The 55902-nt window shown below is 60.7% G+C and carries 55 protein-coding genes and 2 tRNA genes (1 of these 57 only partly in view); 30 read left to right on the top strand and 27 right to left on the bottom strand.

All coding sequences use genetic code 11. The annotated features are described in order from the left end of the window. The 3 genes in view from NW812_RS09950 to NW812_RS09940 are tightly spaced (at most 22 nt apart) and all read left to right on the top strand, a layout consistent with a single transcriptional unit that may run on beyond the window. On the top strand, nt 1-131 hold the 3' end of the coding sequence (locus NW812_RS09950; RefSeq protein ID WP_414396398.1) for a homoserine dehydrogenase. The gene continues 1165 nt to the left of window position 1, outside the view; the window shows 131 of its 1296 coding nt (coding positions 1166-1296); its start codon lies beyond the left edge, outside the window; its stop codon occupies nt 129-131. 22 nt (nt 132-153) lie between these two features. Further along, nucleotides 154-1602 (top strand): protoporphyrinogen oxidase, encoded by a 1449-nt coding sequence (hemG, locus tag NW812_RS09945; protein WP_414396396.1) that lies wholly within the window; start codon nt 154-156, stop codon nt 1600-1602. A 17-nt stretch (nt 1603-1619) separates the two neighbouring features. Then, entirely contained in the window at nt 1620-2648 is a 1029-nt protein-coding gene (locus NW812_RS09940) for a DUF3326 domain-containing protein (RefSeq protein WP_414396393.1), read from the top strand. Here NW812_RS09940 and NW812_RS09935 read toward each other — a convergent pair. The 3 genes from NW812_RS09935 to NW812_RS09925 form a co-directional block, all read right to left on the bottom strand. After that, nucleotides 2645-3103, bottom strand: a complete 459-nt coding sequence (locus NW812_RS09935) for an MAPEG family protein (protein WP_414396391.1) — start codon at nt 3101-3103, stop codon at nt 2645-2647. The two genes, NW812_RS09940 and NW812_RS09935, sit on opposite strands and share 4 nt — an antisense overlap. Before the next feature lie 71 nt (nt 3104-3174). After that, nucleotides 3175-5190, bottom strand: coding sequence for an ArsA family ATPase (locus NW812_RS09930; RefSeq protein WP_414396389.1), 2016 nt, complete (start codon nt 5188-5190; stop codon nt 3175-3177). A 60-nt stretch (nt 5191-5250) separates the two neighbouring features. Continuing rightward, a complete protein-coding gene (locus NW812_RS09925) occupies nt 5251-7032 on the bottom strand; it encodes a DUF1565 domain-containing protein (protein WP_414396388.1) in 1782 nt (593 codons plus the stop codon). Between the two features lie 145 nt (nt 7033-7177). Here NW812_RS09925 and NW812_RS09920 point away from each other — a divergent pair, with 145 nt between their 5' ends. The 4 genes from NW812_RS09920 (at nt 7178) to NW812_RS09905 (ending at nt 10271) form a co-directional block, all read left to right on the top strand. Continuing rightward, nucleotides 7178-8356, top strand: a complete 1179-nt coding sequence (locus tag NW812_RS09920) for a pentapeptide repeat-containing protein (protein WP_414396386.1) — start codon at nt 7178-7180, stop codon at nt 8354-8356. Nucleotides 8357-8362: 6 nt separating this feature from the next. Beyond that, nucleotides 8363-9475 carry an LptF/LptG family permease gene (locus tag NW812_RS09915; protein ID WP_414396384.1) on the top strand — a complete coding sequence of 371 codons (1113 nt, stop codon included), beginning with the start codon at nt 8363-8365 and terminating at the stop codon, nt 9473-9475. Nucleotides 9476-9818: 343 nt separating this feature from the next. Beyond that, nucleotides 9819-10121, top strand: a complete 303-nt coding sequence (locus tag NW812_RS09910) for a Mo-dependent nitrogenase C-terminal domain-containing protein (protein ID WP_414396381.1) — start codon at nt 9819-9821, stop codon at nt 10119-10121. A 76-nt stretch (nt 10122-10197) separates the two neighbouring features. Continuing rightward, a tRNA-Pro gene (locus NW812_RS09905) sits at nt 10198-10271 on the top strand. 45 nt (nt 10272-10316) lie between these two features. On the opposite strand, the gene NW812_RS09900 is transcribed toward NW812_RS09905, so the two are convergent. The 3 genes from NW812_RS09900 to NW812_RS09890 form a co-directional block, all read right to left on the bottom strand. After that, a complete protein-coding gene (locus tag NW812_RS09900) occupies nt 10317-11630 on the bottom strand; it encodes a bifunctional folylpolyglutamate synthase/dihydrofolate synthase (protein ID WP_414396378.1) in 1314 nt (437 codons plus the stop codon). Nucleotides 11631-11673: 43 nt separating this feature from the next. Next, complete coding sequence (gene serA, locus NW812_RS09895; RefSeq protein ID WP_414396376.1) at nt 11674-13257, bottom strand: phosphoglycerate dehydrogenase; 1584 nt, start codon at nt 13255-13257, stop codon at nt 11674-11676. A gap of 138 nt (nt 13258-13395) precedes the next feature. Further along, nucleotides 13396-13629 (bottom strand): DUF3148 domain-containing protein, encoded by a 234-nt coding sequence (locus tag NW812_RS09890; protein ID WP_414396374.1) that lies wholly within the window; start codon nt 13627-13629, stop codon nt 13396-13398. A 355-nt stretch (nt 13630-13984) separates the two neighbouring features. Between NW812_RS09890 and NW812_RS09885 the strand changes: the two genes are divergently transcribed. Then, the gene (locus NW812_RS09885; protein WP_414396373.1) at nt 13985-14212 is read left to right on the top strand and encodes a DUF2949 domain-containing protein; all 228 of its coding nucleotides are present in this window, start codon (nt 13985-13987) and stop codon (nt 14210-14212) included. Continuing rightward, nucleotides 14181-15296, top strand: coding sequence for a nucleoside triphosphate pyrophosphohydrolase (mazG, locus tag NW812_RS09880; RefSeq protein ID WP_414396370.1), 1116 nt, complete (start codon nt 14181-14183; stop codon nt 15294-15296). The genes NW812_RS09885 and mazG overlap by 32 nt, the downstream gene beginning before the upstream one ends. Here the strand turns inward: mazG and NW812_RS09875 are convergent. From NW812_RS09875 to NW812_RS09850, 6 genes are all read right to left on the bottom strand, one after another. Then, entirely contained in the window at nt 15258-15680 is a 423-nt protein-coding gene (locus NW812_RS09875; protein ID WP_414396367.1) for a hypothetical protein, read from the bottom strand. The genes mazG and NW812_RS09875 overlap by 39 nt on opposite strands. 552 nt (nt 15681-16232) lie before the next feature. Next, nucleotides 16233-16382 carry a hypothetical protein gene (locus NW812_RS09870; RefSeq protein WP_414396365.1) on the bottom strand — a complete coding sequence of 50 codons (150 nt, stop codon included), beginning with the start codon at nt 16380-16382 and terminating at the stop codon, nt 16233-16235. Between the two features lie 307 nt (nt 16383-16689). Next, nucleotides 16690-17448: a thermonuclease family protein gene (locus tag NW812_RS09865; protein WP_414396363.1), complete on the bottom strand. Its 759-nt coding sequence runs from the start codon at nt 17446-17448 to the stop codon at nt 16690-16692. Nucleotides 17449-17704: 256 nt separating this feature from the next. Then, nucleotides 17705-18523, bottom strand: coding sequence for a hypothetical protein (locus NW812_RS09860; RefSeq protein WP_414396361.1), 819 nt, complete (start codon nt 18521-18523; stop codon nt 17705-17707). 482 nt (nt 18524-19005) lie between these two features. After that, nucleotides 19006-19356, bottom strand: coding sequence for a hypothetical protein (locus NW812_RS09855; RefSeq protein ID WP_414396358.1), 351 nt, complete (start codon nt 19354-19356; stop codon nt 19006-19008). 328 nt (nt 19357-19684) lie between these two features. Next, on the bottom strand, nt 19685-20440 hold the full coding sequence (locus NW812_RS09850) for an ankyrin repeat domain-containing protein (RefSeq protein WP_414396355.1): 756 nt from the start codon (nt 20438-20440) through the stop codon (nt 19685-19687). Nucleotides 20441-20681: 241 nt separating this feature from the next. Between NW812_RS09850 and NW812_RS09845 the strand changes: the two genes are divergently transcribed. Then, complete coding sequence (locus NW812_RS09845) at nt 20682-21275, top strand: DnaJ domain-containing protein (RefSeq protein ID WP_414396353.1); 594 nt, start codon at nt 20682-20684, stop codon at nt 21273-21275. On the opposite strand, the gene NW812_RS09840 is transcribed toward NW812_RS09845, so the two are convergent. After that, on the bottom strand, nt 21272-22678 hold the full coding sequence (locus NW812_RS09840; protein ID WP_414396351.1) for a 2-succinylbenzoate--CoA ligase: 1407 nt from the start codon (nt 22676-22678) through the stop codon (nt 21272-21274). The two genes, NW812_RS09845 and NW812_RS09840, sit on opposite strands and share 4 nt — an antisense overlap. Before the next feature lie 126 nt (nt 22679-22804). Here NW812_RS09840 and petG point away from each other — a divergent pair, with 126 nt between their 5' ends. The 3 genes from petG (at nt 22805) to NW812_RS09825 (ending at nt 25752) form a co-directional block, all read left to right on the top strand. Further along, nucleotides 22805-22918 (top strand): cytochrome b6-f complex subunit V, encoded by a 114-nt coding sequence (gene petG / locus NW812_RS09835; RefSeq protein WP_414361271.1) that lies wholly within the window; start codon nt 22805-22807, stop codon nt 22916-22918. Nucleotides 22919-22990: 72 nt separating this feature from the next. Further along, entirely contained in the window at nt 22991-24616 is a 1626-nt protein-coding gene (locus NW812_RS09830; RefSeq protein ID WP_414396349.1) for a bifunctional pantoate--beta-alanine ligase/(d)CMP kinase, read from the top strand. An 83-nt stretch (nt 24617-24699) separates the two neighbouring features. Then, the gene (locus tag NW812_RS09825) at nt 24700-25752 is read left to right on the top strand and encodes a hemolysin family protein (RefSeq protein ID WP_414396346.1); all 1053 of its coding nucleotides are present in this window, start codon (nt 24700-24702) and stop codon (nt 25750-25752) included. Here NW812_RS09825 and NW812_RS09820 read toward each other — a convergent pair. Then, nucleotides 25749-26030 carry a 2TM domain-containing protein gene (locus tag NW812_RS09820; protein ID WP_414396344.1) on the bottom strand — a complete coding sequence of 94 codons (282 nt, stop codon included), beginning with the start codon at nt 26028-26030 and terminating at the stop codon, nt 25749-25751. The two genes, NW812_RS09825 and NW812_RS09820, sit on opposite strands and share 4 nt — an antisense overlap. 69 nt (nt 26031-26099) lie before the next feature. Further along, complete coding sequence (locus NW812_RS09815; RefSeq protein WP_414396343.1) at nt 26100-28157, bottom strand: ATP-binding protein; 2058 nt, start codon at nt 28155-28157, stop codon at nt 26100-26102. Nucleotides 28158-28405: 248 nt separating this feature from the next. Here NW812_RS09815 and NW812_RS09810 point away from each other — a divergent pair, with 248 nt between their 5' ends. Further along, nucleotides 28406-29401, top strand: coding sequence for a deoxyhypusine synthase family protein (locus NW812_RS09810; protein ID WP_414396341.1), 996 nt, complete (start codon nt 28406-28408; stop codon nt 29399-29401). Nucleotides 29402-29447: 46 nt separating this feature from the next. Here NW812_RS09810 and NW812_RS09805 read toward each other — a convergent pair whose 3' ends face one another. Next, nucleotides 29448-30236, bottom strand: a complete 789-nt coding sequence (locus NW812_RS09805; RefSeq protein ID WP_414396338.1) for an MBL fold metallo-hydrolase — start codon at nt 30234-30236, stop codon at nt 29448-29450. Next, complete coding sequence (locus NW812_RS09800; protein WP_099813308.1) at nt 30233-30868, bottom strand: anthranilate synthase component II; 636 nt, start codon at nt 30866-30868, stop codon at nt 30233-30235. The genes NW812_RS09805 and NW812_RS09800 overlap by 4 nt, the downstream gene beginning before the upstream one ends. A 159-nt stretch (nt 30869-31027) precedes the next feature. On the opposite strand from NW812_RS09800, the gene NW812_RS09795 reads away from it, so the two are divergent. From NW812_RS09795 to NW812_RS09765, 7 genes are all read left to right on the top strand, one after another. Beyond that, nucleotides 31028-33439 carry a DEAD/DEAH box helicase gene (locus tag NW812_RS09795; RefSeq protein ID WP_414396335.1) on the top strand — a complete coding sequence of 804 codons (2412 nt, stop codon included), beginning with the start codon at nt 31028-31030 and terminating at the stop codon, nt 33437-33439. Nucleotides 33440-33659: 220 nt separating this feature from the next. After that, nucleotides 33660-33920 (top strand): hypothetical protein, encoded by a 261-nt coding sequence (locus NW812_RS09790; RefSeq protein WP_414396333.1) that lies wholly within the window; start codon nt 33660-33662, stop codon nt 33918-33920. A gap of 12 nt (nt 33921-33932) precedes the next feature. Further along, nucleotides 33933-34190, top strand: coding sequence for a hypothetical protein (locus NW812_RS09785; RefSeq protein ID WP_414396330.1), 258 nt, complete (start codon nt 33933-33935; stop codon nt 34188-34190). Nucleotides 34191-34553: 363 nt separating this feature from the next. After that, the gene (locus NW812_RS09780; protein ID WP_414396329.1) at nt 34554-37457 is read left to right on the top strand and encodes a site-specific DNA-methyltransferase; all 2904 of its coding nucleotides are present in this window, start codon (nt 34554-34556) and stop codon (nt 37455-37457) included. Continuing rightward, a complete protein-coding gene (locus tag NW812_RS09775) occupies nt 37454-37774 on the top strand; it encodes a nucleotidyltransferase domain-containing protein (RefSeq protein ID WP_414396327.1) in 321 nt (106 codons plus the stop codon). The genes NW812_RS09780 and NW812_RS09775 overlap by 4 nt, the downstream gene beginning before the upstream one ends. Then, complete coding sequence (locus NW812_RS09770; protein WP_414396324.1) at nt 37758-38183, top strand: HEPN domain-containing protein; 426 nt, start codon at nt 37758-37760, stop codon at nt 38181-38183. Before NW812_RS09775 ends, NW812_RS09770 begins: the two co-directional genes overlap by 17 nt. After that, complete coding sequence (locus tag NW812_RS09765) at nt 38164-40986, top strand: BPTD_3080 family restriction endonuclease (protein WP_414396322.1); 2823 nt, start codon at nt 38164-38166, stop codon at nt 40984-40986. The genes NW812_RS09770 and NW812_RS09765 overlap by 20 nt, the downstream gene beginning before the upstream one ends. Here the strand turns inward: NW812_RS09765 and NW812_RS09760 are convergent. Both NW812_RS09760 and NW812_RS09755 read right to left on the bottom strand, forming a co-directional pair. Beyond that, nucleotides 40938-41243, bottom strand: a complete 306-nt coding sequence (locus NW812_RS09760) for an Arm DNA-binding domain-containing protein (protein WP_414396433.1) — start codon at nt 41241-41243, stop codon at nt 40938-40940. The genes NW812_RS09765 and NW812_RS09760 overlap by 49 nt on opposite strands. 159 nt (nt 41244-41402) lie before the next feature. Then, a tRNA-Ser gene (locus tag NW812_RS09755) sits at nt 41403-41487 on the bottom strand. Between the two features lie 147 nt (nt 41488-41634). On the opposite strand from NW812_RS09755, the gene NW812_RS09750 reads away from it, so the two are divergent. The 6 genes from NW812_RS09750 to pdxA all read left to right on the top strand — a co-directional run bounded on the left by NW812_RS09750 (nt 41635) and on the right by pdxA (nt 45818). Continuing rightward, nucleotides 41635-42189 (top strand): hypothetical protein, encoded by a 555-nt coding sequence (locus NW812_RS09750; RefSeq protein WP_414396320.1) that lies wholly within the window; start codon nt 41635-41637, stop codon nt 42187-42189. A 3-nt stretch (nt 42190-42192) separates the two neighbouring features. Further along, the gene (locus NW812_RS09745) at nt 42193-42630 is read left to right on the top strand and encodes an SRPBCC family protein (RefSeq protein WP_414396317.1); all 438 of its coding nucleotides are present in this window, start codon (nt 42193-42195) and stop codon (nt 42628-42630) included. A gap of 37 nt (nt 42631-42667) precedes the next feature. After that, entirely contained in the window at nt 42668-43249 is a 582-nt protein-coding gene (locus NW812_RS09740; RefSeq protein ID WP_414396314.1) for a peroxiredoxin family protein, read from the top strand. 41 nt (nt 43250-43290) lie between these two features. Then, a complete protein-coding gene (locus tag NW812_RS09735) occupies nt 43291-43680 on the top strand; it encodes a hypothetical protein (RefSeq protein WP_414396311.1) in 390 nt (129 codons plus the stop codon). After that, nucleotides 43575-44192, top strand: a complete 618-nt coding sequence (locus NW812_RS09730; RefSeq protein ID WP_414396430.1) for an AarF/UbiB family protein — start codon at nt 43575-43577, stop codon at nt 44190-44192. Before NW812_RS09735 ends, NW812_RS09730 begins: the two co-directional genes overlap by 106 nt. Before the next feature lie 573 nt (nt 44193-44765). Next, a complete protein-coding gene (pdxA, locus tag NW812_RS09725; protein WP_414396309.1) occupies nt 44766-45818 on the top strand; it encodes a 4-hydroxythreonine-4-phosphate dehydrogenase PdxA in 1053 nt (350 codons plus the stop codon). On the opposite strand, the gene rpiA is transcribed toward pdxA, so the two are convergent. From rpiA to NW812_RS09690, 7 genes are all read right to left on the bottom strand, one after another. Next, nucleotides 45775-46467: a ribose-5-phosphate isomerase RpiA gene (gene rpiA / locus NW812_RS09720; protein WP_414396308.1), complete on the bottom strand. Its 693-nt coding sequence runs from the start codon at nt 46465-46467 to the stop codon at nt 45775-45777. The two genes, pdxA and rpiA, sit on opposite strands and share 44 nt — an antisense overlap. Before the next feature lie 30 nt (nt 46468-46497). Beyond that, nucleotides 46498-47883, bottom strand: coding sequence for a 30S ribosomal protein S12 methylthiotransferase RimO (gene rimO, locus NW812_RS09715; protein WP_414396305.1), 1386 nt, complete (start codon nt 47881-47883; stop codon nt 46498-46500). Between the two features lie 129 nt (nt 47884-48012). Further along, on the bottom strand, nt 48013-48813 hold the full coding sequence (gene cbiQ / locus NW812_RS09710; protein WP_414396302.1) for a cobalt ECF transporter T component CbiQ: 801 nt from the start codon (nt 48811-48813) through the stop codon (nt 48013-48015). Next, nucleotides 48800-49444: a cobalt transporter CbiM gene (gene cbiM / locus NW812_RS09705; protein WP_414396300.1), complete on the bottom strand. Its 645-nt coding sequence runs from the start codon at nt 49442-49444 to the stop codon at nt 48800-48802. Before cbiM ends, cbiQ begins: the two co-directional genes overlap by 14 nt. 2 nt (nt 49445-49446) lie before the next feature. Then, nucleotides 49447-49878 (bottom strand): hypothetical protein, encoded by a 432-nt coding sequence (locus NW812_RS09700; RefSeq protein ID WP_414396298.1) that lies wholly within the window; start codon nt 49876-49878, stop codon nt 49447-49449. A 548-nt stretch (nt 49879-50426) separates the two neighbouring features. Further along, nucleotides 50427-51230, bottom strand: coding sequence for an SH3 domain-containing protein (locus NW812_RS09695; protein WP_414396295.1), 804 nt, complete (start codon nt 51228-51230; stop codon nt 50427-50429). Between the two features lie 146 nt (nt 51231-51376). Further along, complete coding sequence (locus NW812_RS09690; RefSeq protein ID WP_414396293.1) at nt 51377-51748, bottom strand: hypothetical protein; 372 nt, start codon at nt 51746-51748, stop codon at nt 51377-51379. Nucleotides 51749-52015: 267 nt separating this feature from the next. Here NW812_RS09690 and NW812_RS09685 point away from each other — a divergent pair, with 267 nt between their 5' ends. Beyond that, nucleotides 52016-52732, top strand: coding sequence for a response regulator transcription factor (locus NW812_RS09685; protein WP_414396291.1), 717 nt, complete (start codon nt 52016-52018; stop codon nt 52730-52732). A 35-nt stretch (nt 52733-52767) separates the two neighbouring features. Here NW812_RS09685 and NW812_RS09680 read toward each other — a convergent pair whose 3' ends face one another. Beyond that, complete coding sequence (locus NW812_RS09680) at nt 52768-53646, bottom strand: ABC transporter ATP-binding protein (protein WP_414396288.1); 879 nt, start codon at nt 53644-53646, stop codon at nt 52768-52770. A 218-nt stretch (nt 53647-53864) separates the two neighbouring features. Between NW812_RS09680 and NW812_RS09675 the strand changes: the two genes are divergently transcribed. Continuing rightward, nucleotides 53865-54143, top strand: a complete 279-nt coding sequence (locus NW812_RS09675) for a hypothetical protein (protein ID WP_414396286.1) — start codon at nt 53865-53867, stop codon at nt 54141-54143. Nucleotides 54144-54182: 39 nt separating this feature from the next. Further along, complete coding sequence (locus NW812_RS09670; protein ID WP_414396285.1) at nt 54183-55748, top strand: TM0106 family RecB-like putative nuclease; 1566 nt, start codon at nt 54183-54185, stop codon at nt 55746-55748. Nucleotides 55749-55902 lie beyond the last annotated feature (154 nt).

The raw sequence follows: 55902 nt of genomic DNA, 5'->3' as shown, positions 1-55902 counted from the left end.
ACCAGGAGCTGGCGGAGATTGTAATCCTCACCCACACTGTGCGCGAGGCCGACTGCCGCCAGGCGCTGGCCGAGATCCAACAGCTTCCCCAGGTGGCTGGGATCCCCAGCCTGTTTCGCGTGTTGCGCTAGCAAGTGGAGGAGGACAGACACCGTGGAGGCGGCAGTGGATCTTGCAACCCCCGAACTCCTCAGAGCCGAGGTGGTCGTCCTTGGGGCGGGCATCAGCGGTCTCACCCTGGCCTGGCGCCTGCGGCAGAGCTCCGCCCAAGTGCTCTTGGCCGAGGCCAGCTCCCGCGTCGGCGGCTGCATTTCCACCCAGTCCAAAGACGGCTACCGCTGGGAGGAAGGCCCCAACAGCTTTACCCCCACCCCTGCCCTGCTCAACCTCATTGCTGAGGTGGGCCTGACCGACCAACTGGTGCTGGCCGATGCCAAGCTGCCCCGCTACATCTACTGGGAAAGGGAGCTGCTGCCGGTGCCGCTTAGCCCCGCGGCAGCCCTGAGCTCCCGGCTGCTCAGTGTGGGCGGCAAGCTGCGGGCTCTACAGGGCCTGCTGGGGTTTGTCCCGCCGCCGCCAGGGCACGAGGAAACGGTGCGGCAGTTTTTCCAGCGACAACTGGGATCCGAAGTGGCCGAGCGCCTAGTGGAGCCCTTCACCTCAGGAGTCTATGCCGGCGACCCAGATCAACTCAGCGCTGTGGCGGCTTTCCCGCGGGTAGCTGGCCTAGAGGAGCGCTACGGCAGCCTCTTTGCTGGCGCCCTGCAGGCTCTGCGCCAACGACCCCAGCCTTCTCCCGTAGCCATCCAACCCCCGCCCAAACGCGGCCAACTGGGCAATCTGAGGCAGGGGCTGCAGCAGTTGCCAGAGGCCCTAGCCCAAAAGCTGGGCGACAGCCTGCGGCTGGGTTGGCGAGCCGTGCAGCTTAAGCGGGAGGGAGAGCTCTATTGGGTGGGCTTTGAGACGCCAGAGGGATCCCGCTGGGTGGCTGCTCGCCAGGTGGTGCTGGCTCTCCCCGCCTATGAGGCTGCTGCGCTGCTGCAGGGGCTCAACCCCCCAGCCAGCCAACTCTTGGCGGAGATCCCCTATCCGCCGGTAGTGGTGGTGGCTCTGGCCTATCCCCAAGAGGCCCTGCCCCAGCCGCTGCGGGGCTTTGGCCACCTCATCCCTCGCTCCCAGGGCCTGCGCACCCTGGGCACCATCTGGGCTTCCTGCCTTTTTCCCGAGCGCGCTCCCCAGGGCTACCACAGCTTCCTCAGCTTCCTCGGCGGCGCCACCGATGCTGCCTTGGCCCGCCGGCAAGGGATCCCACCCATCCCTACGCTGTCTCCTGAGGAGCGAGCGCAAATTGCCCACGCCGAGCTTAGCCAGGTTCTGCTCACCCGCCGCGTCGAGCCCATCTACCTAGGGGAACGCCTATGGCCCCGCGCCATCCCCCAGTACACCCTCGGCCACCGGCAGCGGATAGCCCAGGTGCAGGCCCACCTGGCCTCCCAGACGCCGGGGATCTGGGTGTGTGCCAACTACCTGGATGGCGTAGCTCTGGGCGATTGCGTGCGGCGAGCTGAGGCCCTGGCGCAGCAGCTTTTGTCCCAGGCCTAGTCCTCCGCTAGTGGCCGATGGATCGCCCCTACACGGCGCTGCTTTTGGTTCCCACGGGCATCGGCGCCCGCGTGGGTGGCTTTGCCGGCGATGCCCTGCCGGTGGCCCGCGCTTTGGCGGCTGCTGTCGACTGCCTCATCACTCATCCCAATGTGCTCAACGGCGCCACCCTGTTTTGGCCCCTGAAGAACGTCCTCTACGTGGAAGGGTACGGCCTGGATCGCTTCTGCGCTGGGGAGTGGCACCTCAGGCCAGTGCGGCAAAACCGCGTCGGCGTCATCCTGGATGCCGGGATCCCAGAGGACCTCCGCCAACGCCACCTGCAGGTTTTGCAGGCCGCCCAGGCCACCCTGGGGCTGGACATTGGCCCCTGGCGCTTGACCCCTCGACCCTTAGGCGTTTCCGTCAGCTTTTCCCCTGCCGGGGCCAGCCAGGGATCCCTGGCCCAGCCGGATGCGCTTTTGGAAACTGCCCAAGAGCTCGTCCGCTTGGGAGCTGAAGCCCTTGCCGTGGTGGCCCGCTTCCCGGACGACCTTGACTTTAGCCAGTACGAGCAGGGGCAGGGGGTAGATCCCCTGGCCGGAGCCGAGGCCATCCTCAGCCACCTGGTGGTGCGGGAGCTGGGGATCCCTTGCGCCCACGCTCCTGCCTTCTACCCTGATCCTGACCCTAAGCCGGTTCACCCCCGGGCTGCCGCTGAAGAGGTGGGGTTTACCTTCCTGCCCTCGGTTTTGGCGGGGCTGAGCTACGCCCCCCAGTTTATCAGAAGGGGGGATCCCCTCCAGCCGGGCGACCTGACGGCCGAGCAGGTGGATAGCGTCATTGCCCCGGCCACTGCCTTTGGCGGCCCCGGCCTGCTTTACCTAGCTAGCCGCCCCCGCCCGCCATTGTTTATCGCTGTCGAAGAAAACGCCACGGTGATGCAGGTCCACCCTCGCCAGCTGGGGATCCCCCATGTGGCAGTTAGCTCCTACTTAGAGGCCATTGGCGTGGTGGTGGCCCACCGGGCTGGGGTGGCGCTGTCTTCCCTGCAACTGCAGGTCTAGGCCAGGTTTTGGCCCAGAAACGGCAAGAGGCTGATGAGCAGCAGGCCCAGCGTGGCCAGCGACCCGACCAAGAAGGAGAGGGAGCGCCCGATGGGAATGTCGCCAATGTAGAAGAAGTTGTAGAGCAGCCGCGCCAGCAGAAACACGCCGCAGAGCACGGCCACCCCTTCATCGCCGCTGAGACCAAACAGCCAGGGATCCGGGTGGGGGCCGGTGACGTAGGCTATCAGGGCTGAGGGCGCAAAGGTGCCCAGGGCCTCGAAGCCATTGGCGTGGGCCCAGGTGGCCCGCTGGCCGTAGGGAGGCAGCCGGTCGAACATTGCCCGGGGCGCATGGGGATCGTAGCCGACGCGGGCGCGGGCATAGCCCACCACGCCCATAGGCAGGTACACCAACAGGATGGCCGCTGCGATGGAGAACAGAGGAATGGCTTGCAGGGGGAGGTTGAACACCATAGGCAAAAGCAGCAAGGTGAGGGGGAAAAGCCGCACTGGCACCTTTTCCAGGCTAGCGGCTCTGCCAGGCGCTAGGTGGAGGTTTCTGGCAACATCGGGCTAGAGGAAGCCAGCAGGTAAGCCCCGATGGCCTCTAAGCTGGGTGGGTGCAGAAAAGGGACGGTGACAATGGCCTGCTGGGGAAAGCGCTGGGGCAACTGGGCCAGGATGGCCTGGTGGCGGCGCCGAAGAGCTGCACCAAAGGGGGTGGAATCCTCCGGCCACACGCGGTTGAGAACGGCATAGGGATGAGGGATCCCCAGGGCATCCAGTTCTGCCAGAAGGCGCTCAGTTTCCGCCAGAACTGCCTGTTCGGGGTTGAAGACGGGGATAAAGCTAGCAAACTGGGGATCCCGCAGCCGCTTTTGGAGCTGCCGCACCTGGGCCAAGAGATCCCGCAGCTGCTGCGCCCATTCCGGCCGGCCCACCAGGTCGCGGTACTTCAGCCACAGCTTGAGGGCCAGGCTTACCCAGCCTTCCAGGGCCTGCGGCATCTGCAAAAAGCGCAGGAGATGGCCGGTGGGGGCTGTATCCACCACCACCAGGTCGAACTGGCCGCTTGACTCCTGTTGCAGCACCGTCAGCAGGGCCATCACCTCGTCCAGGCCCGGTGGAGCCATGTGCAAAAGCTGCCGCCAAGCCTGTGGGTCGTACTGGATTTCTACGCCTGCCATCCCCTCTCCTGCCAACATGGCCGCCACCTCTTCCAGGTACGCCTGCCGGAAGCGCTCCAGCACCGCCGCCGCCTCAATCTCCTGGCCCAGCAGGTTGGGCAAGAGAGGGAGCGGCTCCTGTCCCAAGGTCACTTGGAACAGATCTCCCAAGGAGTGGGCCGGGTCGATAGAGACCAGCAAGAGCTGCTTGTCGGGATGGCGTTTGGCCAAGTTCCAGGCCAGGGCCCCAGCCACCGTGGTCTTGCCCACCCCGCCCTTGCCCCCTACCAAGAGCAGGCGGATCCCTTGGGCCAAAAAATCTGGCAGGCCCAAAGCCTGGCTCTGCCCAGAAGCCATCCCAAGGACTCTGTCCTGCTGGGGCGAAGGGGAGAGTTCTCCCGGGGCAGGGATCCCTTCCAACCGCGGCAGCACCTCCTGCAAGGGACGAAGCTGCTGCACCAGCTTGTCCAGCGCCGCCGGCCCAATCGGCTCTTCCAGTTGGTAGGGACAGACCCAGATGGGGTAGCCAGGCAACTCCTCTTGGAGCGTTTTTAGCCAGAGCCGCTGCTCCTGCTGGCGGGCCAGGTAGATCCCTTCCAGGAGAACCTGGTTGACCAACAGGCCGCCAAGGGGCACTCGGCGGTTCTGCAACTGGCAACAGAAGCGGCGGGTCTCCGCCACGCTCAACAGCTCCGGGACCAGCACCAGCCAGGCGGCAGTGCTCTCCGGGTCGGTCAGTCTGGCTTTGCCTCCCTCCAGCTCGCTCTGCAAGCGCGCCAGGAAGGCATCGGCCTCATCCGGTCGATAGGTGCCTGTTAGGGATCGGACAACTTCGCGGTGCTTGGCCTGGAAGGTGGCAAACACCGCCAGCAACTGGTCGAGAAAGTCGGGCAGTTCCAAGAGCCGCAGGGTGTGGCCAGTGGGGGCCGTGTCCAGGATCACCGTATCCACCTCTTGGCCTGCCAGCAGGCGATTGACCTCCAGGATGGCCATCAGCTCGTCCACCCCCGGCCAGCTCAGATCCCACAGGGGCAGGAGATCTTCCCTGCCCAGCCAACTACCCCGCTCGGCAATGAGCTCCAGAGCCGGGCCGTAGGTCCGCTTAAAATCCTGCAGCAACACCTCAGCGTGCAAGGCCCGCACCTGCAAGTTGGGCCAATCCGGCAGGGGTTGGGGAACGTCCGCCACCGGGATCCCCAGCACATCCCCCAGGGAGTGAGCCGGATCGGTGGACAGCAACAGCAGACGTCGCTTTGGTTCTGTCTGGGCCAGGTGACGGGCCAGGGCACAGGTGAGAGTGGTTTTGCCCACTCCCCCCTTGCCGCTAAACAGCAGCAAGCGACAGGAAGCAGGGAGGCGAGCAAAAGGGAAGTTGGCAAGTTGAGGAGGCGGCAAAGGGATCCCTCTTGGTTGGGCAGGTCACCCGTATTGTGGCCTGGATCCCGTTCAGAGAGCCTAGCGGAAAAGCATCTCGGCCACCGCGTCAAAGCCAGCGTCCAACAGGCGCTCCAACACCGACTGGGCTTGGCTGCGGCTGTCGTAGAGGCCGGCCTGCAGCACGGTTCTGCCGTTGAACACTGTTTCCACCGCCTCGGGAACCAGCTGCCGCAGGCGATTGAGGTCGTCGCTGCCCTTGGGGGTCACCAAGACGCGAAAGCGGGTGGGCGAAGCTGGGGCCGAGTTTGAAGGTGCGGCTGGGGTAGTGGGATTTTCTCTGGCTTGGCGGCGGGCCGGTGGCGGCAGCAGGGTGGTGATGTCGGTGAGGGGAGCTGCAGAGGCCCGGCGGGCAGGAGCGACAGCAGCAGGCTCAACCGGCTGGGCGGGGGTGGTGGAGCCATCGGGGGTAAAGGGAACGGCAACAAACTCCTGGGCCTGGGGTTGAGCCCCTGCCGGCTGGCTGGGGGCACTGGGCAGAATCCGCCCTCCCGATACCGTTGGAGGAGGGGGAAGGGGGGCAGTCGATTGGGGCACCGTCACCACCGGCAGGGTGGGAGAGGCCGCCGCCGGCTGGGGATCCCTGCTGGAAGCTGGAGGCTTGGCCTGAGGAGCGCTGGGCAGCGTCAAGCCATTTGCAGCAATGGGTGGAGGAGCGTTGCTGGGCAAGGCAGCCACGGTAGTCTGGCCAGCCAGATCCAGTTCCCCCTTGGTTTTGCCTGCCAGTTGGTTGCCGTTGGCGTTGAGGCGCAGACCGCGGGTGGCGTTGAGGATGTCGTACTGGCCGTTGCCCTCAAAAATGTTGTTGCCCGGATCTGAGGCCGTGCCCAAGTCTGGCTGGGCGTTGGCGATGGCCGTGAGACCGGTTTCTAAGTTGCGGGCGATGAGATTGTTGCGCAGGATGGGACGGGCGCTGCCGCCGACAACAACGCCTGTGCGGTTTTGCAGGATGCGGTTGTGGCGGACAATAGGGGCCGAGCGCTGGTCGATGGTGAGGCCAAAGCCAGTTTCTTGGAAGAGGTTGTTGACAATGGTGGGCTGGGAGGTGCCCAAGACGGAGATGCCGTTGGCCCCATTTTTGTAGAAGCGGTTGCCCTCTATCCAGGGGTTGGAGGCGCCGGCAATGAAAATGCCGTCGTGGATGCTGCCCACAAAGCTGTTGTTGAGAATGCGGGGAGAGGCCGATTCTACCCAGAGGGCATAGCCGCGGCGCCCCTGGTTGCGCAGGGTAACCCCCCGAACTTCTGAGCCGGTCTCTGCCAGCAGGGCAACATTTTGCCGAGCCAAGGTTGGGCTTATGTAGGTGCCGCCGCCATCGATAAGGTAGCCTTCTCCCAGGGTGGACTCATCTCCGCGCAAGATGAGGCCGGCCTTGAGGCGGATGGGGAAGACTTCGCCGCTTTCTGCGCTGTAGACCCCCGGCAGAAGCTGGATAATGCTGCCGGCTGGGGCCCGGCTGATGGCATAGGTGATGGTCTTAAAGGGGTTGCTGCGGGATCCATCCCCTTGGGTATCGCTGCCATTGGCAGCATCCACAAAGATGACCGGGCGATCGTCCGGCAGCGGTGGCGCTTGGGGCAGGGCTTGCTTCTCCAGAAGGCTGGCGTCTAGAGAAGTTTGCGCCCAACCGGGATCCAACTTCGCGGCCACCAGTAAGCTGGTGCTGAGGAGAAAAGAGACCGCTAGCCGCCTCAGGCCTGGAGCGCCCTGCTGCCGCCGCAAGGCAGGCAAAGCTGCTGTAGATTGGTGTTCGCTGGATTTCTGAGGGTGGATAGACGATAGGCAAGGGATCATAGTGCTCATCCCCACACCAGGCTGCGCTAGAGAAGGAGGGTCGAGGTTATCCTACCAAACCTAACCGGCAAGATCCTGCCTTAGCCCCCACTTCTAGGTACGGATTAACGCCGACTTGGAATACCTGACACTACCCCTAGAGTGTCCCCCTGCCATGACCGACGAAGGCTTGCCCAAAGAGTTGCCCTTGGCAGAAGCCGAAACCCCGCCCTTCGCGGCCTCGCCGTGGCCGCCTCTGCTCAAGCTGCTGCTGTTGGGGATCCCGGCCCTCCTGCTGCTCTTGGGCCACTGGGCAAAGCAGCCAGCCTTGGGCTGGGGGGCGGTGCTGGCCTGGCTGGGCCTGGCGAGTTGGTGGGGGCGTTCGCTCTGGGTGCAGATTGGGCGCGACCTCTGGCAGTGGCTGACTACTTGGCCCACTCTGGGATGGGCGGTGGCTGCCCTTGGCTTGGCTGGGGTGGGAGGATTGGCCGGGAGTGGGGTCTTCTCGACCCTGGGATCCCTGAGTTGGGAGGCCATTGGGGCCCTGGGCGAGGTGTTCGGGGCTACAGGCCAGATCCTGATCGCCCTTCTAGCTGCCTACATCGCCTGGCGGCAGTATGTTATCTCCCGGGATCTTACCATCCAGCAGAACATCATCACCCAGCAGCAGACCATCGACGCCTACTTCGAGGGCATCTCCAACCTGGTTCTCTCCCCTGACGGGCAGTTGGACGACTGGCCCCTGGAGCGGGCCATTGCGGCTGGGCGCACAGCAGCCATCTTGAACGGGGTGGATCGCTTTGGCAAAGCCAAGATCCTGCGCTTCCTCTCCACCGCCAACTTGCTCAGCCCCCTGCGCCGCGACGAACACCTGGGCCGGCCCATTTTGGACGGCAAAGGCGGCTACCAGCGGGATCGCGTGAACGGCATCCGCGTGGTTAACCTGGGCACGATGCTGGAAGGAGCCGATCTCCATGGCACCTCGTTGCGGGGTGTAGACTTCAGCGATGCCAGCCTAGAAGGAGCTGACCTGCGGGATTGCGATCTTAGCCACACCAACCTCTGCGGGGCCAACCTGCGCAATGCTGACCTCCGTGGGGCCGATCTTTACCGCGCTTTGCTGTTTGTGGGATCCCTCCAGACGGCTTCCCCTGTCCAGCCGGGGCAAAAGCCCGATTTCAAAACGGGAGCCTACGCCGGCGCCATCGTGGCGGGGGCAGACTTTCGCCGGGTGCGTCGCCTTTCCCCCGAACAGAGAGCTTACCTAGCCGCCTGGGGAGCTAAGCTCGATCCCGAGCCTCCGCAGGGAAAAGGGGCGAGGGGTGAGGGCCTGCCGGGGAACCGTTCAAGCTAGCTAGAGATGGCCCGCTTGTTCACCAAGTTTTGGCTGCTGGAGCGCTACCTCTTTGGCCAGATGCTCGCCCCCCTTTTGGCTGGCCTGGCGGGGGGAACCCTGCTGCTCTTGGCGGGCCGGCTCTTTACTCTGGCCGAGCGGCTGGTCGAGGGATCCGTGCCACCCCTAGGGGTGTTGCGCCTTCTCATTTTGGATCTGCCGGAGATGGTGGTGCTGGGCATGCCCATCGCCGCTTTTTTTGCCACCCTACTGACCTTGGGCAAGCTGAGCGGCAACAGTGAAATGACCGCCATGCGGGCGGCGGGGATTCCGTTTACGCGCATTTTTCGACCCCTGCTTCTAGTGGGGCTGCTTTTGAGCCTAGCCGCTTTTGTGATGAGCAACGTGCTCTTGCCAGCTAGCAAGCGGGAAATCCGCCGTATCGACCAGCAGGCGCTTCTGACCCAGGCCACCAGTCTGGTGCAATACGACGTCTTTTTCAAAACCGAAGACAACCTCTGGTTTTTTATCCGCCAGGTGGATCCCCGCCTCAACACCATGCAGGATGTCACCATCTTGCGGGTGGATCCCTTGCCGGGGGGCAAGTACCAGTTGGTGGAGGTGACCCTGGCAGCTCAGGCAGTGTGGAATGGCCTGGGCTGGACTCTCAGGGAAGGCGTAACCCACCGCTACGGCCCCGACGGCCTCAGCCTGGCCGAGGAACCTTTCGACTACAAGCCGCTAGAAGTCTCCCGAGATCTGGCCACCCTGATGCAGCCGCCAGTTCCCCCCAACGAGCTGAGCCTGCCGGAGCTGGCGGAGCGCATTGCCCACCTTGCCCGCTCCAACCTCAATACTCAACCTCTGCGCACCGAGTTCCACATGCGCTTTTCCCTGCCCTTGGCCAGCTTTTTTGCCGTGCTCATTTCCCTCCCCCTAGGATCCACCACCGCGCGAAGCGTAGGCCGCTACGGGGGCGTCGTCTTGGGGATCCTCTTGGTGTTTGCCTACTACGTGGTGCTGAGCGTGTCTCGCAGCCTTGGGGAAGCAGGAGCTCTTCCCCCCTGGGCAGCAGCCTGGAGCTTCAACCTCCTCTTCGGCGGCCTCGGCCTGCTGCTGTTGGCCCGTTTCTTACGCTAGGGAGGTCGACTTCCAGGAGTTTTCAGGAGACTTTTGCCAGGGAAAAGCTTGGCCTAGGGTTAACCTAGGGCTAGAAGGCACCTATAGGTACAGGGATCCCCCTCCTCCCCCAGGGGGTTTCTCCAGATCCACCTTACTTATGATGGGTATAGATACCTATGATGGGTATAGGTAGGAGTATATCGGAGGAACTGGAGAGAGGGTAAGAATGTAGCTTTATTTACAAATCAACTTTTGTATGCAAAACATGTAGCTCTGCAAGGTTGAGCAGAGATCCTTATTCCCAAAGGCAAGCTTTCCGTCGGGAAAGTCAAACTAACTGTAGGAGGGAACAAGCTATCCTATGGCTTCCATATATCTCAAGCCTATAGCTCGTCTAGGCAACTGGCTACAGACCCCTCTGGAGCTTATTCGAGCAGCCATCGATGCTGTAGAAGTGCGGGATCCCCGCCTTGCCCACTTTCTGTGCCGGCGGATTCCCGCCCGCTGCCCCTTTGAGCGAGACATCATCTTGTTTGGCTATAGGGTAATGCACATCCCAGCACTATGCAAGCTCAACCCCTTTTATGAGCAGTTGGTAAGGCTGCGCTTGCGAGCTCTGTCCTTCCTAGCAGAGCGGGGAGACGACATCAGCCGCTACCTGTGAGGCGAGAAGAGGGGGCAGGAGTTTGGCGCTTGCAGGTAGAGATCTGGGGCAATTTTCTGCCATAATCTAGTAACGACGGGATGTAGCGCAGCTTGGTAGCGCATCTGCTTTGGGAGCAGAGGGCCGCAGGTTCAAATCCTGTCATCCCGATAAGGCGGCAAAAGGAGGCGCTTGGTCAGACTAGCTGCAGGATTCTCAGCAGGCCAGATCCCAGCCCAGGCAAGCCTGTATCACCTGGCCCAGCAGGTATAGGGATCCACAGACCACCCCGGGTGGCTCGTCGGGATCAGGAGGCTGCTGCAGTTGGGCCCGCAGAGCGTCAAGATCTGGCAGGGCCTGGGCAAGGCAGAGATGGGGCTGGAGGCTTCGAGCTAGGTGGGCCAATTCTTGCGGATCTGTTCCCGCATGGCCGAGGATGGGCAGGGCCAAGAAGCGATCCCCCGGTCGCAGTAGGGTAGCCAGAATACCCTTGACATCCTTGGTAGTGAGGATGCCCATGTACCAGGTGAGGGGTCCGGGCTGGTGCTGGTCAAGGTAGCGGCGCAGAGCTTGGGCAGCCGGCAAGTTATGGGCTCCATCCAGCAGCAGCTGGCGGGATCCCATCTGCACTCTCTGTAGGCGGCCCGGCCAACGGGTGAGAGCAAATCCTTTGGCAACAGCAACATCTGGGATTTGCCAACCTTGTTCCTGCAGAGTTTCCACAACGGCCAGAGCTACCGCCCCATTGACCAGTTGCACCTCACCGGCAAGGGGCAGGGTAAGCACCTGATCCCGCCAGCGGACAGTCTGGGGACCCGACCAGTGCAGAGGCTCCACTACCCGCAGGGGACTGCCCACCTGCTCTGCCTTGGCTTGGATCACGGCCATCACCTCAGGGGGTTGGGGCGCGCACACCGCGGGGATCCCTGGCTTAAGGATGCCGGCCTTTTCGGCGGCAATTTGCTCCAGGCTATTGCCTAGGCGTTGCCAGTGATCCCAGCCGATGGAGGTGATGGCGGTCACCACCGGCTCGATTCCGGCATTGGTGGCATCTAGCCGACCCCCTAAGCCCACTTCCATTACAGCCACCTCCACCTTTTGCTGGCGGAAGTATAGCCAGGCAGTAGCAGTGAGGGCCTCAAACTGCGTCGGAGAGGCCTCGCCAGGAGGGTAGGTTTGTAGACAGTCCCGCACTTGGGCCAACGCTTGGCTCCAGTCGGCGGCGGAAATATACTCCCCATTGAGCCAGATCCGCTCGCGCCAATCCACCAAATGGGGGGAGGTGTAGCGGCCCACCCGGTAGCCCGCCGCCCACAGCACGTGGCTAACCCAGGCGCAGACGGACCCCTTGCCGTTGGTGCCAGCGACGTGGATGGCTGGGATCCCCGCCTGCGGCTGGCCCAGGCGCTGCAGCAGAACCTGCATGCGATCCAGGCTGAGATCGACGCCAAAGTGGCCCAGCGACTCCAGAAACCCAGGCCAATCCCAGGTTGAGATCCCACCCATTGGCGACAGGGTATTCGGGCTCAAGCTTCACCTCAACTCGGCACTTCCTCACTGGCGCCAAAAGCTGTCAAAGGTTCACCACAAAAGCGTCGCGAATGCCCGGCTGCTTGAGCACCTCTTCTAGGATTCCATCCGGCAGGGGATCATCCAGGCTGAGCACCATCACCGCATCGCCGCGGATGATCTTGCGCCCCACCTGCATGCTGGCGATGTTGACGTTGTAGGCCCCCAGCAGGGTGCCAATCCGCCCGATGATCCCTGGCATATCCCGGTGCAAGGTCATCAGCATGTTGGCCGAAGGCGGCACATTGACCGGGAACTCGTCGATCTGGGTAATGCGCACCTCCCGCTCCCCAATCAGCGCCCCCGAGACGGAACGCACCCCATTGGGGCCGTGGGCAATCAAGGTCAGGGAGCCGGAATAGTCCTTCACCGAGGGATCCCGCGTTTCCACTACGCGGATGCCCCGCTCCTTGGCCTCAATGGAAGCGTTGACGTAGTTGACCCGCTCCCGCAAGGCCAGCGTCAAAAGCCCCTTGAGGGCGGCGATGACAATTGGCCGGCTGTCTTTCTCTGCCAGGGATCCCTGCAGGCGGATCTCCAACTGGCTAACCCGATCCCCCGCCAACTGACCCACCAGGTTGCCCAGCGTTTCGGCCAACTCGAGGTAGGGCTTGAGGCTTTGCAGCACCTCTGCCTGCAGGCCGGGAATGTTCACAGCCGAGCGAGCGGGCAGCCCCAGCAACACATCGCGGATCTGCTCGGCTACATCGATGGCTACATTGACCTGCGCCTCCTCGGTAGAAGCCCCCAGGTGCGGTGTCAGCAGGAGCTCCTTGCCCAAGGAAAGAAGAGGTGAATCTTTGCTGAGGGGCTCTTCGGCAAAGACGTCCAGGGCCGCCCCGGCAATCTGGCCGGATTTGAGGGCTTCGTAAAGGGCCTGCTCGTCCACCAGGCCGCCACGGGCACAGTTAATCAGGCGGGCGGTCGGCTTCATTAGGCGAAAGGTTTCAGCGTTAAACAGGTTAGTGGTCTCGGGGGTCTTGGGAACATGCAGGGTGATGTAGTCCGATTCCTGCACCAGGGTTGTGAAATCCACCAGGCGCACCCCCAGTTGCTCCGCCCGCTCTATGGAAATGTAGGGATCGTAGGCCAAAAGCCGCATCCCCATCGCTTTGGCAATCTGGGCTACATGGGAGCCAATCCGGCCCAGGCCAACGATACCCAGGGTCTTTTTGTAAACCTCTACCCCCACAAACTCCTCTCGCTTCCACTGGCCTGCTTTCAGGGAGGCATTAGCATCGGCAATGTGGCGCGAGAGGGCCATCATCAGTGCAATAGCGTGCTCGGCGGCAGCGATAGTATTGCCCTCAGGGGAGTTGACCACCAGGATCCCTGCTTTGGTGGCAGCAGCCACGTCGATGTTGTCCACACCTACCCCTGCCCGGCCAATGATTTTCAGGTTCTTCCCGGCCTCAATGACCTCACGGGTAACCCGCGTGCCGGAGCGCACCATAATGGCATCGTAGTTGGGGATAACTGCGATCAGCTCCTCGAGGGTGAGGTTGGTGCGCACATCCACCTGAGCTACCTGGGAGAGGATGTCAATTCCCGCCTGGTCAATGGGATCGGTGACGATAACTCTGGGCATACGCAACGCTAGCCTAAATTGCCAATGCCGCAAGCCAGCCTGACTCCTGCCGCGGCGCTGAATGTTGACCCGACTCCAGCAAGCACCTTTAATCTACCGCGAAAGTCTGCCGGCCCTCTCAAGGCCTGTAGCTTCATCTCAGCGGGATCCCACGGGGGCAAGATATTTGCCGTCGATCAGAAAGAGGCCATTGGCAAACTGCACACAATAAGTGCCCAACATCCGCCGCTGCCGAATCACCCCTTGCTCGTGCAGCCGAATCAGATGGGCCGGGCGCAACATTGGGATTGGATCGGCCGTCTTTAGATAAGGAGGCATCTCCACTACCTCAACCCTTGCCCCCACCGGCAGCAAATCTTGAGGTTCAGCCATAGCAAGAATCCCCCAAGGGGTGACGAGAACACCTGCTTTCAGCTCAGCGGAGCTTGCGCTAGCTCCCTGCCGCCAGAAGCGCGGCGCTAAAAACAGCAGCTCCCAGTCAGCTTAAGGAAAGTGCTTCGGCTTCCTAAGCCGCTGTCAATCGCCAGCAGACTTGCTATTATACTCTGACCTCAGGGCCTTGATTTCCCGTGCTCTGGGTGGCAACCACTCGACCTCATTCCCCTTGCTCACCCTTGGCCTGCTTGCTGCCTCTTTGCGCAAACCCTGTAGGAGTGTTAAGAATAGTTACGTCAGCCGGCTACTTTCTCAGTTTTTTCAGCGGTTCTTTTCAGGATTGGAAACGACCATGGTAGATCCCATTCCTCCTCCGGCTTTGGAAGAATACCTCTTGCAAGCGGGCATCATCGACCGCTCGCAACTGAGCTTGGCCAAGAAACTGCAGCGCCGCCAGCAAGGACCGCTGCTGATGATCCTTTTGGAGCTGAGTTTCATTGACCTCGAGCAGCTCAGGCGTCTTCTAGATCTGGGCCGCACCTACGACCATGCTGCAAACGCTGGACAGCCTACAGCCTAACTGGCAAGAGGAGCTGGCCCACTGGTCGGCGGCGGGGCAGGGATCCCTGCTGCTGAAAAATTGCGGGAGCAAGGAACTGGCGGAGCTGGACTGCTGTTTACGGCAGGTCTGTGCCCCTGCTCAATCTTTGACGCTGCTGACAGCAGACTTGCAAGTGGTGGCTGGCCCCCTGACGCTGCAAAGCTGGGAGCCTGAAAAAACGGGTGCTTTTGCCCATCTCTACCTGGAGCGCGCCGAGTCTGCCCAGCACCTCAGCCGCCTTGCAGCAATCGTGGCCCAGCTACGTTCCCCCAGGGGTTGTCCTTGGGATCGCGCCCAAACGCCCGAATCCCTCACTCCCTACATCCTTGAAGAAGCCTACGAGACAATGGCGGCCATTCGATCCGGGGATCCGGCGGCTATTGCCGAAGAGCTGGGGGACTTGTTGTTGCAGGTGGTGTTGCAATCCCAGATTTTTGCTGAGCGCAACCACTTCAACCTGGAAACCGTGGCAGCGCGGATTGCCGACAAGCTCATCCGTCGCCACCCCCATGTGTTTGGGGATAGCCCCCAGCCAGAGAGTTCTGACCTGTCCGAGTTGCACCGCTTTTGGGAAGACATCAAGCAGCAAGAGCAGCCGCAGCAAACTCTGGGTCAAAAACTGCTGCACTACGCTGAAACTTTGCCCCCCCTGCTGGCCGCCTTGAAAATCTCCCAAAAGGTGGTGAGCTCCGGGTTGGAGTGGCCAACAGGAGAAAGGATCTGGGCCAAGATCCGCGAGGAGGAGGCCGAACTGCGCCAAGAGCTGGAACGAGATCCCCCCGACCGGGCGCGACAGGAAGCTGAGCTGGGGGATCTGCTGTTTGCCCTGGTCGCCTTGGGCTGCTGGTATGGGCTGGATGCTGTCCAGGCTCTGACCCAGACTAACCTGCGCCTTGCTCGCCGCTTTTTGCGCCTGGAAGAGCTGGCGCGGCAACAGGCAGAACAAGACTTCCCTCTCAAAGGCCGCAGCCCTCAAGAGCTAGAGGCGCTTTGGCAGCAAGCAAAGCAAGAACACCCCCATCCTTTAGGGATGGCGCAGCAGATTGAGGACAGGAAGAACTAGCTCTCGCTTAGGCAAAGCCAGGGGCTGGGGAGTCTCGCCCCTCCAAGAGGCAGGTGGCAGAGGGGAAGAAGAAGTTGGCACCTTGCCCACAGGGCGTAGTTGCCAGCGGATGATCTGCTCACCGCGGTAAAAGGTCACCACCAACTGATCCCCTTGGGGTTGGATTTGCCAGGTGCCATCGCCGCTGGTAACCGAAATCTGTTCGCCAGAAAAGGGCGCATCCAAAGCTGGCCCCGACTGGCTCCAAATCCGTCCGCCTCCTGTTTCCAGAACCAGTTGCACCGTTGCTCCCTGTCCTTGGCCGCTCAGGATCTGGCCAGTGCCAATCCAGACTTGGGTCTCTTGAGCCCCAGCAGACTGCCCCAGTTGCAGAGCCAGGAGCAACAGTCCTGTCCAGCTCCCCCAGCTTTGTAGCGCTCTCCCCCAACGCCGAGGGAAAGAAGAACAGCAAGCTAAGAAGGCCATTGCTCCCACGTTGTACTCCACGCTGCGCTAAAGCTAGAACAAGAGCCCACAGCAGCAGCTTTCTCTCACCGAATCCTTTCCCAGTCTATGACCCTGCCCCTGCCTCGAGCCCCAGCCGCCTTGATCCCAATCTAGGCAACCCCTGCCTCCCCCCACTAGGCTGCAACTTGAGTCTCTGGCTACGGGGATCCCTAACAACCGTTTCGCCAATGCGCAGATCCAAGCCCTCTACCCTCTTCGGGGGGAGAGATCCTTTCTTCAGGCGTGAGAACTCCTCGCGAAACCTAGGGGGCTGAAGCGCAGCGCTGCCCAGACAGGAGGCAAAACCGAAGGTAGTCGGCTGGACACGGGGTAATCTGCAGGTCAACCTCCTGCTGCAACCCTGCGCCAGGGCCGGCCATGCTGCAGAAACTGCCTTGAGACCCCTTCCTCCGGGGGCTCCCACTGGGGCACCCCTACTTACGGAGAAGCTTAGGTGTTCCTCTCCTGTTCCAGCTTGGCCATTGCAATCTGGCTTTCTAGGTGGGAAATGCCCTCGCGAAGGGCAACTGCCTGGGCTTCCACCTCCTCTAGGGAGCGGCGAACGATCTCTGCCGCCCTGAGATGTTGGTCTCGCTGCACCAAAGCCTGGCGTGCCAGCTCGTCCTGGTTATGCTGGATAGCCGCTCTGATACAACCCCGGGTGAAAGCAGACTTTCACTCGGCGTTGAGCCTTTCTTCCTGCTTCAGCGACCCATAGCTAGTGGCAGAGTCCACCCCTACCACCCCGCCAGAGGGATCTCCACAGGCGTGACTTCCCCGCAAGCTGCAGGTAGTTGCTCCTTGCCCCCATAAGGCACACAGGCTAAAGACGGAGCCAACTTTAGCCTAGGCAAAACGCCTACCCAAGAAGATGTACCTGCTAGCCTACTAGCTCAGCCCATCTACGTCAAGGCAGAAGGTTGGTTAGGTCCGGTGAATCAAGGAGCTTACGGCTGGCCAGGGTTGTGGTCAGGCTGCGCTGCAGGTGTTTGAGATCCCGCTCCAGCTGCCGGATGCCTACCCCCTGCTGGCTGGACTTTTTCCCCAGCAGTTTGCCTAGCCCCACCATCACCACCGCCGTGGCAATACCCACACCTGCTGCTGCGGCTGGGTTTTCCCGCAGGAAAGACCCCTCCAAAGCGTAAGGCCCTGCAAAAGCTACAGTTTGCAGCGCTGTTTCTCGAAACTCCCACGGCATCACCGGCTTGGGTTGCTGCCAAAAACCACGGTGTGCCGCCTGCGCGACCCCTTGAGCTTCTAGGTAGCGCTCCCGGTTGGCCTCGTGCAAAAAGCGCTCGTAGACCACCGCCTGTCCTTGGCGCAGCATCTCCAAATTCACCAGGCCATCGGCGTTGTACACCTCGACAATGTGCAGCCCCTCTGGGGTGATGTAAAGAGTGTCGGCCTGCACCAGGGATCCCGGTGGCAGCAGCTTTTGCAAAGCCTCCTGCGAGAGCCGTCCCCACTGTCCCTGCGTCAGCTCCGGCGCATCTACATAGGCAAGGCGAAAACGGGTTGGCCTGTCGTTTAGGTCTGCCCAGAAGGTGTCCCCATCGACCACCGACCGCACTCGCACTGTCTCGAAAGATTGGGCTGCTGCAGGCAGGATAACCCAACTGCTGGCAAGGACAGCCGCCGTCATCGGGAGGGAAGTTTTTGAGCTCATAGGGGTCACTCCTAAGGTGAAGTCAAGAAAAACTCTGGGAACAAACCCAAGCCCTAGAGCGTCCCTAGAGGCTTTTACAAGGGTAGCTGCTGCTCCCTGGGACGGTGGCTGCCACCTTTCGCACAAGGAAAGCTAACTTTCCTAGCCAAAAGACACGGCTTTTGGCCAACCACCTCAAGCAAACAGCAGAATTCGGGCTAGAGTTCAGCTCAGCAGAGCCTGCTCCTGGAGCACAATCTTTGCGCTGGCAGTGAAATTACAGACGGAGGCGATAGGGCTCTCCCTCGATCCCATCAGGCAGGGGAGGCGGGAGAATTTCCACTTCACCTGTGGGCAGCGTCCGCAAAACCGTGCCCAGTTGGGCCAGTTGCTTTAGGGCAAACAAGCGGGTGTCCCGGTCGCTGGTGGCGTTAAACACGCTCAGCCAGACATCGAAGCGAGAACGGCGGCTGAGAGGGCTGCGGGCAATGTTGTCCCCCAACTGGCGAAAGTCGTCGCCGGGCAAGCCCACCTGCTCCCGCCAGGCCGCGGCTTGGTAGTAGTCATTGCGACCTGCTTCCGCATCCCCCAGAAACATGAAATTGATCAGGGCGCGATCCACGTAGAGCCGCCAGGCATCGGGATTGTTCTGGGGGTTGAACTGCTGTAGGCCGCGATCCAAAATCTCGATAGCTTTTTCCGGCTGACCGGCCCAATAGGCCAACACCAAGCTAGACAGTCGGTAGCCCTGGAAGAAAGAGGGATCCAGCCGCAGCATGTGGTCAAAGTACTCGTAGGCAAGGCCGTAGCCGGTCTGGGCGCGGGCGCGGGCGTCGCCGTAGTACTGGATTAGCTCTAACCACAGCCAGGAAGCTCCCAGATTGCGGTAGCCCAGCCAGCCCAAGGTATTGGCCAGGGCAATGTTGCGGTTTTTGCGGACCTCGGCATTTTCTATGGCCTCCAGGTTGATCCGCTCCAACATGGGCAACTGGAGCTGCACTACCAGGATCCCACACAGCAGTGCCCCCCCAACGGCAGCCAAAGTGCCGGCCAGGGACAAGTGAGAGCGACGACGAGGTAAAGCAGCGGTGGTCATACGGGCAGGTTCTTGGGTGGCTCCAGTCCATCATGGCACTCCCCGCTCCCCAAAGGAGGAGACCGGCTTCTGGGTAACTTTGGCTGACCGCTCTGAAAGACTTATACAACGCTGGACAAAAGCGGACTGTTGCTCCAGGTTGACGCTTTCTTCCTGCTTCCACGACCCGTAGCTAGGGGCAGAGCTTACCCCTACCACCCCGCCAGAGGGATCTCCACAGGCGTAACTTCCCCGCGATCGCGATAGCGGGCCGTAGGCCTTGCTGCAGGTAGGTGCTACGAGCCCCCATAAGGCACACCGGCTCATACGGAGCCAACTTTAGCCTAGGCAAAGTGCCTACCAGAAAAGATGTACTCGCAAGCCTACTAGCTCAGCCCATCTCCGTCAAAGCAGGAGGTTGGTTATGCCACAAAGTGGCTGATTGTCCAGTGAATCAAGGACTAGAGGAGAGCCCGCGGAGCTACCCAAATTCTGAACTGTTCTCAGCTATGCTGCTGCGTTAGCCGCTGCCAAAGCCGCAGAGGAATGCGCTCATGCGGGCACTGAAGAAGGCGAACCTGGGGCAAATCCTCTGGCAAGTAGTGCAAAGCCACCCGCGCTGTTGCCTCTAAGAGGCTGCACCGCCGCTGGGGATGCTGCTCGGCTTCCCCCAGATACACATCCAGCCAGCCGTCTTGCTCTCGGTAGCTAATCCGCAAAGCACAAGGAGAAGGCAGAAACTCTTTGCGGTAGAGCCGAAAGCCCTGCTCAGGACTCCATCCCAGCCACCACTGAGGCGCCAGTTGTCCCAACGGCCGACACCATACGTCTGCCTGAACTTGCTGCCCTTCCATACCTGCCACTCTAAGCTTCTTCTCCGGCGGAGATCTAGCTGCAAATCTTTGCCAACTACCCTCCGGGCAGGAACTCTACCAGAACCTCCCGTGCTGATGCAAGTCTTTATCAAGGAGACCCCCAGCTAGCTGGGTAAGATATTGCAATTTAATCTCAATAGTGCGATGCTGTCACCCAGTTGGGTGTTCGTCTTCCTCTCTTGTCTTGGGCGAAGCAGGGGATCCCGCACCGGCGGAACCAGCCAAGGGATCCCTTTTCCTCCTGGTCGAGGTTCTAGGCTGTTAACAGGGGCAGGGTTTTTTGAGGGGATTGGGGGGTGGGAGAAGTTCAGAGAGTTGCACCTCGTTCCTGTAGCCACTGGACAGCTAGCCTGTGCTGGCGTTTTTGCGCATAGGCTAAGGGAGTGTATCCATCCTGATTGCGAGGGTTTAGTTCGGCCCCATGCTCCAGCAAAAGCTCCAGCATCGGGACATGTCCTCCCCAGGCAGCCCAGTGCAGGGGCGTTGCTCCAAAGCGGCTGCGGGCATTGACGTTAGCCCCGTACAGGATCAGAAAGCGAGCAATACCTAGATGTCCTTGGGCCGCTGCCTCGTGTAAAGGGGTTCGCCCTGCTTCGTCGACCGCATCCACAGGGGCTCCTTTAGAAAGTAGGCGGGCCAGAGCACTTTTCCGACCCGTGGCCACAGCCCAGTGAAGAACCCTACAGACATCTGCCCCTTGTTGAATCAGCAGGCTGATGACTTCTGCTCGATCGGCCAAGACAGCCCGATGCAGAGGAGTGTACCCATGGCGGTCTGGCAAGTTGATATCGCTGCCTGCTTTCAGAAGCCGCTCCACCACTTCCACCTGGCCGCTGTCGGCAGCCAAATGGAGAGGGGTAGCACCTGTGGGATCCAAGGCATTGGGAGAAGCGCCATGGGCCAAGAGCAAATCCAACAGTTCCAAATCGCCAAGGAGTGTCGCTTTATGAAGCAAAGTCATTCCCTGAGCATCGACAGCATTCACATCTTCCCCCCGCTGCAAATGGGCCAATAATTGTTTTAGATCTCGATTGGCAAGAGCTTGATGAAGCGCTTCACTCATAACAGATAGAAACAAAAAAGCCAAGTTGCAATGAAGTTGGGCAACAGGAAGGGATCCTCGATAGGCCGGAATGGAGGCCCCAAACAACTTGGGCAAAGTCTAACACTGGATCCCTGCTGCTGAGGGAAGCGGGAGAACCAAGCGCTTGGTGGGATCCCTTGGTCAAGCCAGGGCCGCAGCGATAGACTAGAGCTGGTTTTTGGCCAGGTCTTTTCCCGATCCCTTAGTTGCGCCACCGTTTATGGATTACTACGCGATCCTGAACCTATCTCCTGCAGCGGACATTGAAGAGATTAAACAGGCGTTTCGACGGCTGGCGCGGCAGTTTCACCCTGATGTGGCAGGGGAGGGATCCCGAGAGCGTTTCCAACAAATCCTCCAAGCCTACCAAGTGCTGAGCGACCCTGAGCAGCGGCGGCGCTACGATGCACAACGTCAATCTGCACAACGTCAATCTCCACCCAGCTCTCCTGCTGCCGGCGAAAGGCGGGTGGTCATTCGCAGCATAGGCCCCTCATCGGCAGAGCAGCCCAATCCGGAAGGGCTCAAGGAGGGGATTGCCCGCGTCAAGGCAGCCTGGCGGGAGCGGAAGTTGCCCACGGCGGTGGCCCAGGCGGAGGCGCTGCTGAAACGGTTTCCCAACTCCAGCGAGGCCATCCACATCTTGGCGTTGGCCTACCAGCGCTTCGGCAACCATTTGATCTACGAGGGGCGCTATCAGCAGGCGGAAGCCTACTTGAGAAAAGCTTTGGCCACGGAGCCGCACAACCGAGAATTGGCCTTTGAAATCAAGCGAGATTTAGCCCGTCTGGGCATTCGGGAGGGATCCCGCTAACTTGCCTGCGTTGGGATCCCCAACGTCTGAGCTGCCCACTGCCGGAGTTGTTGGCGGTTGACTTTGCCCTGAGGGTTGCGCGGGATCCCGCTACACCATAGCCACCGCTTGGGGTGTTTGAAGGGGCTTAGTTGTTGCGCGAGGTGCCGCTTTAGGTGTTCCTCCAGCTCGTCGGCGGTCAGAGGGATCCCAACCTTGGGCACAGCCACCGCCACCAGCTGCTGCCCCCACTCCCGGTCAGGCAGGCCTAGCACCCAGACATCTTCCACCCAGCCGCTGGCGCGGATTTCCCCTTCCACCTCAGCCGCCATCACTTTTTCCCCTCCCGTTAGGATTAGGTCGTCGGCGCGGCCCAGCCAGTGGAGGTGACCTTGGGAGTCGAGGTAGCCCCAATCCCCAGGGGCAAAACCCTGCTGTTGCCACTTGCCCAGGCCCTCAGCCTCCCCTGCCAAGGGGTAGTAGCCGAGGGCCAGGGATTCGGCCCAGACGTGGATAGAGCCCACTGTCTGGACGGGTAGGGGATCCCCGGCTTCGCCCCGGATCTCCAGGCGGGCATGGGGTAGGGGTCGACCCAAGCTGTCGCTCCCTTGTAAGAAGGCTTGCGGCAGCAGCGTACATACCTGGGAGGCGGTTTCGGTCATGCCGTAGGTGAGGGCCAGGGGCAGGTACAACTGCCGGGCCTGTTGTCGCAAGCTGGGCCAGGTAGGGCCGCCGCCAACCAAAATGGCCTGGAATTGGCGCAGGCTTTCCAGCACTCTCGGCCGGGCATCCAGTAGCAGCCGTTGCAACTGGGTGGGCACCAGGGACAGGAAGCTACCCGGCAAAGGCGGATCCCAGGCCTCGGCTTGCTGCTGGCGTTTCCAATCCCAGACAATCCACTGCCCGTTGCTCAGCCAGGAGCGAACGGCCTGCATGAGGCCGCTGACGTGGTACAAGGGCAGCATGCAATAGCTATGGACACACTCCACGCCAAAGTGCTGTTGGTGGGCTCTGGCGGAGGCGCTGAGGGTACGCCAGGAGTGCACCGCCCATCTCACCTGGCCGCTGGAGCCACCAGTAGGGATCCCAATCACTGGCCAATCAGCGCTGGGCAAGATCCGCTGCCAGTGCCCCAGAGGGGAGGTGGAGGAGGTGGGATCCCCCTGCAACTGCCCTTGCCGCCAGCGCCAAGCGGATCCCAGGCCAGCCAAAGCCTGGCTCCACTCTCGTTCTCCCCAGCGGGGATTGGCCAAGAAGAGGGGGATCCCCAAGCGCTGGCAGGCCAAAACCAAAGCCCACACCTGCAGCGGATCCGAGTCTGCCACCAGCAGAGGCACAGCCTTTTCTGCCAAAGGACGTAGGTGTCCTTCCAGGTTAGACAGGCGCTCCTTCAAGCTGGGAGAGCAAGAAGAGTTAGAGGCCATCATGGCCGGGGGATCCTCAGCCTACACGCCACGGCAGTCAAAGGCCAGCGGGTACCTACAAGCCAGCTCGGCAGTTTTTGGAGCATGGCTTATCATGATCTAGGTTTGGAGTAGGAGGTGGGGTTTGTGATCGAGCCCATTTTGCTGGGGATCGTTTTGGGGATGGTTCTAGTTACCCTAGCAGGCTTGTTTGTGTCGGCCTACCGGCAGTATCAGCGTAGCAATAAGATGGGTCTGTAAAGGCAGGTAGCCCAGCCAACTGGTCCTGGCCGGCAGCTAGGAAACTGGCCAAGGGGGTAAGGCGGCAAAGCCATGCAGTGGCTGCGCACGGTGGCGGCGTTGCGGGAGCAAGTGGCCAAGTGGCGGGGATCCACCATCGGCCTGGTGCCAACGATGGGATCCCTGCACGAGGGGCATCTTAGCTTGATTCGCCGCTGCCGCCAGGAGTGTGACCACACGGTGGTCAGTATTTTCGTCAACCCGCTGCAATTTGGCCCCAATGAGGACTGGGAGCGCTACCCCCGCGATGAGGAGGGAGATCGAGCTCTGTGTGAAGCCGCAGGCGTGGATGTGGTTTTTGCCCCCGACCTGCAAGAAATGGGAGCGGACCCGGCATCTGCTAGAGATCGCACTTGGGTCGATCCCCCGCCCTCCCTCTTGCAAACCCTCTGTGCTCCCCACCGGCCAGGCCACTTCCGCGGTGTAGCCACCATTGTGGTACAACTGCTAAACCTGGTCCAGCCCCAGCGGGCTTACTTTGGCCAAAAGGATGCCCAGCAACTGGCCATCATCCAGCGGCTGGTTCAAGACCTGAAGATTCCCACCACCATTGTCCCCTGCCCCACCGTTCGAGAGGCGGATGGCCTGGCCTACAGTTCCCGCAACCGCTACCTCTCGGCAGAGGAACGGCAGGTGGCAGCGGGCCTCTACCGCGCTTTGCGCCGGGGCTATGAGCACTGGCAGGCCGGAGATTCCTCTGCTGAAGGGATCCTAGCGGCGGCGCGTGCCGAGCTGGAGCACACCCCTGAGCTGCGCCTGCAATACCTAGAGCTGGTGGATCCGCAAACCCTCCAACCCCTCTCGGAAGTAAAAGACAAGGGGCTCCTAGCTATTGCAGCCTACGTCGGGCAAACGCGCCTCATCGACAACTTACTTTTGGCAAGGGAGAAAAGCGATTTGCCGCCTCAAAAGGAAGAGGGGGCCCTGCTGCCTTCTCCAAAAAGGGGGCGCCGTCCCCTGATTGCCATCGACGGCCCTGCAGGAGCGGGTAAGTCCAGTGTAGCCCGAGCGGTGGCCGCTCAGCTGCAGTTGCTGTACCTGGACACAGGGGCCATGTATCGGGCTATTACCTGGCTAGCCCTGCAACGGGGGATCCCGTTGGACGACGCCGAGCAGCTCACCCAACTGGCTGCCCAAACTCAACTGAGGCTGCAAAGCGGCCCCTCGCCTGACGAACCAACCCGCATCTGGGCCAATGGCCAAGAAATTACCCAGGCCATTCGCTCTCCTGAAGTAACCCGCTGGGTTTCCCAAGTGGCGGCAGTGCCAGGGGTGCGACAGGAGTTGGTGAAGCAGCAGCGCCTCCTAGGTCGAGATGGAGGGGCCGTTCTGGAAGGACGCGATATTGGTACCCATGTCTTTCCCGATGCTGAGCTAAAAGTCTTCTTAACGGCCTCGCTGGGAGAGCGGGCGCAGCGTCGGCAACATCAGCTGCAGGCGCAAGGGCAGGTAGTGTCCTTGGAAGAACTAAAAGCCCAGCTTGAGCAGCGGGATCGCTACGACAGTGAGCGTCAGATTGCGCCCTTGCGGCCTGCTCCCGATGCCATTGTGATCGATACGGATCACCTAAGCCAGGCCGAGGTGGAGAACAAAATTGTGACGTTGTACCGGCAGCTTTTGGAGAAGGCCGGCTCAGAGCAGCCCGATGCAAAAGGCTAAGCCGCGAAGTGAGGTAGCGGGATAAGGGAAGTGCCTCCCCAACGCAAACGCCTTCTCTCCGGCTCTGGGTAGTCGGGAACGCTATGGGTAGTCTGCTTCTCCTTGCCGTTTTACTCCTTGTCTCAGCGTTTTGCTCCGGTGCGGAGACAGCCATTACCGCCATGGACAACCTGCGCCTGGAGTCCCTCATCGAGGACAAGGGGGATCCGCAGGGGTTCTACCGGCTGGTTCAACAGCAGCGGTCACAGCTCATCACGAGCTTGCTGCTGGTGAACAACTTTGTCAACATTGGCATTGCTGCCCTGGCTACAACCATCTCCATCGAGCTGCTGGGATCCCCGCTGGGGGGCTTGGTTGCCACCCTGCCCACCACGATCCTGGTGCTCTTGATAGGCGAAGTGGCTCCCAAGTCCTTGGCGGTCAGCCATCCGCTGGCAGTTTTCCGCTGGGTGGTGGGACCTGTCTATGCCCTAGCGGTGCTGCTGCGTCCTTTGACCCATGCCTTCGAGTGGCTTGTTGGCAGACTTTTTCATCTCCTGGAGCTTTCTCCCTTGACGTCCACTACTTCTCTCAAGGATTTGGACACTACTTCTCTCAAGGATTTGGAACTGTTGATTGATGTGTTGGGGCAGCGGGGGCTGCTGGACTGGCAGAAGCGGCGCCTGTTCCGCGGTGCCCTAGCTTTAGATGGGCTGCGGGCCCGGGATGTGGCCAAGCCTAGAGTAAAAATGGAAACCATCTCCCACGATAAAACGCTGCAGGATGTGGTGAAACTCTGCCTGGAGACAGGCTACTCCCGCATCCCCGTCCAAGGGGAATCCAAAGACGAGATTGTGGGCGTCATCCACCTCAAGCAGGCCCTGCGCCACCTGGAGCAAGAAGGCAATGTCGAGGTAACCAAGGCGATGTCGCCGCCCTTTTTTGTCCCCGAGACCAAGCGCGTCAGCCTACTGCTTAAAGAGATGCTGCGCTCCCGCCAACACCTGGGGATTGTGGTGGATGAATTTGGCGGCACCAGTGGCCTCATCACGCTGGAGGACATCTTGGAGGAGCTGGTGGGGGAGATCTACGACGAGAGCGACCTCTCTCCCCTGCTTTTGCGGCGGCAACAACGGCAGCGCTCCGCCTCTAGCTAACTTGCAGAGTCTTCGTTGGCGGGATCCCGAAAGCTTGGGTCGTCGGGGTAGCGGGCCACAAAAAAGAGCCAAAAGCTGTGGATCCCCAAGCCTAGGCCCCACCAGCCTAGTAGAGGTAGCAGCCACGGCCAATCGGCCCGATACAGCTGTTGGAAAAACACTAGCCCCGAGGCGCTGCAGAGAAAAACAGCCAGATGAGTTGCGTAGGTGTAGCGGTCATCCAGCTTGCGAAACTCGGGATCCCGACGGGAGGGTTTGCGGGGCCAGCGCGGCGGCATGGCAAAACCGTCTAGTTAAAACTTTCTCCAGTGTAGACCATTCCAACCCCAGCCTTTTGCTCCTCAAGGTCACTGCCGCCAGCGGCAACTGGGGGGATCCGTCTCGGCTGGCTGGTCCTCAAACTCCAAGGGGCCCTCCTCAGTGTACAGGTGCAGGTCAAACCAAAAGGTGGAGCCCTGTTCCAGCTTGCTTTCTAGGCAGATGCGGGTTCGGTGCTTCTCCAGGATGTTGCGCACGATGGCTAGGCCCAGGCCAGTGCCCTCCAGGGTATGTACCCGGTTCTCCACTCGGAAAAAGCGCTCGAAAATCCGCTCCTGATCCTCCGGGGCGATGCCAATGCCGGTGTCGGCCACCGCCACCCGCACTGCCTGTGGGGCTCCATCCGGCCGAACCACCAGGTGGGCATGCACCGTCACTGTGCCTCCGGAGGGGGTGAACTTGATGGCATTGCTCAAGAGGTTGGTCATGACCTGCAAGAGGAGATCGTAGTTGCCCCACACCGGCGGCAGATCCGGATCGAGAAACTGGCGCAGCAGGATCCCCTTGTCGCGGGCTTGCAGGTGATGGGTGCGCAGGGTTTGCTCGATAACGGCGGAGATGTCAACAGCCTCAAAGTGATACTGCTTGCCCGACTCTAGGCGCGACAAATCCAATACGTCATTGACCAAACGAGTGAGGCGATCTGTTTCGCGGTTGGCAATTTCCAGGTAGTCCAGCCGCTCCTGCGGCGACATTTGCTCGCCATACTCGTAGAGGGTCTCGATGAACGACTTGATGCTAAATAGAGGAGTGCGCAGTTCGTGGCTGATGTTGCTGATGAACTGGGCTTTGGCCTCGTTGAGCTCTGCCTCGCGGGTAATATCCTGCACGGTGATGACAATCCCCTTGAGGTTTTGCCGCCGCGGGTCGGACACTGGCGAAAGCAGGATGCGGATAACCCGCTTGGTAGGGCTGGTGAGGTTGACGCGAATTTCCTCTGCCTCTTGATCCCCGCGGGCAATTTGCGTGAGCGGGCGGGCCAGTTGCTGCCGCAGATCCTCGGGCAAGAGCTCCAGCAAGGGTTTGCCCAGGACAGGCTCGCCTTCCCAGCCAAACATGCGCGAGGCAGCTGGGTTGAGCAGCAGGACCCGAAACTCGGCATCCAGCAAGATGGCCGCATCGACGATGGAAAACACCAGCGTCTCCAGCTTAGCCTTGGCAGCAGCCAGTTCCTCAATGTTCTGCTCCTCGTAGCTCTGCAGCCGCTCTGCCATCTTGTTAAAGCTGTCGATGAGTTGGGCCAGCTCCCCCCCAAAGGGCAGGTCGATGCGCTGTTTGAAGTTACCCTTGGTGATTTCCTGGACGCCTTTGACCAGCTCCTTGATGGGGTAGGTGATGGTGAGAGCGTTGACCACGGCTCCCAGGATGGCCAGAACCCACACCGCCAAAAACACCCCAATCGAGACCTCGCGCGCCAGTTGCGTAGAGCGCACCAGGGCAGGGTTGGGGTTGATGCCCAGGGCCAGGGTGCCCAAAAAGCGGCCCTGATGGTAGATGCCAACAAAAATGTCCGTCACCCGCCCGGCAGGGGTGAGGTGGGCGCGCACCAGGGGCTGGCCCTCAGCAGGCGGACGGTTGCCCGGCAGTTGCATGCGACGGGTAAGGCTGAGAGAGGTTTTCACCTCCTGGTTGGAAAACGGGATCCCGTAGTAGATGTTCCCCTCGGGGTCGGCGTAGAGCAAATAGCGGATGCTGCTGGTGCTCTCAAAGTATTGCCGCGACAGTTGGGCCACTTCACCAAGGCGCTCTTCAGCAATGAGGGGAGCAACATTGGCTGCCAATAGCAACCCTAGATCCCGGCCAAAGCGGGCCTCGTTAAAGCGGGCATCTTGCTGCACGGTGCTGACGGCCCAGAAGGTGAAGCTGCTCACCACCAGCGAGACCACCAGCGTGGCCACAAAGAGCAACTGGGTCTCCAGGCGCAGCTTGTATTTCCAGCGCGCCCACCAGCGCCGCAGGGATCCCAGGGGAGATTCCACTTGGGCTGGCTCTGAGGTGTCCGGGGCAGGAGGCACTGGCTCTGGAGAAGCGGCCTCAGCAGTTGCGGCAACTGGCTCAGCCGGCTCGGCAGTGCTGACAGGAGGCATGGATCCAATAGCAACCCTGGAGAACACTGTCGCCACCATTCTGACATGGGTTCCGACCAGGGCTGAGAGAAGGCTAAATCTTCCGCAAAGAATCCCGAGCCCAAGTGCAAAGAACTATGCCTCTTCCGTCGGCTCGCGGAGAAGTGACGCCTGGGGAGGTTGCTCGCAGTGGTGTTGCCGACGCACCGTTTCACCGGCAGCAAGAGTTGGTAAAATTAGAGATTGTGCTTTGCAAAAGCAAATCCAGATTGCCGGAAACTCAAACCGTGACCCTCGGCCCTGTCAGCCAATTTATCGAGCATCACTTTCGCCACTTCAACGCCGCCGCCCTGGTAGAAGCGGCCAAGGGCTACTCTGCCCACTTGGAAAAAGGCGGCAAGATGATGGTGACCTTGGCGGGTGCCATGAGCACGGCGGAGCTAGGCCTTTCCCTGGCGGAGATGATTCGGCAGGGCAAGGTGCACGCCATCTCCTGCACTGGCGCCAACCTTGAGGAAGACATCTTTAACCTCATTGCCCACGACTTCTACGAGCGGGTGCCCAACTACCGGGATCTCAGCCCACAGCAGGAGCAGGAGCTGCTGGAGCGGCACATGAACCGGGTAACGGATACCTGCATCCCGGAAGAGGAGGCGATGCGGCGCCTAGAAAAAGCTTTGCTGGAAGAGTGGATAGCTGCCGACCAGGCGGGGGAGCGCTACTTCCCGCACGAGTTCATCTACCGCATCCTGCGCAGCGGCAGGCTGGAGCCCTACTACCAAATTAATCCCCGGGATTCCTGGGTTTACGCGGCCATGGAGGCTGACTTGCCCCTCTACGTGCCGGGCTGGGAGGACTCCACCACCGGCAACATGTACGCTGCCCACTGCATCACCGGTGAGATCCGCAATGTCCACACCGTCCGCACGGGCATTGAGTACATGATCCACCTGGCTGATTGGTACACACGCACCTCAGCGGAGTGCTCCGTCGGCTTCTTCCAGATTGGCGGTGGCATTGCCGGAGATTTTCCCATCTGCGTAGTGCCCATGCTGCACCAAGACCTAGGCCGCAAGGGGATCCCCCTGTGGGGCTATTTCTGCCAGATCAGCGACTCTACCACCAGCTACGGCTCCTACTCGGGGGCGGCGCCCAACGAGAAGATCACCTGGGGCAAGTTGGGGGTCGACACACCCAAGTTCGTCATCGAGTCGGATGCTACCATCGTGGCGCCTTTAATTTTTGCCTGGGTGTTGGGGTGGTAGAACTCCCAGGCTGACGCCTACAGCCCATCGCCTGCGCTGCGTGGCCCTACTGCTCAAAGTACAGGATGGCCATCCCTTGCCTGGGCAGGGCTTGAGCCGAAAGTAGCAATGGGTTGCTGAGGGCAGGTTGCGCGGCAGCGGGGGGAAATAGGCGCAAAAACGCCTCCAGAGGCAACAGCTCGCATTGGGACTCCTCGGCGGCGGCGGTGCGATACATGGTGGGGATGACCAACTTGGGCTGCAGCGCTTCGATGGCCGCCTTGGCTGCCTTGGGATCGTAATTCTTCGGCCCACCTCCCACCGGCACCAACAACAGGTCAGGGCGAGAGAGCAAGATGGACTGCTCCCGGCCAATGGGCTGCAGTGCCCCTCCCAGGTGGACAATGTCGATCCCGCCCATGCGCCAGCGCCAGCCTACGTTGAGGCCAAAGCGGGGGCCCCGCGGCATGCGCACCCCCTGCACGCGGATCCCGTCGATGAGGTAGTCGCCTGGCTGAAACAGCACTTTGGGGTTGCCGGGCACCACGTCCAAAGCTCCCTCGTCCAAAAGGCGGCTGCTGAGGAGCACCAGATCGGCAGCAACGCGGGGAGGAGGGTAGCCGGCTGTACAACCGGCTGGCCGAAAGGGGTTAACCAGAAAGCGCTTGCCCTCCCCCTCAAACAAAACGCAACTGTGGTGCAGCCAGGTCAGCTGCAGGCCCTGGGCGCTGGAGCCGGGGGTAAACTCCAGGGATCCCCCTGGAGAAGGATCAGTTTGCGCCCTTGCCCATTGACCCCCTGCGGCAAGGGATCCCAGCAAGCTGGCGCTGGCTTGCAAAAGTTGGCGACGCTTCATCGGGTGGGGATCCTTGACACAACCCCGGCAGCCGCCGGCTGGAGCAATCCCGAGGTAGGGATCTGGGCCAAGCGCAGGAAGTTGCTCAGCAGGCGTTTGCCCTCCGCGGTCAAAATGCTCTCCGGGTGGAACTGCACGCCCTGCACATGAAGATAGCGGCGGTGGCGGATCCCCATAATGATGCCGTCCTGGGTTTGGGCCGTCACCTCTAGTTCGTCAGGACAGGTGGAAGCCTCAATCACCAAGCTGTGGTAGCGGGTTGCAACAAAAGGCTGGCTCAGCCCCTCAAACACTCCCACCCCTCGATGATAGATGAGGGAAGTCTTGCCGTGCATCAGCTCAGGTGCGCGCACGATCCGACCGCCGTAGACCTGTCCAATGCACTGGTGACCCAGACAGACGCCCAAAATCGGCAGCTCCGGCCCCAGCTCGCGGATCAACTCCAGCGAGATGCCGGCATCTTCGGGCCGTCCTGGCCCTGGAGAAATGACAACCGCCTGGGGACGCATCTGGCGCAGCTGGGCCACTGAAATCTCGTCATTGCGAAAAACTCGTACCCCTGCGCCTAGCTCCCCCAGGTATTGCACCAGGTTGTAGGTGAAGCTGTCGTAGTTGTCGATAACAACCAGCACGATGGCACCCGGCAACGGCACCCCATTTTAGCATTGCCCAGGCTTCAGGGCCCGCAACCCGGAGCCAACACCCAAATCCAGCTTGTATCCTGGAGGGTATAGCACACAAGCAGCAGCAAGGTGTCTAGCTTTTAGGTTGTTTTTGATTTTTCAGATCCCATGAACTTGCTTCTCTCTCCGGCGACCGACTTGCTGGACGAGTTGCGCAGGCTTTTCCCTTTTGAGCTGGATGAGTTTCAGATCCAAGCGATTCAAGCTCTGGCCGCGGGGGAATCGGTGGTGGTCTGTGCGCCTACAGGATCCGGCAAGACCCTGATTGGAGAGTATGCCATCCACCGGGCCTTGTCCCAAGGCAAGCGGGTTTTCTATACAACCCCTCTGAAGGCTCTTTCCAACCAAAAGTTTCGCGATTTCAGCCAGCAATTCGGCCCGGAGCGGGTTGGCCTCCTCACCGGCGACATCTCCATCAACCGGGAAGCGCCGATCTTGGTGATGACCACCGAGATCTTCCGCAATATGCTCTACGGCACGCCGCTCTCTCTGGCTGTCCAGCGCGGGCCCTACGGCAGCGAGAGGGATGCGTGGGAAGAGGCGGAGGCTCTAAGCCGGGATCCCTTGCGGGACGTGCAGGCGGTGATCCTGGACGAATGCCACTACATGAACGACCAACAGCGGGGCACTGTCTGGGAAGAGGCAATTATCTACTGCCCTGCCCACATCCAGCTTGTTGCCCTCTCGGCCACCCTGGCCAACAGCGACCAGCTTACCGACTGGATGAACCAGGTGCATGGCCCCACGCGACTTGTCGATTCCAGCCATCGCCCAGTGCCGCTGCAATTTCACTTTGCCAATCGCAAAGGGCTGTTCCCCCTGCTGGAGCAAACCGAGTCAGGCCAGTGGGTTTGCAATCGCCGCCTGAGAAGCAAGCCCTCCAAGTCAGGCCAGGCTCCCTACGGAGAAGTACCGGATATGGCCCAGGTGGTGGAAAACCTGCGCCGACGGGATATGCTGCCGGCCATCTATTTCATCTTCAGCCGCAAGGGCTGTGACCTGGCGGTGGCCAGTTTGGGAAACTTGGACTTAATTAGCTCTGAAGAAGAGCGGCGGCAGTTGGCCGAGCAGATCGACCGTTTCTGCCAGGAAATGCCAGAGGCAGTGCGCCGGGATCAACTGGATGCCCTCTACCGGGGCATTGCCGCCCACCATGCCGGCCTGTTGCCCGCCTGGAAGGGTCTGGTCGAGCACCTGTTTCAGCAGGGGCTGGTGAAGCTGGTTTTTGCCACCGAGACGCTGGCTGCCGGGATCAACATGCCCGCCCGCACGACGGTGATTTCCTCCCTCTCCAAGCGCACCGACAACGGCCATCGCCTTCTAACTGCCTCTGAGTTTATGCAAATGTCAGGGCGGGCTGGACGGCGGGGCAAAGATGTGATTGGGCATGTGGTGACCTTGCAATCTCCCTTTGAGGGGGCGCAGGAGGCAGCGCGGCTGGCCACGGCAGGAGCAGATCCCCTGGTGAGCCAGTTTACCCCCACCTATGGCATGGTGCTGAACTTGCTGCAGAAGCACTCTCTGGAGGCGGCCCGGGATCTCATCAACCGCAGCTTTGGCCAGTATTTGCTCTCGCTGCAAAGGTTGCCCGAACAACAGGAGCTCCAGCGCACTCGCGCCGAGCTGGAGGAAATTGACCGCCTCCTGGAGGGGATTTCCGACGAAGATATCGCCCGCTACGAGAAAATGCAGGCGCAACGGCGGGAAGAGCGGCGCCTTTTGCGCTATCTGCTCAAACAGCAGGAAGCAGAACCGGATCCCACCCTGCGCCTATTGGCCTTTCCCCACATCCAAGCCCAAGAGGAGAAAATCCGCGCCCTAGAAGCCCGCATCCGCGCCAACCCTGCCCATAGGGTCGGGAAAAAGCTGCTGGGTTTACAGGAAAAGCGCCAGCGCCTGCTCAAGCGCCTCCAGCACTTGGAGCGCCAGAGTGAGTCTGTGCAGGAGTTGCGCTGGCAGCAATTTATGGCCCTGGTGGGCGTGCTGCAGGAGTTCGACTGTCTGCAAGGGTATCAGCCAACAGTTAGTGGGGAAGTGGTGGCTGCTCTGCGAGGGGATAACGAGCTCTGGCTGGGTCTAGCTCTGCTCTCTGGCGAATGTCTAGGCTGTGCCCCCCATCACTTGGCTGGGGTCATTGCTGCTCTGGTGGCCGAGCCTCCCCGTTCAGGTACCTACAGCCGGCTGCGGACTTCTGGGCTAGTTGAGGATGTGCTGCATGGCTTGCGAGGCCTGCGGCGGCAACTGTTCCGCAGCCAACGTCAACACCAGGTGTTTCATGTGCCAATTGGGCTTGAGCCCGATCTGGCCGGGATCGTGGAACACTGGGCCCAAGGGATCCCCTGGGAAAAGCTGGAGGCCAGCACCAACCTGGATGCTGGGGATATTGTGCGCCTGATTCGCCGCACCTTGGATTTGCTCTCTCAGATCCCCCACATTCCTCATTTGCCAGCGGAGCTGCGGGAAAATGCCCGCGAAGCCCAAAAAATGCTGGATCGCTTCCCGGTGAGCGAGCTGATCTAGCAGCACTTTGGCGAGGGTGGGATCATAAGCCCTTGCGCGGCAGTGACTTTCACTACCACCCTGTCCGGGTTAAGGCCTAAGCGAATGGCCTCTTCCCAGTGGCAGGCTAGAATCCAGCTAGCCTCTCCCCTCCGATGAGCACCTGTATCAAACAGGCTGAGCGCGATGGCTGCCTAGCCTCCACCCAGTCAAGTCCGTCCACTTGCGCGTAGTAGCCAATATGCACTTCGACTCAGTTGAAGACTTTGAGCGCTGGATAGAGGATCTGGTAGCTGGCAAGATTGAGCCGCCCAACTACCACGACATTCGCCACGCCAGCCGCGAAGACGCAGAAGAGTGTTTGCGGCTGCAGCAGGAGGAAGCCCGCAAGCTGGGGCTAGATCCGGAAGAGGTAGTGCTGCTGCAGGATCCCTTCAGCGGGGAGTGGCTAGTCCTTGTCCCCTGGAAGCAAATAGAAGCCGGCCTGGCTCAGTTTTGGTAGGTGGACTCAGCTATGAGTGAGAGCAACAACCAACAGCCAACTCTGGCCGACGTTTTGGCAGCGGTGGAGCGGCTTGATAAGGAGCTGCAAGAGATCCGCTCAGACCTCGCTGCCACCCGGCAAGAACTGAGGGATGAGGTGCGACGGTGGGATGAGCGCTTCTTCGAGTTCGCCAAAGACACCGCCAACCGCGCCAACACGCTCATCGCCAGCGCTGCTGTTACGGTCATTGCTGGTACTTTGCTGTTGATTCTGAGGGAGGGGAGGTAGCTGTGGACACTCAAAGCCTCAGGATCCCGACTGGGTTCGCTTCCCAGTCCCCGACATGGAAACAGCTTTGACCCGCCTATTAGGCAAATAAACGGAAAGGGGATACGGGAACAGGATCGGGGGCGGGGCTAGCTCCCCTTAGCAGAATTTTTGAGTTTGTGATTCAGGGGCTAACAACGGCATGCCTCTGGAGAGGGGCGCTAGCGGGCCGTAGACCTTAGCAGGAAGAGAGCAGAAACCCGACAGACGCTGCGCTACCCACAAGTAGGAGTGTTTGTTAGCCTCTTGTAGGTCTTTCAGAGCGGTTTGGTCTCAAGCTAGCCTTCCTAGTAAGCCCACGACGCAACCAACAGGCAGGACTGGATGGCAGGCAAGAAGACCAACACCCAACGCTCAATCGAATCCTACGAGCACCGGGACAAACAGCGGCTCAACAACCCGCCTGTGGGACTGGTGACGCCTGAGAACGACCGGGACGCGGGGCAGAAGAAGAAGACCTACGCCTACGACCCGCACCTGGATCCGCAGCTTGTCTGGGCTGGCAAGGCCGAGCACACTTCGTTCGAGGTGCCCACGGTTTCGCTCCACGTCCACGAGCGGATTGACCCGCGCACCATCATCGAGGCTGTGCGCAAGAAAAACGACCAAGCTGGCCCGGTACAACTGGGGTTGTTTGAGGAAGAACGCAAGGAGCCCCTGCGCCAGGCTATCGAATTTTACCAGCACAAGCATGGCTGGACGAACCGCCTAATTGCCGGCGATTCGCTCTTGGTGATGAACTCGCTCTTGGAAAAGGAGGGCATGGCCGGCAAGGTGCAGATGATCTACTTTGACCCGCCCTACGGCATCAAGTACGGCTCCAACTTCCAGCCCTTTGTGAATAAGCGCGACGTCAAAGACGGCAAGGACGAGGATTTGACCTCAGAGCCGGAGCAGATCAAGGCCTTCCGCGACACCTGGGAGCTGGGCATCCACTCTTACCTCACCTACCTGCGCGATCGGCTGCTGCTGGCGCGGGAACTGCTGACCGAGAGCGGCAGCATCTTCGTGCAGATCAGCGACGAGAATGTGCACCATGTGCGGGAGTTGATGGATGAGGTGTTCGGGGCGGAGAACCATATGTGCATCATTCCCTTCATTAAGACCAGCGGAAAAGGAGCAAAGTATCTTGATGTTATCAATGACTATTTACTATGGTATGCAAAGAAATCGGACCAATTGAAGTATAATCAGCTTTATCAGCTTCGATCCAAGAAAACTATGGACACGGCATATAACTGGATCGAGCTACCAACTGGCGAGTTCCGGAAACTGACTAGAACAGAGTTGGATGGAGAAGCGCCTATTCCTGAAGGGATGCGTTTTGTAAGCGGCGCAATGATATCTCAGAGCGGAGGAGAATCATCTAGATTTCCTGTCGAAGTTAACGGGGAGACTTATCTTCCGTCATCAGGGACTTTTTGGAAGACCAACCTTGAGGGAATGGAAAACCTCAAGAGGGCACGACGTCTTGTGGCCGTTGGCAAGACTCTCGCTTATAAACGTTATGCAGAAGATTTTCCTGTCGTGGCAATTACTAATTGGTGGGGAGACACCAAAGAGAGCACCTATGCCGCTGATAAGGTATTCGTCGTACAGACATACACTAAGGTGATTGAACGCTGCCTGCTGATGACCACCGACCCGGGCGACCTGGTCTTCGACCCCACTTGCGGCAGTGGCACTACGGCCTATGTGGCTGAGAAGTGGGGCAGGCGCTGGATCACCTGCGACACCTCGCGCGTGGCGATTACCCTTGCCCGTCAGCGGCTGATGACCGCCGTCTTCGATTACTACGAACTCGCGCACCCGCAGGAGGGCGTCGGCAGCGGCTTTAAGTACAAGACAGTGCCGCACATCACGCTCAAGTCCATCGCCAACAATCCGGAAATTGACGGCATCTACGCGCGCCTGCATCCGGCGGTGGAGGAGGCCCTGGCTGAGCTCAACACCGCGCTGAAGGGCCAGCCGGTGAAGTTTAAGGTGACCCAAGGTGGCCGGGCTGGCCACTTTGTGGACTTTGCTGCGCCCGATACGGAAACCTTCACCATGCCCGCTGGCCAGGTGGTTAAGGTCAACGAGCTGGTGGAATGGGAGGTGCCCTTTGAGTTTCCCGCCGACTGGCCGGAAGCTGCCCGGACGCCATTCGAGCGATTCCATCAAGCCCGCCGTGCCCTGCGAGCAGCCATCGATGAGGCCATTGCCCGCCACGCGCCCCAGGAGACGCTTTACGACCAGCCCTTTGTGGACAGGAAGAAGGTGCGGGTGACAGGCCCGTTCACCGTGGAAGCAGTGCCAGCCCCAGCGGTGAAATCGGTGGATGAGATTTTGGAGCCCAGGCCCGAGCCGGCAGATGCCTCGATTGCCCGCTCTGGCGAAACACTGCGTCAGGAAGAATGGCGCGACGAGCTGCTCAAGACGGGTATCCGTGGGAAGAACGGGCAATACATCCGCTTTGCCTGGCTGGAACCGCTGCCCGCCTGTCGTTGGCTCCATGCCGTGGGGGAAACGCGGCCCAGCGACGAAGGGGCAAATACCGTGCGCGAGTCGGCGCCTGCCTACGACCCCCTGCGCGTGGTGGTCTCCTTTGGCCCGGAATATGGCCCGCTCGAGCAACGGCAAGTGGAGCAGGCCTGGGAAGAAGCGCGGATGCTCGTCCCACGGCCAAAACTGCTGATCTTTGCCGCCTTTCAGTTTGACCCGGAAGCGGCGAAAGACATTGACGAGATGAAGCCGGAGCTGGCTGGAATGCAGTTCCTCAAAGTGCAAATGAACGCTGACCTTTTGACCGACGACCTGAAGAAAAAGCGCGCCAGCAACGAGTCCTTCTGGCTCATCGGGCAACCGGATGTGTACCTGGAACGCATTGCCGACGGCGAGGACAAGGGAAAGTATCGCGTTTCAGTTCTCGGCTTCGATTACTACAACACCAAGACCGGCCAGATTGAATCGGGCGGCGCAGATAGAATTGCCCTCTGGATGCTCGACACCGACTACGACGGGCGCAGCCTCTACCCGCGCCAGGTGTTCTTCCCGATGGCAGGCGAGAAGGAGGGCTGGGCAAAACTGGCTCGCAATCTCAGGGCAGAAATCGATGAGGAGCGGATCGAAGCTTACCGAGGCACGGTGTCGCTGCCGTTTGCGCTCGGTGAGCACCGACGCATTGCCGTCAAAATTGTGGATGACCGGGGCATTGAGAGCCTGAAGGTCGTAAAAGTGGATCCATGATGGACGAGCAAGCTCTGCAAGAAATTGTTCAACGAATCGTGGCAGTAGCGCAGCCCAGCCGCATACTTTTGTTTGGTTCCTATGGCCGTGGCGATGCTGACGCTGGCTCTGACGTGGATCTCATAGTGGTCGAACCAGAAGTGCCCGACCCGTATAGCGAAATGATCCGCTTGCACAAAGCTGTAGGCTCGCTTGGCCCAGGGATCGATCTGCTGGTTTATTCTGAGGCCGAATACCAACGGCGCAGTCAGGTGCCGGGCACGGTGCTGTACTGGGCACGCAAGGAGGGAAGAGCCCTCTATGAAGCCCCATCTTGAAGAGGCCTGGCGATCCCTGCGCTTGGCGGATCGCGACCTCAAGGCATTTGAAGTGTTGAAAAAAGACCCCGAGGTTCACCCTGCTATCCTCTATTTCCATGCCCAGCAAGCGGTAGAGAAATCTCTCAAGGCAGTCTTGTTTGCCCAACAGATTGAATTCACACGCACCCATGACCTGGTCAAGCTAGCGCGTCTGCTCAACGACCGGGGCATTTCGTTGCCGGTTGGGGAAGATCAACTCCGTCAACTCAACCCCTTTGCTGTTGCCTTTCGCTACGACGACACAGAATTTGCGCCTATTCCCCAACAAGAGGTGGCAAGTCTGCTGACAGAGATTCGCTGTTGGGCAGCGGAAGAAGTCAGTGCAGCAACGGAACGGGAGAAAGGCGATGGCCCGGACTACGATTGACCGCTTGATTATCAACTCGCCCTACGAAGAGCCGAAATACCACTGGCACTACGACCGCCAGACGCGCACCTTCGAGCTGGTGGAGGGCCGCCGCCCGGCGGGCTACGTGGTGGCGACTCCCGGTTCAAAATCTTTCGACGATCCGGGCATCTTCGTCGAGATCCCGCTTGTCAACCAAATTCGACCCCGCGTCAAAGCCTGGCGCGAGGCGGGCTATCCCGGCGTTACCACCATCACCAGGCGGCTCTTGGAGTACTGGCACGACCCCGAGGAGTTCGACAGACGTCGCTTTTTCTTTTGCCAGTTGGAGGCGGCAGAGACGCTCATTTGGCTGACCGAGGCGCCGCCTGCCGAGCGGGTAGGCATTGAGATCCCAGGTGACGGCGGGGCCTTCTTGCGTCGGTGCTGCAAGATGGCAACGGGTACGGGCAAGACCATCGTGATGGCGATGGTGATTGCCTGGCACATCCTCAACAAGGTGGCCAATCCCCAAGATGCGCGCTTTTCGAAAAACGTGCTGGTCATCGCGCCGGGACTGACGGTGAAGCAGAGACTGGCTGTCCTCGAGCCAGCCGCCGAGGGCAACTACTATGAGGTGTTTTCCATCGTGCCCCCCGCCTTCCTGGATAAGCTTCGCCAAGGGAAGGTATTGGTGCGCAACTGGCACGCCCTGGCTTGGGAGAGCGAAGAGCAAATCAAGGCGCGCAAAAGCGTGGACAAGCGCGGCGTCAAAAGTGACGAAGCCTATGCCCGTGAAGTTTTGGGCGAGATGGCAAATGCTTCCAATCTGCTAGTCATCAACGATGAGGCGCACCACGCCTGGCGCGTCAACCAGGAAGCTGAAGGGAAGTCCTTGCGCGCTCGCGACCTGAAAGACAGCGCTGCGGAAGCCACAGTCTGGGTAGGCGGGCTGGATCGTCTGCATCGCTCACGAGGCATTCTGACCTGCTACGACTTTTCCGCCACCCCTTTTGCACCATCGGGAAAAAAGAGCAGCGAGGAGACCCTGTTCGGCTGGATTGTCAGTGATTTTGGCCTCAACGACGCAATCGAATCCGGCTTAGTCAAGACGCCGCGTGTGGTGGTGCGCGACGACGCCGTGCCGGACGCCAAAACCTACAAATCCCGTCTCTACCACATCTACAACGACCCAGAAGTTAGAGACGACCTCAACCGCCGCGCCGAACCCCACGAGCCGCTGCCGGATCTGGTGCTGAACGCCTATTACCTGCTGGGCTACGACTGGCGTGAGACATGGAGAGCCTGGAAAGCGGCTGGCCTGCCCACGCCGCCTGTGATGATCACCGTCTGTAACCGAACTGAGACAGCAGCGCGGGTCAAGCACGCCTTCGATTCGCGGAGCATTCACATCGACGAGCTGTGCGACCCGGAGCGAATCCTGCATATCGACTCGAAGGTGCTAGAAGAGGCTGAGGCAAAGGAAGAGTCCGCGGTAACAGTAGAGGCGTCGAACGAGACCGAGGAGGGGGAGGAGGAAGAGGCACCCGTCGAGCGCAGGCTAACCAAGGCAGAACAGGCGGAACTTTTGCGGAAGATCGTAGATACGGTTGGCAAGGTGGGGCAGCCAGGCGAGAAGATCCAGAACGTCATTTCCGTCGGGATGCTGAGCGAGGGCTGGGACGCCAAGACGGTGACGCACATTATGGGGCTGCGGGCCTTTACCTCGCAACTGCTGTGCGAGCAGGTTGTAGGCCGGGGCCTGCGCCGCACATCCTACGAGATCAACCCACAGACCGGGCTGCTTGAGCCCGAGTACGTCAACATCTTCGGCGTGCCTTTCACGTTCTTGCCGCATGAGAGTAGCGGAGATGGCCCGCCACCGCCGCCAACGCCCAAGACTGCGGTAGAGCCGGATCCAGCCAAAGCGGAGTTTGAGATCCGCTGGCCGAATGTGGTGCGTATCGAGCGCGTACTTCAGCCAGTATTGACTCTTGATTGGTCGAAGGTGCAGCCCTTGGAGCTGAACGCGGCCCAGACACCGCAGGTGGCCGAACTGGCACCAATTCTCGAAGGCAAGCCAGACGTAACTCAAATCAGCCGCATCGAACTGGAGCAGTTGGCCCGGGAGTTTCGCACCCAGCGCATCATCTTCGAAACTGCCCGGAACGTGTTCGATCAAATCAAGCAAAGCTGGAAAGGCAGTCGCGAAATCTTGCTGGCGCAGTTGGTGCGGATTGTGGAGCAGTTCATTCGCTCTGACCGCATCTTGATCTCCCCACCTCTTTTTTATCAGGACGAACTGCGCCGTCGGTTGATCATCACCCTCAACATGTCACGAATTGTGCAACATGTGTGCGAGGCGGTGCGGCAGGAAAACACAGAGCGGCTTACTCCGATCTTCGACCGCGATCACCCTATCCGCTCGACGGGCCAAATGCGTACCTGGTACACGAGCAAACCCTGCCAACGCACGCGCAAGTCACACATCAACGTCTGCGTCTACGACAGCACCTGGGAGGCGTCGGACGCTTTCGTCCTGGACAATAGCAGTGCCGTGAGCGCCTGGGCAAAAAACGACCATCTGGGCTTCGAGGTGCTTTACGTCTATCGTGGCGTGGTGCGGAAGTATCGGCCAGATTTTCTTGTGCGGCTTGCCAATGGCGACATGCTCATTCTGGAAACGAAGGGACAGGACACTGAACTAGACCGGGTGAAGCGGTGCTATCTCGAGGAGTGGGTGCAAGCCGTCAATACGCATGGCGCGTTCGGTCGCTGGCAGTGGAAGGTGGCCCGTCACCCAGGCGAGATACGGGACATTTTGTTGCAAAGCCTAGAGCAGTAGGAAGCTGGAACCCGAAAGGCTTGTGAACGTGTTGATAGCAGCCAACTGCTGGGCCCCCCGTGCGTACTGCGGCCCTCTCTCAGAGGGATGTACGGATATTCGCCAAGACTGAGCCGTCTTTCCTGGCCCCGGAATCGGTAGCGAAACCGCCAGAGCCTCGACCCGTTGGGCTTCACCTCCAAGTACAGCCTTCTTTTGTCCGGCAACTGGTAGGGCTTGTCCTTGGGTTTGGCATTCCTGATGACTACCTCCGACAGAGCTATGTCCCGCCCTGGCTTTTGTGTCCCTGGTCATGTCCCACTTTAGCCCGGATTACGGTGGATTTTGTCAGTCTATCTTGGACACTGAAAAGCCCGGAAGCCCTTCTAGACAAGGGCCTGCTGGATCTGGGTGGATGTCATCGGACTACGTGGTAACGGAGAGGGTGGGATTCGAACCCACGGTGGCTTGCGCCACGGCAGTTTTCAAGACTGCTTCCTTAAACCACTCGGACACCTCTCCACTCTATCCCTGGCAAGGATCTGCAGCCTTACCTATCTTAGGCTCTGCAATTGCCTTTGTGCAGCCGGGGAGCCACCCCCCTGACAACAACTTGTGAGCAAGAACAGGGATCCGCTATAACCCACCTGAGGGATCCCTGGCTGACCGATGAGAGGACACTTTTGCCCAGCCCAGGTGCAACTTCTAGCTTGGCTGGCGCCGGTGTTGCTGACCGCCTGTCGACTCCTGCCGTCTACAGAACCTCCTGCCGCTGCCCAGCCGGATCCAGTGCTGCGCCACATCGGTGAAGATGGCACCCACTTTGAGGCTTCTGTGGGCGATACCCGCGCCCTTCCTCCCCACTTCCCGCAGCAGTTGCGCCTGCCCAACGCCACCGTCGTCTCTTCCGGGCAGATTTGGGATCAGGAGGGGGGATTGGCTTCCTTGATCCTGGAGACCTCTCAACCTCTGGAGGAGATTGCCGCTTACTACCGCCGCACCCTCTGGGGCCGGGGCTGGGATCTCCTCTCCGATGTTGAGCAGGCCAACGGCATCCGCACGCTGGTGTTCGAGTCTCCCCCCCGCCCCGATAGACCACTCCAGCAGGCAGTCATCCAGCTGGGATCCCCTCGCCGCGGGCCGGATCAGGTGGAGTACCGCGATATCTTGATTTTGCTGAGTACCATTGCCCCTGTGGGCGAAGTGCCGCCTGCTGCTCCCTAGAGCATGCCCGTCTATACCCAAGCAATTGAAATTGCCGCTGGCGTGGCCCAGGTGGAGCGCTGCCTAGTCGACCCCGAGCTGATGCGGCGCTGGCTTAACCCCCTTTTGGGATGTGAAGCCCTGGGATCCCCCACGGGACAATTGGGTAGCCGCTACCGCTTTTTCCTACGCCTGCCTCTAGTCTCCCCCAGCTTGGACTGCGTGATTGTCGAGCGGGCCGAGGGCCTGGTGGAGTGGCAGTTCGAGGGTTTTTTTCAGGGCACTGACCGCTGGGAGTGCCACCCCCAAGCGTCGGGGACGCTCTTGGTCAACCGCTTTGAGTTTTGCATCCCCAACCCCTGGGTAGCGGCAGGGTTTCATCTCGTGGCAGCAGAGCTGACCCGGCACGACATGCGGGCGCAACTGCGGCGGCTAAAGGCAGTGGCCGAGGCTTTGGGTTAGGCTGGTGGCAGGGAGTAAAGAAACGTAAAAAACTGCCATGACCAGCAACAGCGGCTTGTTCAACCGTCGCTTCTTCGAAAACTTCATCCCCCAGCCAGCCAACAACTCTCTGCAGATTGGCGAGCTGGCCCCCGACTTTGAGCTGCCTAACGTCCAAGGGGATCCCGTGCGCCTGTCAGACTACCGCGGCCACAAGCCGGTGGTTCTGGCCTTTACCCGCATCTTTACGGAAAAGCTCTTCTGCCCCTTCTGCTACCCCCACATCCAGGAGCTGAAGGCCCGCTACGAAGAGATCCGGGCGCTGGGAGCAGAGCTGCTGATGGTTACCAGCACCGACCCGGTGCAAAGCCAACAGATCCAAGCCGACCTGCAACTGCCCTATCCGCTGTTGGTGGATCCAGAGTGCAAAACTTTTCGGCTCTACGGCGTTGGCCAAGCCCTAGGGGCGCCCCTGCCGGGCCAGTTTGTTGTCGATCGCGAAGGGAGGCTGCGCTATAAGCATCTCTTCTCCTTTGCCGAGCCCAACGCCAGCACCGACGAAGTGCTGCGGGTCTTGCGGGAGGGGCTGACCAGCGGCTGGGACGGGACTCGTCGCGTGGCTCCTGTGCCCTTTTTCTAAGCTGCTGTTTCTATGCAAGCCCGGAAGAGGGTGGAAAAGGGGTGGTCTTTGCGCGGCTGGCCCGGAACAGCGCCCGGCAAGCGGAGGCCCTGGAAGTAGTCCTGCGCCATGCCTGGGACTACATGCGGCGCTTGCTCTCCTTGGGCAAGGCGGAAGAGCCGCAACTGCCGCCGCCTCTGGTGCTGCGCAACATCCTGGTGGATTTGGGGCCGGTTTACGTGAAGCTAGGCCAGTTGCTGAGCACCCGCCTCGATCTGCTGCCGCGGGAGTACATCGAACCCTCAGCAGCCTGCAGAGCAATGTGCCCCCCGTGCCCTGGAACGCGGTGGAGATCCTGCTGCGCCAGCCGCTGGAGCGGGTCTTCAGCAGCCTTGACACGGAAGCGGTGGCAGCGGGATCCATCGCCCAAGTCCATCGCGCCCGCCTCGTGAGCGGCGAAGCAGTGGCCCTCAAGATCCAGCGGCAGCATTGCCGAGCTGGTGGCGCAAACAGAGTTTGGCCGGCTGACCGACGTGGTGCCTTGGCCAACGAATTTTGCCGAGCCATCCGGTTGGGCTCTGGTCGCGTTGCTCTCTTGAACTGTGGCATGGTCGGGCGGCTGGATCCCTGCACACAGCAGATTGTGCTGGAGCTGATTTTGGCCATCGTCAGCTTGGATGCCCAGCGCTGTGCCGAGCTGACTCTGGAACTGGCCCTGCCGGAAAGTCCTGGGGGCAGCCTGCGGGATCCCGCCGTCAGCCTGGCCCAACTGCAGAGGAAATACGAGCGTCTCCTGCAGCAGTACTACACCCTGAGTGTTGCCGAGCTGGATTTTAGCCAGCTCTTTTCCGAGATCCTGCAGGCGGCACGGCGCAACCAGATCCGCTGGATCCCTCGGTGCCGCCATCCTCTTGGCGCAAACCCACCGCTTTCAGGTCTTCTGGCTGAGCGAGCTGCTTTTTAGCGCCGCCAGCCTGTTGGGCCTGTGGCTTATCCTGAGCATCCTCCGCTCCGGTCGCCTGCGTGGCTAATCCCCAGGCCAGCTGCCTAGGTATCCCTGTGCTCGGGATGTTTGCGAAACAACAAAAAAGCGGTATCAGCGCCTTTGCGAGCGCCTCCAAGGATCCAGGAAAGGCCCATTTTTTCGTTACCCGCTCGATGCCTTGCGCTACAAGGCTTTCAGGCTCTCACCCCCCTCTCCAAGGCCACTTTTTGCCCTTTTCGACCGACCCCCTCGCAAATGGGTCTTGTACCCCTTGCCCTGCTTGGCTTCAATCGAGGAGCAGTCCTAGTGCTGGCTCTGCTGGCTAGGGGCTCTGCCCCGAAAGCTAGGGCTGTTCTCCCTTCGGGGGGATTCCTAGAAATTGGAAACTACTCGATAATGATCCGGTCGGCCATTTGGCCGCCTCGCGTTCCCCCTTCGGGAGGATCCCTAGAAGTTGAAAACGCCAGGCATTACCTACCGGCAAAGCGCGGGGCTTGGCTGTAGCTCCCCCTTCGGGGGGATGAAAATTGGAAAGGAATCGGAAACGTCCCTGTGAGCTTGGTGCTGCCAAAGCTCGCCCTGACGTTGGGAGATCCAGCGGGGATTGGGCCAGAGATTGTGCTCAAGGCGCTGGCGGATCCCCAGGTGCAGGCCTGCGCCCAGATAACGGTGGTGGGCGAGCGGCAGGTTTTGCAGGCTACCTACCGTCTCTTGAAAGCAAAAGGGGTGGCAGATCCCTTAGCTGACCCAGAAGGGATTCCAGTCCTAGAGTGCGGCAGCGGCTTCCACCTAGAGTTCTCTCGTGTGGGCCGGGGGGATGCCCAGAGCGGAGCGGCCAGCTTTGTCTACCTGAAAACGGCTGTTGAAGGGGCGCTGCAAGGCCAGTTCCAGGGGATCGTGACCGCCCCCATTGCCAAATACCTCTGGCACCAAGCGGGCTACCCCTTCCCCGGCCAAACAGAGGTACTGGCCCAGCTCAGCGGGCGCGAGCACTACGGCATGCTGTTTGTGGCCCGTTCTCCCCACAGCGGCTGGCAGATGCGGGTTCTACTGGCCACCACCCACATCCCCTTGAGCCAGGTGCCCCTCACCCTCACCCCAGAGCTGGTGCGTAGGAAGTTGGACTTGCTGGCGGGGTCCCTGCGCGAGCTTTTTGGGATTGGCGATCCCGTAATTGCCGTGGCTGGCCTCAACCCCCATGCCGGCGAACGGGGGCAACTGGGTTCAGAAGAACAGGAGTGGCTGGCGGAGCTGCTAGGTACCTATCCCCACGCCAGAATCTGGGGGCCGCTTCCCCCCGATACGATGTGGCTAGCTCCCGCCCAAGCCTGGTATGGTCAAGGATCTCCCGCCGTTGCCGACGCCTACCTGGCCCTCTATCACGACCAAGGCCTGATCCCAGTGAAGCTGCTGGCGTTTGACCGGGCCGTCAACCTAACCCTGGGGTTGCCCTTCATTCGCACCTCCCCCGACCACGGCACTGCCTTTGACATAGCTGGACAGGGGGTGGCCCGCGCCGAGAGCCTCAAGCAGGCAATCCTGCTGGCAGCCGAACTGGCCCCTACGGCCGCCGCAGCGTCTCGATCCCTCCAGGGCCAGCGATAATGGCCTCGGTGGCCATGCCGATAAACAGGCCGTGCTCCACTACCCCCACCGTTGCTTTGAGTTGCTCAGCTAGCTTGGCTGGATCGGCAATGGGGCCAAACTGGCAGTCGAGGATGTAGTGCTGCTCGTCGGTGAGGTAGGGATCTCCGTCGGCCGTGCGCCGCAGCACCGCCTGGCAGCCCAGGGCTTCCACCCGCGCCAGGGTAGTCTTCCAGCCAAAGCGCACCACCTCCACCGGCACTGGGAAGCGCGTGCCTAGCTGCGCCACCTTCTTGGAGGCGTCGGCAATGATGATTAGCTCGGCGGCGCTGGCCTCCACCAGTTTCTCCCGCAGCAGGGCTCCCCCTGCCCCCTTGATGAGATTGAGGGATCCCACCTCAATTTCATCAGCTCCATCGATGGCCAGATCCAAGCGAGGCTGCTCTTCCAGCGTGGCCAGCGGGATCCCTAGAGAGCGGGCCTGTTCTGCCGTGCGCTCGGAAGTGGGCACCCCGATGAACTGCAGCCCCTCCTTTCGCATGCGCTGGGCTAGGGCGCTCACTGCAAAGGCGGCTGTGGAGCCCGTCCCCAGGCCCACCACCATGCCTGACTGTACCCGCTGGGCTGCTGCCTGGGCTGCCGCCTGTTTCAGCTCCTCAGAACTAGTCATCCTATTCCCGCTGGAGTCCAACTTGCTATTCTACCGCCCACTCCAGCTAAAGCCCTGCGGCGCCTCCACCACCTGGCCGAAGAGATCGTAGGGCTCGGCCCGCGTAATCTGGACCGGCACCAGGGATCCCAGGGATCCGGGCCCGCGCACATGCACCACCCCATCCACCTCAGGGGCAAAGCGGGGGGAGCGGCCAATCCACTCGCCCGTGCGGGGGTTTTCCTGCTCCAGGAGCACAGGCACCACCTGCCCCACCTGCTCGCGGTTGCGGCGGAAGGCGATCTCCTGCTGCAGCTGCATCAGGCGGGCGCGGCGCTCTTTTTTGACGCGCTCAGGCACTTGGTGAGGAAGGTGGTAGGCAGGCGTGCCTTCTTCGGGAGAAAAGGTAAACACCCCCACATGGTCAAATTGGTGGCGCTGCACAAAGTCCAACAGATGCTGGAAGTGCTCCTCTGTCTCGCCAGGAAAGCCGACGATGAAGCTGGTGCGCAGCACGGCCTTGGGTAGGGCCTGACGCAGCCGCTCGATCAACCGGTCGTTGACCTGGTCCTGCCAGGGGCGGTTCATGGCCTTGAGGATCTCGGGGTGGCTGTGCTGCAGCGGCAGATCCAGATAGAGCAAGAAATTGGGGGTCTCCTGAATGGCCTCTACCACTGCCGGAGTAATGCCCGTAGGGTAGGCATAGAGCATGCGGACCCAGGGAATAGGGATCTTGCCCAGAGCACGGATGAGCTCAGCCAGCCGCGGCTCCCCGTAGAGGTCGATCCCGTAGTTGGTGGTGATCTGGGAAATGAGAATCAGCTCCTGCACCCCTTCTGCAGCCAGTTGTTCGGCCTCCCGCAAGATGGACTCGATGGGGCGAGAGCGTTGCTTGCCCCGCAGGTGGGGGATGATGCAGAAAGAGCAGCGATAGTCACACCCCTCTGCCACCCGCAGGTAGGCCACTGGCGCGTGGGTAGTGCGATAGCGGGGGACAGTCTCATCAGCAATGTAGTCCAAGCTGGAGGTGACGGCATTAACCCGCTCTCCCCGCTCCACCCGCTCCATAACCTGGACAATCTGGTGGTAGTCGCCCGTGCCCACAATGGCCACCGCCTCTGGGATCTCCCGCAGCAGCTCCTCCTGGAAGTGCTGCGCCAAGCAGCCAGCGATGATGAGCTTCTTGCCCTGCACTGCCAGCTCCATCAAGGTGCTGACCGACTCCCGCCGCGCCGCTTCGATGAAGCTGCAGGTGTTGACAATGATGTAGTCGGCGCTCTCTTCATCCCCCTCCACCCGGTAGCCTGCCTGGGCCAGCAGGCCCATCATGTGTTCCGTGTCCACGCGGTTTTTCTCACAGCCCAGGTGCACAACGGCAACAGCCGGCGCTTCCTTTGGGGAAGCAGAAAGGCTGCGAGAGGGTTCCAACCGGTTCATAGCCCTAGGAGAGACCAAGCGAACGCCGACAACAGACACCAAATGAATGGTAAATAAATCTTTCTCATTCTAGTTCTAGTTGGGTTTTGCTTTTAAAGGCGGGGAGGATGGCTGCCCACTATCAGCCGGCTAGCCCCCAAAGTTAACCAAAACCAAGCCGACAGCCACCGCCAGCCCCGTGGCTGCCCAGCTCCAGGGATCCCTTGCCATCTCTTCTGGGAGCAGAGGTGCTCTTCCATAGCCCCTCAGGCGCAGCGCCTGATAGACCCGCTCGGAGCGCTCGTAGCTGCGCACCAGGAGAGTGCCCACCGCCGCAGCCAGGAAGGGCAGGTCTTGCCGCAAGGCCGGGCCCGGACGCCACAGGGATCCCCGCGGTCGCCAGCCCCTCAGCCGAGCTGCCCGCTGCATCCGCTGCCACTGGGTAGCCACCTCCTGCAAATAGCGCTGGGTTAGCCAAGCCAGTTCCAGGAGTAGGTCGGGGATCCCCAAAGCCCCTAGGGCTGCCAACAGGGCCGGCAGAGGGGTGGTCTCCCCCAGCAGCATTGCCAGGGCCAACAGCGCCAGGCTGCGCCCGCCAAGGCAAAGCGCCCTCTCCAGCCCCTCCCAGCGCAAAGCCAAGGAGCCCCACTGCCAGAGGAAGGTCTCCCCAACGGCAAAAGGCAAGAAGAGGACGAAGGCTATCAACAAAACTCCTGGGGCGGCCAGCCGTCTTAGCCCTCGGCGCAGGGGCAAGCCGGAGAGCGCCCAAAGAAGAGCCACCAACACCCAAACTAGGGGTAGCAAGGCCAAGCGCTGCACCTGGGCAAAAGCCGCCATCAATGCCAGTAGGCCAACCACCTTGGGCAGAGGCCGCCAGCGGTGGAGCCAAGGGGAGGAAAAACTCCTGGAGGCGAGAGGCGGGCAGGGCAGATTAGCCTTAGAGCTTTTCATCCTCCCCCAAAAGCTGCGGCTGTACCCGCTGCAAGAACAGCACCACCCAACGGGTAAACAGCCCCTCCACCCCTGCCAGCGGCAGATGAGCTGCCATCAAGCCGGCCAGGGCCAAGCGCTCTGCGGACGTGGAAGGGATCCCCTCGCTGTACAGCGCCGCCAGCACCACGCCGTAAAATAGCAGCGCCGCCAGCACCACCCCTGCAGCTCCTGCCCAAAAGGCAGCCCAGCCCGTTCCCAGCCGCCGCCGGCTTGCTTGAAAGATCCCTCCTGCCAGAAGCGCCGGGATCCCCAAGATGGCGGCGTTGATCCCCAGGGTGGTCAGCCCTCCATGCCCGAAAGCCACGGCCTGAAAGAACAGGCCCACCAGGATGGCCGGGTAGGCCAAGACCCCCAAGAGCACGCCCATTAGGCCATTGAGCAGCAGGTGCAGGCTGGTTGGAGGAAAGGGCAGGTGAATGGAGGAGGCGACAAAAAAAGCCGCTGTCAGCAGCGCTGCCTTGGGGAGCGGGCGGCGGGGATCCCTTTCCAGCCGCTGCAGGCGGCCCAGGCTGTAGCCGGTGATCAAGGCGGTGAGGCCATAGCCTCCCAACCACAGGGGCGCTGGCAAAAGGCCCTCGCTGATGTGCATGGCTAGTCCTGCTCCAGAGCAGCAGCGCCGACTTCGGAGCTTGGCCGTTCTCCACCCACAGAGGCGGCAGGGCGGGGCCGCAAGAAAAACAGCGCTGTGCCTAAGCAGCCCCAGATAACGCAGGCAGCCATGACCCCCCGCTGCAGAGGCCCAAAGCCAGGAGAGGGGGGGCTGGGGATCCCTAGCCCCTCTCCAACCGGCACCTTCACCACTACGCCGTGCCCCGCCTGGCGAATATGCACCTGCCACAGGCCCTTGAGCTCCGGATCCGGCTGCAGCCAAAACCGGCCCTGGGCGTCCGTCTGCCCCTCCTGCCAAGGAGTGCTGGGATTGCTAGGTGCAAACACCGTTACCTGCGCCGAACGCATCGGATCGCCTGTATCGTAGCGGGCCTGGATCTCGAACGTGGGAACTGCTCGCCAAGAGGCCTCCACCCCGTGTCCCCAAGCCGGGGCAGCCAGAAGCAAGCCAAAAGCCAGCCAGCTCAATTGCCAGCAAGAGTGGAAAGGGGCGCGACTTGGCCAGACTGGGTTCATCGCTAAGCAAAGGATAGAGGACAACAAAAGCCAACGGGACTTGAGGGCAAAGACCTACGTCAAGAACCCTGTCCTGCCGAGGCAACCAGGCGAACCCCAGCGCTGCCTTTGAGGCCGTCCTTGAAGGGCAGCCTGTCATTCCCAAACAGGTGGTCGAAGTGGAAGGCGGCTTCCCAGTCCGCCACCTGGCCTCCCGGACAAGACCCTTGTGCTCTTCTCCCACCTACTCGCCACAGACGAGGGCCAGCTCAGGACTGAACTTGAGCACACATGGGATCCCCTCCGCCTCCCTTTTTGCTGTTCAGGCTCTACCCTTGATCCAGAGAGAGTAGCCCTTCGACGGACCCTCCAGCGCCGGCATTTGTCGCTTGGCCCAGGCAGTCCTGCTCTACCGAACCACAGATTTCTTCACCCTTACAATCCCCTGCTGGGGCATCCCCCAGAAACTACTCCTGCGCCAAGTTTCCGGCCCGCACCCAACCTTCCTGCCCGTTCTGCCGCCGGATGCGCTGCCAGCGGCCATCAGCGCTGTATTCCAGCACCGTCACTACCTCATCCATGGGCAGACCGCCAATGTAAGCCCCTTCCCGGTCAGGAGTGGCCCGCAGGGCCAAGCCCCTCGGCTCAATTACCCGTCCCCGTTCCCCTGGAGCAAGGCTGGTTTCTAGCGGTGGCCGAATTGGCGAGGGGGTAGAGTTAGGTGTAGATTCAACCCTAGAAGTTGCAGAAAGCGGAGCCGAGGCAACTGCTGCTCCTTCCACGGGGCCCAGGTTGCCAGCGCGTACCCAGCCTTCCTGGCCGTTCAGTTCTCGCCGTACCCGTTGCCAGCGACCATCGGCGCTGTACTCCAGCACCGTCACTATTTCCCCCGCCCCAATTCCCCCTTGGTAAGCTCCCTCCACCGAGGGCTTGCTGCGGATGGCTAGACCCAGCGGCTCGATCACCCGCCCCCGGCTGCCAGGCGGAAAGGCAGTGGAATCAAGGCTGCCTACAGCCGGCGGAGACTCCCTCTGAGTAGGGCGAGCCGAGGGGGAAAAGGGCAAGCTTGTCGGTCTAGGCAAAGGCTCCACCCGCACCGCTCGAGGAAACTGCGGCACTGCAGGGGGAGCCAGCAGGGGAGCAATGAACTGCCACGCCTGCCAACCCAGAGCAGCCAAGGCCCCAACCGAGAGGCTCAGGGCCATTAGGGTGCCGAAGGGAAAACTCCCCACCGCCGGAGAAGAACGGCCTCGCACCGGGTAGTTAGCCATCCAAAACTCAGCTCCCAAAAGCTGAGAGTAAGAGCCTTGCCAACGCTTGCAAGCCCCAGAGCATCTCTAGTACTTCTAGTTTCGCCTCTGGGTGCTGGCTTGGGAAGCTATCTCCCAAGGGGCAAGCTCAGCAGCACGTTTAGCCTCTACTTGGTGAACATATTCTCCCAGTCAGTGGTGAGAATTTCGTGACCAAAGGTCCAGCCGGCTAGGAGCAAGGGCAAGGCCAAACCCAAGAAGCCGAAGAAACTGATTACCTGAGCAATTTGCCGCTGCGCCCTTTTCCTTTTCGGGTCGGGGATGTTACTAGCAGCTACCGTGAGCTTTGAGCAAAAGGCTACCACCACCGCCCCCGCTGGCCCCAGCACCAGCGATGGCCACAGCCAATCCGCTACCTGCGCATACTCGTAGGCCCGCGTGAACGGCATGATGACGAAACAGACCAGCTCTAGCACTCCCCAGGTGAAGAGGGCCACCTGGATATCCTTGCGAAAGACGGCGTTGGGATCGTAGTACATAAGCCTCTGGGAAGAACCCCCACCATGCCACTCTAAGGCCTGGCCGGCAAGTTGTTACTCCCCTCCTTTGCAGACAGCCTAACGAGTGGTTGCCACTCATTTGCCCAGAGACAGAGGCTCGAGGAAAGCCAAGCAGCCAATTCAATAAGAGTCTGAAGCAGTCTGTTGTATAAATAAAGACTACCTGGGTTTGCCGCTTTCTGCAGCCCGGATATGTCCTGCTGGCAGAGCTCTTCTGCAGCCCTGCCCCCTCCTAGTCAACCCGCTATGTTCCGCATCCTTATTGTCGACGACGATCCCAGCATTTGCACGCTGCTCAAGCGGTACTTGCAGCGCCAAGGGTACACGGTCGAGGTGGCTGCAACCGGTGCCGAGGGCCTGCAGCAGTTACGTACTTTTCAGCCGGACTTGGTGATTTTGGATTTGAACTTGCCAGATGTCAGCGGCTACAGCCTCTGCCGGCAGATGCAAAAGGAGACTGGCGTGTATGTATTGATGCTAACCAGCCGAGTGAATCCTGCCGACAAGCTGCAAGGATTTCAGCTAGGCGCAGATGACTACCTGACCAAACCCTTCACCCTACCGGAGCTACAAGCACGGGTGCAGGCTATCCTGCGCCGAGGGCGGACGAAAGCCCAGGGAGGAAGCGCCCCCGTTCTAACCTTTGCCTCCTTGGTGATTAACCCAGAAACCCGGGAAGTCACTCGTGACCAGCGTCCCATTAGCCTGACGGCTCTGGAGTTTGACTTGCTCTACACCATGGCCCGCTACCCTGGACGGGTTTGGCGACGCGCTGAACTGATCCGAGAGGTGTGGGACTTTAACTATGAAGGAGATGAGCGAGTCGTTGATGTCCACATTGGCCAAATTCGCAAGAAGTTAGAGACTGATGCCAGTCAGCCAGAGCTAATCCGCACCGTGCGCGGCGTTGGCTACAAGTTTGAGCCCCCCACTCCAAAGGAGGGAGGAGAGGAATTCAAATAGCCATAAAAGAGAGAGAGGTTGAGAGTAAAAGCGCGCTAATCCAGACGACGGCCTGTCAAGCGCACAAAGATATCTTCTAGGTTGGCAGGGCGCACCATCAGGCCGGTTTTGTCGGATTCAGCTTCCAACTGCCGCTGGGCCTCCGCCAAGCTGGGGAAAAAGGTGTAGCTCACCTCCTGTCCAGGTCGGGAGCGCACCAGCAGAGCTTCCCCGTACTTGGCCCGCAACTGACTAGGGCTGCCCAGCTCGATCAGCTTGCCGCCGTCCATGATGCCGATGCGGTCGCACAGCTCTTCGGCCTCCTCCATGTAGTGGGTGGTAATCAGCAAGGTCATCCCCTGTCGATTCAGATCCCGCAGGATCTTCCACAACAGCCGCCGCGCTTGGGGATCCAATCCAACCGTCGGCTCGTCCAGGAACAAGATTTGAGGCTGGTGCAGCAGGGCTCTGGCCACTTGCAGGCGCCGCTTCATGCCGCCGGAGAGGGTCTTCACCTTGTCGTGCCGCCGGTCGGCCAGCTTCACGTACTCCAGCCACTCGTCGATGCGCCGCTGCCGCTCCGGGTTGGGAATGTGGTGCATGCGGCCGTGGAACTCCAGGTTTTCCCAAACCGTTAGCTCCGCCTCTAGGGTAATAGGCTGCAACACCACCCCAATCTGCCGCCGCACTGCTAAGGGATCCCGCACCACGTCGTAGCCCCCCACTTGGATGGATCCCTGGCTGGGTCGCGTGAGGCTAGTGAGCATGCGGATGGTGGTGGATTTGCCGGCGCCGTTGGGCCCCAGCAGGGCAAATACCTCCCCCTGAAAGATCCGCAGGCTCAAGTCCTGAACAGCCACCTGCTGCCCAAAGCGCTTCCACACCCCCTGCATTTCCACTGCCGCCGGCTGGGTCTGGGGCAGAGTCGGGGCCATCGAAAGAGGGGTTGCAATCAGCTCCATCTGCAGTGTAAAGAAGTCTTTCTTCCCTAGCATACGCCAGTTGGGTTGGCCTTCTCTCCTGGGCGGCTGTGATCCTCCTTACTCGGAGCTTTCACCTCGCCCTTGTAAAATAATTGACATCCAGCTGAGGAGCGGGGCTAGGCCAAAGCTCTACCCGAAGCACCAAGCTATAACCATTCAGGCGAGGCGCTATGCAGACTAGAGACCGATTTGATCAGATTGACTTCCGCCTGGATCGCCTAGTCGGCGCTGTGTTGACCCTAGTTGAAGCCGTCAGCTCTATCAAAGACGACTTGTCCCAGTTAAAAGACATCGTTCAGCAACAGGCGCGGATGACGCAAGAGCACAGCGCGTGGCTGGAGGAGTTCAAGGCGGTTTGCCAGCAGCAAGCGGAAACAGCCCGGTGCCAAGCCGAAACGGTTGAGCGCCTCATCGCGCACCTCTTGCCAGTTCAGAAGTCAAAGGCTTGAGGCATGTCACAATGGCAGTAGAGCTGAGGTCGTCCGCCCTTGGAGTTCCAGGTTGCAGCAGCCCAGCAGGGTTCTGTTGACGCAGAAGATTTGCTGGCCTTTTTTCGCTGTCGTCGCCTGCCCTACTTAGATCGGTTTGGGCCTCAAGAAGCCAAGCTGCCGCCGGAAAACCTGCTGGAGCAATGGCGTCGGGATCGCCAAACTCTGCAAGCTGCTGTGCTGGAGCGATTCCCGGGAGAACAGGTCGCGCCGGGCAATGAAGCCCTTCTGGCAGCTATGGTAGCAGGGGCGGAGCGGATCTACGGCGGGCAGATTGTAGCAGAGCTGTTTTGGGAAGCTGAGGCGGAGCTTGCCAGCTCTGAAGTTGCCCTCGCCTCTTCCCCTGAGACAGAGCTTGAGCTCCCTGAGGACGACTCCACTAGGGCTGTTCCAGAGTTTCGCTCCGTTTGGGTAAGCAGCTCGCTGGACCTCCTGATTCGGGATCCCGCCCTTCGCAGCCAAGGCCGGCCCGTTTACCTGCCGGTGCACATTCGCCTCGGCAAGCGCCCCAAGCCGGAGTACGAATTGTTGTTGGCTTTGCAGGCCGAGTTGCTTGGATCCCTGCAGGGGCAGGTGCCCAAGCACGGCTTTCTAATTTTGAAAGACAAGGAATGGTACCCCGTCGAGCTAGATCGACGACGTGCTCAGGTGCGCCGCCTGCTGCAAGATTACCTGCGCTCCCTTAGTCGACCCGAGCCGCCCCAGGTGTTAATGGCCCGCAGCCGCTGTCATCTCTGCCACTGGCGGAACTACTGTCGGCAGCTAAACGCCACCACCCAGCCCCTCAGCCTGCTACCGGGTGTAACTAGATCCCGCTATCCCCTTCTGCAAAAGGCGGGGATTGACTCAATTGAAGCCTTAGCCAACGCCCCCCTGGAAACGCTGCAGGCCATTCCCCAGCTGGGAGCCCGCGTGGCCCTGCAACTACAGCTCCAAGCCCGCGCCACCCTCAGCCGCCAGCCCCTCTGGCTGCAATCCCCACCCCCAGCTCTGCCGACAGCGCCCGTGGAGCTGTACTTCGACATCGAGGCGGATCCCCGCCACAACGTTGCTTACCTGCTGGGCCTGCTCGTGGTAGAACAAGCAGAGGAGCACAAGGTTGTCAACTACTACAGTTGCCTAGCTGCCGAGCCACAGGAGGAAGGACAGGCCTGGCAACAGTTTCTAGAGTTGGTTCAACGTTACCCTGAGGCGCCCATTTATCATTTCCATGGCTTTGAAGTACAGACTTGCCGGCAACTGGGGGAGCAGTACCAAACGGATCCCCGAGAGGTGCAGCAACTGTTGGAGCGCTTTGTGGATTTACACACCTGGATTCAGCGGTCGGTAGTGCTGCCCGTTGAGAGCTACTCCCTGAAGAACATCGCCCGCTGGCTGGGGTTCAAGTGGCGACTGCCCGAGGCCAATGGAGCCTACTCCATCTACTGGTATAGCCAGTGGCTAGAAACACGAGATCGCCACTATCTAGAGCAGACACTCATCTACAACGAGGACGATTGCCAGGCTACCTATCGCCTTAAAGCTTGGTTGAGTCAGAGTGCAGCTTCTGAGTCCAGTAGGAGATAGCTCCTTCCCATTGCCTAGCAGGGCAGTAACTGCCCTCCTTCTTCCAGCAAAAAACCCCCACCGAGGGGTGTAGTAGGGTCTGGCACCGAGCTATTTTTCCGGAGGGTCACCCCTCCAGTAGGTTCGCCGCTGATGCGTTTCACGTCCGAGTTCG

The organism is Synechococcus sp. O70.2, from assembly GCF_047462135.1.
In the GTDB taxonomy this organism is placed as follows: Bacteria; Cyanobacteriota; Cyanobacteriia; order Thermostichales; family Thermostichaceae; genus Thermostichus.
Note: the sequence above shows the minus strand (reverse complement) of the source record. Positions and strands in the feature narration are given on the sequence as shown.

What these genes read in the sequence shown, in the direction of transcription:
- serA (WP_414396376.1), bottom strand. Translation starts at nt 13,257, where the DNA reads ATGCCCAGAGTTATCGTCACCGATCCCATTGACCAGGCGGGAATTGAC.
- NW812_RS09690 (WP_414396293.1), bottom strand. Translation starts at nt 51,748, where the DNA reads ATGTACTACGATCCCAACGCCGTCTTTCGCAAGGATATCCAGGTGGCC.
- NW812_RS09765 (WP_414396322.1), top strand. Translation starts at nt 38,164, where the DNA reads ATGGCCCGGACTACGATTGACCGCTTGATTATCAACTCGCCCTACGAA.
- NW812_RS09845 (WP_414396353.1), top strand. Translation starts at nt 20,682, where the DNA reads ATGGATTACTACGCGATCCTGAACCTATCTCCTGCAGCGGACATTGAA.
- NW812_RS09850 (WP_414396355.1), bottom strand. Translation starts at nt 20,440, where the DNA reads ATGAGTGAAGCGCTTCATCAAGCTCTTGCCAATCGAGATCTAAAACAA.
- NW812_RS09865 (WP_414396363.1), bottom strand. Translation starts at nt 17,448, where the DNA reads ATGAGCTCAAAAACTTCCCTCCCGATGACGGCGGCTGTCCTTGCCAGC.
- NW812_RS09745 (WP_414396317.1), top strand. Translation starts at nt 42,193, where the DNA reads ATGCCCGTCTATACCCAAGCAATTGAAATTGCCGCTGGCGTGGCCCAG.
- NW812_RS09805 (WP_414396338.1), bottom strand. Translation starts at nt 30,236, where the DNA reads ATGAAGCGTCGCCAACTTTTGCAAGCCAGCGCCAGCTTGCTGGGATCC.
- NW812_RS09790 (WP_414396333.1), top strand. Translation starts at nt 33,660, where the DNA reads ATGCACTTCGACTCAGTTGAAGACTTTGAGCGCTGGATAGAGGATCTG.
- NW812_RS09885 (WP_414396373.1), top strand. Translation starts at nt 13,985, where the DNA reads ATGGTAGATCCCATTCCTCCTCCGGCTTTGGAAGAATACCTCTTGCAA.
- NW812_RS09920 (WP_414396386.1), top strand. Translation starts at nt 7,178, where the DNA reads ATGACCGACGAAGGCTTGCCCAAAGAGTTGCCCTTGGCAGAAGCCGAA.
- mazG (WP_414396370.1), top strand. Translation starts at nt 14,181, where the DNA reads ATGCTGCAAACGCTGGACAGCCTACAGCCTAACTGGCAAGAGGAGCTG.
- cbiM (WP_414396300.1), bottom strand. Translation starts at nt 49,444, where the DNA reads ATGCACATCAGCGAGGGCCTTTTGCCAGCGCCCCTGTGGTTGGGAGGC.
- NW812_RS09770 (WP_414396324.1), top strand. Translation starts at nt 37,758, where the DNA reads ATGAAGCCCCATCTTGAAGAGGCCTGGCGATCCCTGCGCTTGGCGGAT.
- NW812_RS09830 (WP_414396349.1), top strand. Translation starts at nt 22,991, where the DNA reads ATGCAGTGGCTGCGCACGGTGGCGGCGTTGCGGGAGCAAGTGGCCAAG.
- NW812_RS09825 (WP_414396346.1), top strand. Translation starts at nt 24,700, where the DNA reads ATGGGTAGTCTGCTTCTCCTTGCCGTTTTACTCCTTGTCTCAGCGTTT.
- NW812_RS09685 (WP_414396291.1), top strand. Translation starts at nt 52,016, where the DNA reads ATGTTCCGCATCCTTATTGTCGACGACGATCCCAGCATTTGCACGCTG.
- NW812_RS09675 (WP_414396286.1), top strand. Translation starts at nt 53,865, where the DNA reads ATGCAGACTAGAGACCGATTTGATCAGATTGACTTCCGCCTGGATCGC.
- NW812_RS09915 (WP_414396384.1), top strand. Translation starts at nt 8,363, where the DNA reads ATGGCCCGCTTGTTCACCAAGTTTTGGCTGCTGGAGCGCTACCTCTTT.
- NW812_RS09940 (WP_414396393.1), top strand. Translation starts at nt 1,620, where the DNA reads ATGGATCGCCCCTACACGGCGCTGCTTTTGGTTCCCACGGGCATCGGC.
- NW812_RS09795 (WP_414396335.1), top strand. Translation starts at nt 31,028, where the DNA reads ATGAACTTGCTTCTCTCTCCGGCGACCGACTTGCTGGACGAGTTGCGC.
- NW812_RS09680 (WP_414396288.1), bottom strand. Translation starts at nt 53,646, where the DNA reads ATGGCCCCGACTCTGCCCCAGACCCAGCCGGCGGCAGTGGAAATGCAG.
- NW812_RS09695 (WP_414396295.1), bottom strand. Translation starts at nt 51,230, where the DNA reads ATGGCTAACTACCCGGTGCGAGGCCGTTCTTCTCCGGCGGTGGGGAGT.
- NW812_RS09925 (WP_414396388.1), bottom strand. Translation starts at nt 7,032, where the DNA reads ATGAGCACTATGATCCCTTGCCTATCGTCTATCCACCCTCAGAAATCC.
- cbiQ (WP_414396302.1), bottom strand. Translation starts at nt 48,813, where the DNA reads ATGAAAAGCTCTAAGGCTAATCTGCCCTGCCCGCCTCTCGCCTCCAGG.
- NW812_RS09910 (WP_414396381.1), top strand. Translation starts at nt 9,819, where the DNA reads ATGGCTTCCATATATCTCAAGCCTATAGCTCGTCTAGGCAACTGGCTA.
- NW812_RS09780 (WP_414396329.1), top strand. Translation starts at nt 34,554, where the DNA reads ATGGCAGGCAAGAAGACCAACACCCAACGCTCAATCGAATCCTACGAG.
- NW812_RS09855 (WP_414396358.1), bottom strand. Translation starts at nt 19,356, where the DNA reads ATGGAAGGGCAGCAAGTTCAGGCAGACGTATGGTGTCGGCCGTTGGGA.
- NW812_RS09890 (WP_414396374.1), bottom strand. Translation starts at nt 13,629, where the DNA reads ATGGCTGAACCTCAAGATTTGCTGCCGGTGGGGGCAAGGGTTGAGGTA.
- NW812_RS09860 (WP_414396361.1), bottom strand. Translation starts at nt 18,523, where the DNA reads ATGACCACCGCTGCTTTACCTCGTCGTCGCTCTCACTTGTCCCTGGCC.
- NW812_RS09840 (WP_414396351.1), bottom strand. Translation starts at nt 22,678, where the DNA reads ATGGCCTCTAACTCTTCTTGCTCTCCCAGCTTGAAGGAGCGCCTGTCT.
- NW812_RS09750 (WP_414396320.1), top strand. Translation starts at nt 41,635, where the DNA reads ATGAGAGGACACTTTTGCCCAGCCCAGGTGCAACTTCTAGCTTGGCTG.
- NW812_RS09815 (WP_414396343.1), bottom strand. Translation starts at nt 28,157, where the DNA reads ATGCCTCCTGTCAGCACTGCCGAGCCGGCTGAGCCAGTTGCCGCAACT.
- NW812_RS09935 (WP_414396391.1), bottom strand. Translation starts at nt 3,103, where the DNA reads ATGGTGTTCAACCTCCCCCTGCAAGCCATTCCTCTGTTCTCCATCGCA.
- NW812_RS09820 (WP_414396344.1), bottom strand. Translation starts at nt 26,030, where the DNA reads ATGCCGCCGCGCTGGCCCCGCAAACCCTCCCGTCGGGATCCCGAGTTT.
- NW812_RS09740 (WP_414396314.1), top strand. Translation starts at nt 42,668, where the DNA reads ATGACCAGCAACAGCGGCTTGTTCAACCGTCGCTTCTTCGAAAACTTC.
- rimO (WP_414396305.1), bottom strand. Translation starts at nt 47,883, where the DNA reads ATGAACCGGTTGGAACCCTCTCGCAGCCTTTCTGCTTCCCCAAAGGAA.
- rpiA (WP_414396308.1), bottom strand. Translation starts at nt 46,467, where the DNA reads ATGACTAGTTCTGAGGAGCTGAAACAGGCGGCAGCCCAGGCAGCAGCC.
- NW812_RS09785 (WP_414396330.1), top strand. Translation starts at nt 33,933, where the DNA reads ATGAGTGAGAGCAACAACCAACAGCCAACTCTGGCCGACGTTTTGGCA.
- NW812_RS09775 (WP_414396327.1), top strand. Translation starts at nt 37,454, where the DNA reads ATGATGGACGAGCAAGCTCTGCAAGAAATTGTTCAACGAATCGTGGCA.